At 66.0% G+C, this 54,562-nt stretch carries 56 protein-coding genes, 1 tRNA gene, 1 other RNA gene and 1 pseudogene (1 of these 59 cut by a window edge); 32 read left to right on the plus strand and 27 right to left on the minus strand.

Annotated elements, in window-relative coordinates; all coding sequences use genetic code 11:
- The 4 genes from AB0T83_RS07115 to mgtE form a co-directional block, all read right to left on the minus strand.
- Positions 1–989 carry the 5' portion of an SLC13 family permease gene (locus AB0T83_RS07115; protein ID WP_366192346.1) on the minus strand. The gene continues 772 nt to the left of window position 1, outside the view, so the window shows 989 of its 1,761 coding nt (coding positions 1–989); it begins with the start codon at positions 987–989; the stop codon falls past the left edge of the window.
- Between the two features lie 93 nt (positions 990–1,082).
- The gene (locus AB0T83_RS07120; RefSeq protein WP_366192347.1) at positions 1,083–1,895 is read right to left on the minus strand and encodes a TIGR00282 family metallophosphoesterase; all 813 of its coding nucleotides are present in this window, start codon (positions 1,893–1,895) and stop codon (positions 1,083–1,085) included.
- 77 nt (positions 1,896–1,972) lie between these two features.
- Entirely contained in the window at positions 1,973–2,527 is a 555-nt protein-coding gene (locus AB0T83_RS07125; protein WP_366192348.1) for a 5-formyltetrahydrofolate cyclo-ligase, read from the minus strand.
- The gene (gene mgtE / locus AB0T83_RS07130) at positions 2,524–3,900 is read right to left on the minus strand and encodes a magnesium transporter (protein ID WP_366192349.1); all 1,377 of its coding nucleotides are present in this window, start codon (positions 3,898–3,900) and stop codon (positions 2,524–2,526) included. The genes AB0T83_RS07125 and mgtE overlap by 4 nt, the downstream gene beginning before the upstream one ends.
- A gap of 174 nt (positions 3,901–4,074) precedes the next feature.
- Here mgtE and guaD point away from each other — a divergent pair, with 174 nt between their 5' ends.
- Positions 4,075–5,379: a guanine deaminase gene (gene guaD, locus AB0T83_RS07135; RefSeq protein WP_366192350.1), complete on the plus strand. Its 1,305-nt coding sequence runs from the start codon at positions 4,075–4,077 to the stop codon at positions 5,377–5,379.
- 117 nt (positions 5,380–5,496) lie between these two features.
- On the opposite strand, the gene hisN is transcribed toward guaD, so the two are convergent.
- Positions 5,497–6,300 carry a histidinol-phosphatase gene (hisN, locus tag AB0T83_RS07140; protein WP_366192351.1) on the minus strand — a complete coding sequence of 268 codons (804 nt, stop codon included), beginning with the start codon at positions 6,298–6,300 and terminating at the stop codon, positions 5,497–5,499.
- A gap of 154 nt (positions 6,301–6,454) precedes the next feature.
- Positions 6,455–6,664 (minus strand): annotated as a pseudogene (locus AB0T83_RS07145) (helix-turn-helix domain-containing protein); the annotation flags it as partial.
- 287 nt (positions 6,665–6,951) lie between these two features.
- On the opposite strand from AB0T83_RS07145, the gene AB0T83_RS07150 reads away from it, so the two are divergent.
- Positions 6,952–7,911: an NADPH:quinone oxidoreductase family protein gene (locus AB0T83_RS07150; protein ID WP_366192352.1), complete on the plus strand. Its 960-nt coding sequence runs from the start codon at positions 6,952–6,954 to the stop codon at positions 7,909–7,911.
- A gap of 6 nt (positions 7,912–7,917) precedes the next feature.
- On the opposite strand, the gene AB0T83_RS07155 is transcribed toward AB0T83_RS07150, so the two are convergent.
- Positions 7,918–8,790: a LysR family transcriptional regulator gene (locus AB0T83_RS07155; protein WP_366192353.1), complete on the minus strand. Its 873-nt coding sequence runs from the start codon at positions 8,788–8,790 to the stop codon at positions 7,918–7,920.
- Positions 8,791–8,914: 124 nt separating this feature from the next.
- Here AB0T83_RS07155 and AB0T83_RS07160 point away from each other — a divergent pair, with 124 nt between their 5' ends.
- Positions 8,915–9,139, plus strand: a complete 225-nt coding sequence (locus AB0T83_RS07160; RefSeq protein ID WP_366192354.1) for a DUF1127 domain-containing protein — start codon at positions 8,915–8,917, stop codon at positions 9,137–9,139.
- A gap of 178 nt (positions 9,140–9,317) precedes the next feature.
- Positions 9,318–10,094 carry a Bax inhibitor-1/YccA family protein gene (locus AB0T83_RS07165; protein WP_366192355.1) on the plus strand — a complete coding sequence of 259 codons (777 nt, stop codon included), beginning with the start codon at positions 9,318–9,320 and terminating at the stop codon, positions 10,092–10,094.
- A 57-nt stretch (positions 10,095–10,151) separates the two neighbouring features.
- On the opposite strand, the gene AB0T83_RS07170 is transcribed toward AB0T83_RS07165, so the two are convergent.
- From AB0T83_RS07170 to AB0T83_RS07215, 10 genes are all read right to left on the minus strand, one after another.
- Complete coding sequence (locus AB0T83_RS07170) at positions 10,152–11,270, minus strand: acyltransferase family protein (RefSeq protein WP_366192356.1); 1,119 nt, start codon at positions 11,268–11,270, stop codon at positions 10,152–10,154.
- A gap of 87 nt (positions 11,271–11,357) precedes the next feature.
- Entirely contained in the window at positions 11,358–11,654 is a 297-nt protein-coding gene (locus AB0T83_RS07175; RefSeq protein ID WP_366192357.1) for a hypothetical protein, read from the minus strand.
- A gap of 175 nt (positions 11,655–11,829) precedes the next feature.
- A complete protein-coding gene (rpmG, locus tag AB0T83_RS07180; RefSeq protein WP_193142580.1) occupies positions 11,830–11,997 on the minus strand; it encodes a 50S ribosomal protein L33 in 168 nt (55 codons plus the stop codon).
- A gap of 192 nt (positions 11,998–12,189) precedes the next feature.
- Positions 12,190–12,939, minus strand: a complete 750-nt coding sequence (locus tag AB0T83_RS07185) for a DUF533 domain-containing protein (protein ID WP_366192358.1) — start codon at positions 12,937–12,939, stop codon at positions 12,190–12,192.
- Between the two features lie 114 nt (positions 12,940–13,053).
- An RNA gene (gene rnpB, locus AB0T83_RS07190) (RNase P RNA component class A) lies at positions 13,054–13,445 on the minus strand.
- A 12-nt stretch (positions 13,446–13,457) separates the two neighbouring features.
- Positions 13,458–14,138 carry an N-acetylmuramoyl-L-alanine amidase gene (locus AB0T83_RS07195; protein ID WP_366192359.1) on the minus strand — a complete coding sequence of 227 codons (681 nt, stop codon included), beginning with the start codon at positions 14,136–14,138 and terminating at the stop codon, positions 13,458–13,460.
- Positions 14,135–14,719 carry a hypothetical protein gene (locus tag AB0T83_RS07200; protein ID WP_366192360.1) on the minus strand — a complete coding sequence of 195 codons (585 nt, stop codon included), beginning with the start codon at positions 14,717–14,719 and terminating at the stop codon, positions 14,135–14,137. Before AB0T83_RS07200 ends, AB0T83_RS07195 begins: the two co-directional genes overlap by 4 nt.
- 4 nt (positions 14,720–14,723) lie before the next feature.
- Positions 14,724–16,211: an Asp-tRNA(Asn)/Glu-tRNA(Gln) amidotransferase subunit GatA gene (gene gatA / locus AB0T83_RS07205; RefSeq protein ID WP_366192361.1), complete on the minus strand. Its 1,488-nt coding sequence runs from the start codon at positions 16,209–16,211 to the stop codon at positions 14,724–14,726.
- Positions 16,211–16,498 carry an Asp-tRNA(Asn)/Glu-tRNA(Gln) amidotransferase subunit GatC gene (gatC, locus tag AB0T83_RS07210; RefSeq protein ID WP_193142585.1) on the minus strand — a complete coding sequence of 96 codons (288 nt, stop codon included), beginning with the start codon at positions 16,496–16,498 and terminating at the stop codon, positions 16,211–16,213. Before gatC ends, gatA begins: the two co-directional genes overlap by 1 nt.
- A gap of 31 nt (positions 16,499–16,529) precedes the next feature.
- A complete protein-coding gene (locus tag AB0T83_RS07215) occupies positions 16,530–17,246 on the minus strand; it encodes a ceramidase domain-containing protein (protein ID WP_366192362.1) in 717 nt (238 codons plus the stop codon).
- Positions 17,247–17,260: 14 nt separating this feature from the next.
- Between AB0T83_RS07215 and AB0T83_RS07220 the strand changes: the two genes are divergently transcribed.
- On the plus strand, positions 17,261–17,953 hold the full coding sequence (locus AB0T83_RS07220) for a metal-dependent hydrolase (RefSeq protein ID WP_366192363.1): 693 nt from the start codon (positions 17,261–17,263) through the stop codon (positions 17,951–17,953).
- 9 nt (positions 17,954–17,962) lie between these two features.
- Here AB0T83_RS07220 and AB0T83_RS07225 read toward each other — a convergent pair whose 3' ends face one another.
- Together AB0T83_RS07225 and AB0T83_RS07230 are read right to left on the minus strand one after the other, a co-directional pair.
- On the minus strand, positions 17,963–18,574 hold the full coding sequence (locus AB0T83_RS07225; protein WP_366192364.1) for a DUF5671 domain-containing protein: 612 nt from the start codon (positions 18,572–18,574) through the stop codon (positions 17,963–17,965).
- Positions 18,574–19,041 carry a nucleoside deaminase gene (locus tag AB0T83_RS07230; protein ID WP_366192365.1) on the minus strand — a complete coding sequence of 156 codons (468 nt, stop codon included), beginning with the start codon at positions 19,039–19,041 and terminating at the stop codon, positions 18,574–18,576. Before AB0T83_RS07230 ends, AB0T83_RS07225 begins: the two co-directional genes overlap by 1 nt.
- A 75-nt stretch (positions 19,042–19,116) precedes the next feature.
- Between AB0T83_RS07230 and AB0T83_RS07235 the strand changes: the two genes are divergently transcribed.
- From AB0T83_RS07235 to AB0T83_RS07275, 9 genes are all read left to right on the plus strand, one after another.
- Positions 19,117–19,995 carry a pseudouridine synthase gene (locus tag AB0T83_RS07235; RefSeq protein ID WP_366192366.1) on the plus strand — a complete coding sequence of 293 codons (879 nt, stop codon included), beginning with the start codon at positions 19,117–19,119 and terminating at the stop codon, positions 19,993–19,995.
- A gap of 199 nt (positions 19,996–20,194) precedes the next feature.
- Positions 20,195–21,061: a 5-bromo-4-chloroindolyl phosphate hydrolysis family protein gene (locus tag AB0T83_RS07240; RefSeq protein WP_366192367.1), complete on the plus strand. Its 867-nt coding sequence runs from the start codon at positions 20,195–20,197 to the stop codon at positions 21,059–21,061.
- 20 nt (positions 21,062–21,081) lie between these two features.
- Positions 21,082–22,239 (plus strand): toxic anion resistance protein, encoded by a 1,158-nt coding sequence (locus AB0T83_RS07245; RefSeq protein ID WP_366192368.1) that lies wholly within the window; start codon positions 21,082–21,084, stop codon positions 22,237–22,239.
- Positions 22,240–22,248: 9 nt separating this feature from the next.
- Positions 22,249–23,289: a DUF2927 domain-containing protein gene (locus AB0T83_RS07250; RefSeq protein ID WP_366192369.1), complete on the plus strand. Its 1,041-nt coding sequence runs from the start codon at positions 22,249–22,251 to the stop codon at positions 23,287–23,289.
- Between the two features lies 1 nt (position 23,290).
- Positions 23,291–24,418, plus strand: coding sequence for an SPFH domain-containing protein (locus AB0T83_RS07255; RefSeq protein WP_366192370.1), 1,128 nt, complete (start codon positions 23,291–23,293; stop codon positions 24,416–24,418).
- Positions 24,419–24,428: 10 nt separating this feature from the next.
- Positions 24,429–25,541 (plus strand): TFIIB-type zinc ribbon-containing protein, encoded by a 1,113-nt coding sequence (locus AB0T83_RS07260; RefSeq protein ID WP_366192371.1) that lies wholly within the window; start codon positions 24,429–24,431, stop codon positions 25,539–25,541.
- A gap of 111 nt (positions 25,542–25,652) precedes the next feature.
- Positions 25,653–26,576, plus strand: a complete 924-nt coding sequence (locus tag AB0T83_RS07265; protein ID WP_366192372.1) for a carbohydrate kinase family protein — start codon at positions 25,653–25,655, stop codon at positions 26,574–26,576.
- Positions 26,576–27,025 (plus strand): D-aminoacyl-tRNA deacylase, encoded by a 450-nt coding sequence (gene dtd, locus AB0T83_RS07270; RefSeq protein WP_366192373.1) that lies wholly within the window; start codon positions 26,576–26,578, stop codon positions 27,023–27,025. The genes AB0T83_RS07265 and dtd overlap by 1 nt, the downstream gene beginning before the upstream one ends.
- Before the next feature lie 78 nt (positions 27,026–27,103).
- Positions 27,104–28,012, plus strand: a complete 909-nt coding sequence (locus AB0T83_RS07275) for a LysR family transcriptional regulator (protein WP_366192374.1) — start codon at positions 27,104–27,106, stop codon at positions 28,010–28,012.
- 15 nt (positions 28,013–28,027) lie between these two features.
- On the opposite strand, the gene AB0T83_RS07280 is transcribed toward AB0T83_RS07275, so the two are convergent.
- Positions 28,028–29,080, minus strand: coding sequence for a Glu/Leu/Phe/Val dehydrogenase family protein (locus AB0T83_RS07280; protein ID WP_366192375.1), 1,053 nt, complete (start codon positions 29,078–29,080; stop codon positions 28,028–28,030).
- A gap of 115 nt (positions 29,081–29,195) precedes the next feature.
- Here AB0T83_RS07280 and AB0T83_RS07285 point away from each other — a divergent pair, with 115 nt between their 5' ends.
- Positions 29,196–30,338 (plus strand): NAD(P)H-dependent glycerol-3-phosphate dehydrogenase, encoded by a 1,143-nt coding sequence (locus tag AB0T83_RS07285; RefSeq protein ID WP_366192376.1) that lies wholly within the window; start codon positions 29,196–29,198, stop codon positions 30,336–30,338.
- Positions 30,335–31,081 (plus strand): HAD-IIB family hydrolase, encoded by a 747-nt coding sequence (locus tag AB0T83_RS07290; protein ID WP_366192377.1) that lies wholly within the window; start codon positions 30,335–30,337, stop codon positions 31,079–31,081. Before AB0T83_RS07285 ends, AB0T83_RS07290 begins: the two co-directional genes overlap by 4 nt.
- Here AB0T83_RS07290 and AB0T83_RS07295 read toward each other — a convergent pair.
- Entirely contained in the window at positions 31,078–32,325 is a 1,248-nt protein-coding gene (locus AB0T83_RS07295; RefSeq protein WP_366192378.1) for an ROK family protein, read from the minus strand. The two genes, AB0T83_RS07290 and AB0T83_RS07295, sit on opposite strands and share 4 nt — an antisense overlap.
- Positions 32,326–32,535: 210 nt before the next feature.
- Between AB0T83_RS07295 and xylF the strand changes: the two genes are divergently transcribed.
- The 5 genes from xylF (at position 32,536) to xylA (ending at position 38,453) form a co-directional block, all read left to right on the plus strand.
- Positions 32,536–33,561 (plus strand): D-xylose ABC transporter substrate-binding protein, encoded by a 1,026-nt coding sequence (gene xylF / locus AB0T83_RS07300; RefSeq protein ID WP_366192379.1) that lies wholly within the window; start codon positions 32,536–32,538, stop codon positions 33,559–33,561.
- Positions 33,562–33,674: 113 nt separating this feature from the next.
- Positions 33,675–34,967, plus strand: coding sequence for a sugar ABC transporter permease (locus AB0T83_RS07305; RefSeq protein WP_366192380.1), 1,293 nt, complete (start codon positions 33,675–33,677; stop codon positions 34,965–34,967).
- Positions 34,967–35,716, plus strand: coding sequence for an ATP-binding cassette domain-containing protein (locus AB0T83_RS07310; protein WP_366192381.1), 750 nt, complete (start codon positions 34,967–34,969; stop codon positions 35,714–35,716). Before AB0T83_RS07305 ends, AB0T83_RS07310 begins: the two co-directional genes overlap by 1 nt.
- The gene (gene xylB / locus AB0T83_RS07315) at positions 35,716–37,155 is read left to right on the plus strand and encodes a xylulokinase (RefSeq protein WP_366192382.1); all 1,440 of its coding nucleotides are present in this window, start codon (positions 35,716–35,718) and stop codon (positions 37,153–37,155) included. The genes AB0T83_RS07310 and xylB overlap by 1 nt, the downstream gene beginning before the upstream one ends.
- On the plus strand, positions 37,152–38,453 hold the full coding sequence (xylA, locus tag AB0T83_RS07320) for a xylose isomerase (RefSeq protein ID WP_366192383.1): 1,302 nt from the start codon (positions 37,152–37,154) through the stop codon (positions 38,451–38,453). The genes xylB and xylA overlap by 4 nt, the downstream gene beginning before the upstream one ends.
- Positions 38,454–38,663: 210 nt before the next feature.
- Here the strand turns inward: xylA and efp are convergent, their stop codons facing one another.
- Positions 38,664–39,227 carry an elongation factor P gene (gene efp / locus AB0T83_RS07325; RefSeq protein ID WP_193142607.1) on the minus strand — a complete coding sequence of 188 codons (564 nt, stop codon included), beginning with the start codon at positions 39,225–39,227 and terminating at the stop codon, positions 38,664–38,666.
- Between the two features lie 220 nt (positions 39,228–39,447).
- Here efp and AB0T83_RS07330 point away from each other — a divergent pair, with 220 nt between their 5' ends.
- Together AB0T83_RS07330 and AB0T83_RS07335 are read left to right on the plus strand one after the other, a co-directional pair.
- Positions 39,448–39,759, plus strand: coding sequence for a DUF6280 family protein (locus AB0T83_RS07330; protein ID WP_193142608.1), 312 nt, complete (start codon positions 39,448–39,450; stop codon positions 39,757–39,759).
- 73 nt (positions 39,760–39,832) lie between these two features.
- The gene (locus AB0T83_RS07335) at positions 39,833–41,287 is read left to right on the plus strand and encodes a cobyric acid synthase (protein WP_366192384.1); all 1,455 of its coding nucleotides are present in this window, start codon (positions 39,833–39,835) and stop codon (positions 41,285–41,287) included.
- A 61-nt stretch (positions 41,288–41,348) separates the two neighbouring features.
- Here AB0T83_RS07335 and AB0T83_RS07340 read toward each other — a convergent pair whose 3' ends face one another.
- Together AB0T83_RS07340 and AB0T83_RS07345 are read right to left on the minus strand one after the other, a co-directional pair.
- The gene (locus AB0T83_RS07340; protein ID WP_366192385.1) at positions 41,349–42,758 is read right to left on the minus strand and encodes a TolC family outer membrane protein; all 1,410 of its coding nucleotides are present in this window, start codon (positions 42,756–42,758) and stop codon (positions 41,349–41,351) included.
- Positions 42,759–42,798: 40 nt separating this feature from the next.
- Positions 42,799–43,452: a protein-L-isoaspartate O-methyltransferase family protein gene (locus AB0T83_RS07345; RefSeq protein WP_366192386.1), complete on the minus strand. Its 654-nt coding sequence runs from the start codon at positions 43,450–43,452 to the stop codon at positions 42,799–42,801.
- A gap of 124 nt (positions 43,453–43,576) precedes the next feature.
- Here AB0T83_RS07345 and AB0T83_RS07350 point away from each other — a divergent pair.
- A tRNA-Cys gene (locus AB0T83_RS07350) sits at positions 43,577–43,650 on the plus strand.
- A gap of 165 nt (positions 43,651–43,815) precedes the next feature.
- Here the strand turns inward: AB0T83_RS07350 and AB0T83_RS07355 are convergent.
- Positions 43,816–44,559: a response regulator gene (locus AB0T83_RS07355; RefSeq protein ID WP_366192387.1), complete on the minus strand. Its 744-nt coding sequence runs from the start codon at positions 44,557–44,559 to the stop codon at positions 43,816–43,818.
- A 154-nt stretch (positions 44,560–44,713) separates the two neighbouring features.
- Complete coding sequence (locus tag AB0T83_RS07360) at positions 44,714–45,385, minus strand: SDR family NAD(P)-dependent oxidoreductase (protein ID WP_366192388.1); 672 nt, start codon at positions 45,383–45,385, stop codon at positions 44,714–44,716.
- A 111-nt stretch (positions 45,386–45,496) separates the two neighbouring features.
- Between AB0T83_RS07360 and AB0T83_RS07365 the strand changes: the two genes are divergently transcribed.
- Positions 45,497–46,309 (plus strand): hypothetical protein, encoded by an 813-nt coding sequence (locus AB0T83_RS07365; protein WP_366192389.1) that lies wholly within the window; start codon positions 45,497–45,499, stop codon positions 46,307–46,309.
- Positions 46,310–46,526: 217 nt separating this feature from the next.
- Here the strand turns inward: AB0T83_RS07365 and AB0T83_RS07370 are convergent, their stop codons facing one another.
- Positions 46,527–46,652 (minus strand): hypothetical protein, encoded by a 126-nt coding sequence (locus AB0T83_RS07370; RefSeq protein WP_366192390.1) that lies wholly within the window; start codon positions 46,650–46,652, stop codon positions 46,527–46,529.
- Here AB0T83_RS07370 and AB0T83_RS07375 point away from each other — a divergent pair.
- The 7 genes from AB0T83_RS07375 to AB0T83_RS07405 form a co-directional block, all read left to right on the plus strand.
- Positions 46,651–48,219 (plus strand): 2-isopropylmalate synthase, encoded by a 1,569-nt coding sequence (locus tag AB0T83_RS07375; RefSeq protein WP_366192391.1) that lies wholly within the window; start codon positions 46,651–46,653, stop codon positions 48,217–48,219. The genes AB0T83_RS07370 and AB0T83_RS07375 overlap by 2 nt on opposite strands.
- Before the next feature lie 264 nt (positions 48,220–48,483).
- Positions 48,484–49,521, plus strand: a complete 1,038-nt coding sequence (locus AB0T83_RS07380; RefSeq protein ID WP_193142614.1) for a rod shape-determining protein — start codon at positions 48,484–48,486, stop codon at positions 49,519–49,521.
- Positions 49,522–49,592: 71 nt separating this feature from the next.
- Positions 49,593–50,495 carry a rod shape-determining protein MreC gene (gene mreC / locus AB0T83_RS07385; RefSeq protein ID WP_366192392.1) on the plus strand — a complete coding sequence of 301 codons (903 nt, stop codon included), beginning with the start codon at positions 49,593–49,595 and terminating at the stop codon, positions 50,493–50,495.
- The gene (locus AB0T83_RS07390; protein ID WP_366192393.1) at positions 50,488–51,027 is read left to right on the plus strand and encodes a rod shape-determining protein MreD; all 540 of its coding nucleotides are present in this window, start codon (positions 50,488–50,490) and stop codon (positions 51,025–51,027) included. The genes mreC and AB0T83_RS07390 overlap by 8 nt, the downstream gene beginning before the upstream one ends.
- On the plus strand, positions 51,024–52,967 hold the full coding sequence (mrdA, locus tag AB0T83_RS07395; RefSeq protein ID WP_366192394.1) for a penicillin-binding protein 2: 1,944 nt from the start codon (positions 51,024–51,026) through the stop codon (positions 52,965–52,967). The genes AB0T83_RS07390 and mrdA overlap by 4 nt, the downstream gene beginning before the upstream one ends.
- Positions 52,964–54,103 carry a rod shape-determining protein RodA gene (gene rodA / locus AB0T83_RS07400; protein ID WP_366192395.1) on the plus strand — a complete coding sequence of 380 codons (1,140 nt, stop codon included), beginning with the start codon at positions 52,964–52,966 and terminating at the stop codon, positions 54,101–54,103. Before mrdA ends, rodA begins: the two co-directional genes overlap by 4 nt.
- Before the next feature lie 9 nt (positions 54,104–54,112).
- Positions 54,113–54,562: Rossmann-fold NAD(P)-binding domain-containing protein (locus AB0T83_RS07405; RefSeq protein ID WP_494516546.1), on the plus strand; the 450-nt coding region annotated here is incomplete at its 3' end.

Raw genomic sequence — 54,562 nt, forward strand, 5'->3', positions numbered from 1 at the left:
CGGCGGCGCAGGCGCAGCGCGCCCAGCGACCGCCCGACCATGCGGCATCCCGGCGTGATCAGAACCTCGACCGTGGTGGTTTCCACCGACGACAGCTTGTCGACCATGCGCAGGTCGCGGTTTTTCTGAAGGCCCAGAACCTCGGCGATCTGGGTGCGCAGAACGACGCGGTCGCCCGGCTCCAGCACCACCGCCGACAGATCGCGGCGCAACGAGGCATCGCCTCGCAACACGTCGATCAGGCGCACGCCGTCCCGCTTGAACAGATCCACCTCGATCACGGTCTGACCGATCAGGGCGCTGCCTTCGGGGATCGCCACTTCGGTAAAGAACTTCATGCCCTTGCGGCCCGACAGCAGGCTCGACATGCTGTCCCGCTCCGGCAACAACTTCGGTCCCAGTACACCCAGATAGATCGCCCCCCAGGCGACCACCGCCAGGCCCAGCGGCGTCACTTCGAAGATGGTGAAAGGCTCCAACCCCTGTTCGCGCGCGACACCATCAACCAGCAGGTTGGTCGAGGTGCCGATCAGGGTCAGCGTTCCGCCCATGATGGCGGCATAGGACAGCGGGATCAGCAGTTTCGACGGCGCCAGCCCCAGTGACCGCGCCAGTTGCGTGAACACCGGGATCATGACAACCACCACCGGCGTGTTCGACACGAAGGCCGAGGCCACCACCACAAAGCACAGCAACACGAGGATCGCCATGAAGGGTTTCCTGCGGGACACCACCTCGGTCTGACTGATGAACCATTCCAGCGCGCCGGTGCGCACCAGCGCCCCCATGACGATGAACATCGCCCCGATGGTCCAGGGCGCGGGGTTCGACAACACCTTGAGCGCGGCGTCATAGGGCAGGATCCCCAGCACCAGCATCGCGGACACCCCGCCCAGGGCCACGACCTCGGCGGGGAAGGTCTCGCGCAGAAATCCGATGAACATCAGCCCCACGATCATCAGGGCGATGATCGGCGCTGCATGTTCCATTCCGGGAAAGGCCATCATTGTGCGGTCTGGTCCCTCTTCACGTCACACCGGTGCCATAACAGACAGAACACCCGCGCAGGGACAACGGAAATCTCACGCTGTCGTGGTTTCCAAGCGGCCGCCGTGACGGATCATGCGGATCGAGGTCGCTTTGCCGCTGCGATCATCGGTTTCCACAAGAACGCCCGACAGGGTGGCCTCTCCGTTGGCGGGAACAAACCGGCCCTTGCCCATGCCGGTCACGAAGCGGCGCAGGGGTTCGGCCTTGTCCATGCCGATGACGGAATTGTAGTCGCCGCACATGCCGGCATCGGTCTGATAGCCGGTGCCGCCGGGCAGGATCTGCGCATCGCCTGTGGGCACATGGGTGTGCGTGCCCACCACCAGCGAGGCGCGGCCATCGCTGAAATGGCCCAGCCCCATCTTTTCCGAGGTGGCTTCGGCATGGACATCCAGCAGGATCGCCTGCGCCTGACCGCCCAGCGGATTGCGGCGGAACAGCAGGTCCAGCGCCGAGAACGGATCGTCGAAGGGGCGCTTCATGAACACCTGGCCCAGGACCTGCGCCACCAGGATCTTGCGCCCGTCCGGCAGTTTGAACATCCGGGCGCCGCTGCCCGGCGCTTCCTTGGCGAAATTGATCGGCCGCAGGATGCGCGGCTCCTTCTCGATGAAGCCCAGCATGTCGCGCTGATCGAAGGCGTGATCGCCCAGGGTCAGGCAATCGACGCCAGCCTCCAGCAGTTGCTTGGCATGATCCGGGGACAGCCCCGCGCCCGACGTCGCGTTTTCGCCGTTGACCACGACGAAATCCAGCTTCCAGTCGGCCCGCAATTGCGTCAACCGGTCCCGAACCGCAGTCCGACCGGACCGCCCCACGATGTCACCCAGAAATAGAAGTCTCATAGGCCGTGCCTAGGCGGCGCGCGGGTTCGGGGCAAGCGGAATTGCGATCCGCGGGGCGGCTTGGGGGCACAGGCCGATCAGGGACGGATCACGCCCTGTTCGGTGACGATCAGGTCCAGCGGCTGATCCACGGGGTCGACCGGCAGGTCGGGATCTTCCTGCGCGGCATAGGCCAGGCCGATGGCCAGCACCCGCCCCCGCGCGCGCAACCCTTCCAGCGTGCGGTCGTAGAAGCCACCACCATAGCCCAGCCGCGCGCCGCTGCGCGAAAACGCCACCAACGGCACGATCAGCACCTCCGGCACCAGCGGATCGGGCCGGGCCGGAATGCGGGCACCGAACGGACCGTCGATCATCTCGGCCTCGGGGGTCCAGCGGTGAAAGCTCAGCGGCTGGCCCTTGCCCAGGATCACCGGCACCGCCACCGGGGCGGTACGCGCCCAGTCGGCCATGACCGGCAGTGGATCGATCTCGGTGCGGATCGCCATATAGCCCGACAGGATCGCGCCCTGATGATCGGCCAGGACCGCGCGCAGCGCGGCCAGCGCCGGGGCCGGGTCGGTTTGCCGATGCGCCGCCTTGCGCCGGGCGAACCCGGCCTTGCGGGCGGCGGCCTTGGCCTCGGCGTTCACAGCAGCACATAGCTGGCAAGACCCAGGAAGGCGAAGAAGCCCACCACATCCGTCACCGTGGTCACGAAAGTGCCCGAGGCCAGCGCCGGGTCGAAATCCAGTTTCTCAAGCGCGATGGGGATCAGGATGCCCGACAGCCCTGCCACCAGAAGGTTGATGATCATCGCCACGCCCAGCACCAGCCCGATGGTCAGCGAACTGAACCAGAGCCCGCCGATCAGCCCCATGACCACCGCGAAGAACACCCCGTTGGCCAGCCCGGCCAGCGCCTCGCGCCGGATCACCCGCGTCACGTTCGACCCGGTCAGGTCGCGCGTGGCCAGCGCCCGCACCGCCACCGTCAGCGACTGGGTGCCCGCGTTGCCCCCCATCGAGGCCACGATCGGCATCAGCACCGCCAGCGCCACCACCTGTGTCAGCGCATCCTCGAACTGCGAGATCACCAGCGAGGCGATGATCGCCGTCAGCAGGTTCACCGCCAGCCACGGCAGCCGCGCCCGCACGGTTTCGGCCACCGTGTCGGACAGGCTGGTTTCACCGCTGACCCCGGCCAGCAGCAGCAGGTCTTCCTCGTTTTCCTCGTCCAGCACGATCATCGCGTCGTCGATGGTGATGACGCCGACAATCCGCCCGGCCTCGTCCACCACCGGGGCCGAGATCAGGTGGTACTGGTTGAAGGCATAGGCCACATCCTCGCCGGTCTCGGTGACCGGGATCGGGATGAAGACCTCTTCTGTGATGTCCTTCAGCAGCGTGGCGCGCGATGAACTGAGCAGACGACCAAGGGTGACATTGCCGACCGGGCACATGCGCGGGTCCAGCAGGGTCACATGGTAGAATTGTTCGGGCAGATCGGTCGAGTCGCGCAGATGGTCGATCATCTGGCCCACGGTCCAATCCTCGGGCGCGGTGACCGCGTTGCGCTGCATCAGGCGGCCGGCGCTGTCCTCGGGGAAAGCCAGCGACTGTTCTACCGCGAACCGGTCGGAATCTTCCAGCGCGTCGAGGATGGCTTCCTTCTGGTGGTCCTCCAGGTCCTCGACCAGATCGACCACGTCGTCGGTTTCCAGATCGCGGACACCTTCGGACAGGGCCGCCGGATCCAGCTGGCCGATGACCTCTTCGCGCAGGCCCTCGTCCAGTTCCGACAGAACCTCGCCCGCGTCCTCGCCGGACCACAGTTCAAGGAAGGCATCGCGGTCGCCGTCGCTGACCTGTTCCAGGAAGTCGGCGATGTCGGCGGGGTGCAGGCCTTCAAGGTTGTCGTTCAGCAGGCCGGCGTCACGGTCGGCCACCGCAGCCAGGATTTTCGTGATCCGGCGCGGATCCAGGACGGTGTCGGCGGGCTCGAAATTCTCGGGATGTTCGCTCATCTGCCCCTCCGCTGCGGTGCTGTCTCGACGTGCCGTAGGCTCGACCTAACAAGGGGTTGGTCCGCTCGGCAAGGGGGGCATGTACGGATTTGCCACAAACTGCCATGCTTGGCCGGAATGGCCCCGGTGTGGCGTGCAAACCGGCTGTGGGCTCAGGCAGGAAAGGGTTGGGCAATGGCGGGCAAGGTGACGATACTGTTGGGTCAGGTTGTGCAGTTTCAGGACGATCCTTTCGCCGGGCCACCGGAGGGTGCCGTCCGTCACGATCGCCGGGGCGCGGTGGCGGTGGCCGGTGGCAAGATCCTGGCCTCCGGCCCCGCTGACACCGTGCTGGCCACCCATCCCGATGCCCGGCGGATCGACCATGGCGACGGGCTGATCCTGCCCGGCTTTGTCGATGCCCACGCCCACTATCCCCAGACCGCGATGATCGCCAGCTGGGGCAAGCGGCTGATCGACTGGCTCAACACCTATACCTTCCCCGAAGAGATGAAGTTCGGCGACCCGGCCTATGCCGCCGAGATCGCGGCGCGCTATCTGGATCTGCTGTTGGCCAATGGCACCACCACAGTGGCCAGTTTCTGCACCATCCACCCCGAAAGCGTCGAGGCGCTGTTCCAGGCGGCCGAGGCCCGTGGCATGTGCGTGGCCGCCGGCAAGACCTGCATGGACCGCAACGCACCCGGCGGTCTGCGCGACACCGCCCAAAGCGCCTATGACGACAGCAAGGCGCTGCTGACCCGCTGGCACGGGCGCGGGCGCGCGGCCTATGTCATCACCCCAAGATTCTCTCCCACCTCCTCGCCCGAGCAGCTGGCCGCGCTCGGGGCGCTTTGGGCCGAACACCCCGACTGCCTGATGCAGACCCATCTGTCAGAGCAGCACGAGGAGATCGCCTGGGTCCGCGAGCTGTTCCCCGAGGCGCAGGATTATCTGGACACCTACGAATCCCACGGGCTGCTCGGCCCCGGCGGCCTGTACGGCCATGCCATTCATCTGGAGGCCCGCGAGATCGACCGGCTGCGCGAGGTGGACGCCAGCCTGATCCATTGCCCGACCTCGAACACCTTCATCGGTTCGGGCCTGTTCGCGACCATGGACCATTGCCGCGCCGGACAGCGCGTCGGGCTGGCCACGGACACCGGCGGCGGATCGAGCTTTTCCATGCTGCGCACCATGGCTGCGGCCTATGAGGTCGGCCAGTTGCGCGGCACCGCTCTGCATCCGGCGCAGCTGCTGTGGCTGGCCACCGAAGGCTCGGCCCGCGCGCTGCGGATGGACGATCGCCTTGGCACATTGGCGCCGGGCAGCGATGCGGATCTGGTGGTGCTGGACCTGGCCGCCACCCCCGCCATCGCGCAGCGCCACGCGCAGGCCCATGACATCTGGGAGGCGGTCTTTCCCACCATCATGATGGGTGACGACCGGTCAGTGGCGGCGACCTATGTGCAGGGGCGTCAGGTCGGGGGCCAGACGTGATCCGGCATATGGGCACGTGGCGGGGATGCGGCCACGGCCCGCGTGAGGCCGGCGTCGCACCGTGAGTATTTTCGACAAGAAAAATCCGGGCGTGCATTGGCTGCGGGATGCAGCGCCCTACCCGTCTGGCGCGTTCAGAAGCGCCAGTGCGGCGGCGTGAAGCTCGGGCGTGGCGGCGGCCAGCGCCTGCCCGCCCTGCCAGACCGGCCCGCCCTGCCAATCGGTGACGATCCCGCCGGCGGCCTCGATCACCGCGACCGGGGCGGCGATGTCATAGGCGTTCAGCCCGGCCTCGATGACCAGATCGATCTGGCCCATGGCCAGCAGCCCGTAGGCGTAGCAATCCATGCCATAGCGCACCAGCCGGGCACGGTCGGCCACGCGGGTGAAGGCAGCGTGTTCAAGCGGGGTGCCGATCTCGGGGAAGGTTGAAAACAGAATGGCCCGCGACAGGTCGGTCGTGGCGGCCGCCGTCATCGGTGTTGTCGTGCCGCGATGCGCCAGATATGCGCCGTCAGGCGTGCCGATGAACCGCTCTCCGGTGTGCGGCTGGTCGATCAGGCCCAGAAGCGGGCCGTCCGCCGTGCAGCAGGCGATCAGCGTGCCCCAGGTGGGTGTTCCCGACATGAACCCGCGCGTGCCGTCGATGGGATCAAGGATCCATGTCAGTTCGGAAGTCCCTGTTTTGGCGTCGAATTCCTCTCCAAGAATCGCGTCTTGTGGCCGCAGCGCCGCCAGCAGCTGCCGCATCGCGCGCTCGGCTTCGCGATCCGCGATGGTGACCGGGTCGAAGCCCGTTGCCGCCTTGTTGTCGGTCGCCAGATCCCGCGTCCGGAAATGCGACAGGCTGATCCGGGCCGCCGCATCGGCCAGTTGCCGGGCACACTCTATTAGACCGGAGAGTTCTGATTTCTGGACCACTTTGACCACCCGCACGTGAAGATGGAGGTGTCATAGCGGGCGCATCCGCATCTGTCACCCGGCCTGCAAGGCCGGGGACAGTATTCCGCAAGGCTCGGCCCTAGCGGCGGAACGGTGTCACTTCGATTGCCGGATCCTGCGCCCTTGGATTGTAGCCCTTGAAGAAATGATCAATGGGCACCGACAAGGCCTGCGAGATTTCCCAAAGGCGAGAGGCGCTGACCCTGTTCACCCCGGTTTCGTACTTCTGGATCTGCTGAAATTTGATCCCGACCTGCTCGGCCAGTTGCTGTTGTGTCATCGACATCTCGCGCCGTCGTTGACGGATGACGTTCCCCACATGGGTGTCCACTGGATGTGGCATTCCTGTTCTCCCAAATCGCTCAAAACCAAACTGGTGAAGGCCGAAACGCCAGGTCCGTTCTGGACCGGTTGGGATTCTCCCGCTGTGCTGTTCCGGTGTGTCCCCGCACAATGGGTACAGGACCGGAAAGCGACCGCTTCGGGGCGTGCAACACTCTTGTAACGCATATACCGGAAAAATTTCTCAAAAATACAGTGCAACGTCAGCTTAATCTTTACCAGTGGTTAACACTTCACATATTCGAAACCTCGTGCAGCAAACAGTGTTTTTTGAGCAGGGAGATTCGAATGCGGGCCTGGCAACTGGAAGAAATCGGTGGAACGCCGCAACTTAACGATGTGGAGCCCCCCCGGCCCGGTCCAACAGAGGTGCAGATCGACATTGCCGCCTGTGGGCTGAATTTCGCCGATCTCTTGACGATCAAGGGGCAGTACCAGGAAAAGCCGCCGCTTCCCCTGACCCTGGGGATGGAATTTGCCGGCGTGGTGCGGGCGGTGGGGTCCGAGTTGACGGGCCTGTCGGTCGGCGCGCGCGTCGGAACCTTCTCGGGCGGCGGCGGTCTGGCCGAGGTGGCCTGCGTGCCCGCGGACCGCTGCGTACCGCTGCCCGATGCCATGTCTTTCCCCGACGCGGCGGCATTCCAGATTGCCTATGGCACCTCGCATGTGGCGCTGCGCCACCGGGCGAACCTGCAACCGGGCGAAACCGTTCTGGTGCTTGGCGCGGCCGGGGGTGTCGGCCTGACCGCGGTGGAGATTGCCCACCGTATGGGCGCACGGGTGATTGCCTGCGCCCGCGGGGTCGAGAAGCTGGACATCGCGCGCCGGGCCGGGGCCGATGAGGTGATCGACAGCGAAACCCCCGACCTGAAAGCCGCGCTGAAAGCCATGGGCGGCGTCGACGTGGTCTATGATGCGGTCGGGGATCCGCTGTTCTCGGCGGCGCTGCGCGCCTGTCGCCCCGGCGCCCGGGTGCTGGTGATCGGCTTTGCCGCCGGACAGGTGCCACAGATCCCGGCGAATTACCTGCTGGTCAAGAACATCACCGTCCATGGCCTGTATTGGGGTGGTTACCTGGCCTTCGATCCCAAGGTGCTGACAGAATCGATGACTGAATTGTTCGACTGGTACGCCGAGGGCAAGCTGCGGCCGCACATCAGCCACACCTTGCCGCTGGAGAAAGCCGACGTCGGGCTGGAGCTGCTGCGCAGCCGCAAATCCACTGGCAAGGTGGTCATCACCCCCTGAGCCGGCTCAGGCCACGGCGCGGGCGCGACGGGTCTGATAGGCCGCGCGCACAAGTTCTGCCATGCGGGCCACGGGGGGCTCCTGGCCGGTGCCGTTCACATAGAGGTTGATCTGGCGCGACGGCAATTGCGGCAGGGCGCCACCGTGCGCGATCTCGTCCAGTTGCGGCGAGGCGGTGCCGGACAGAACCGCGCCGACGGCCAGATCGGCGCTGAGCGAGGCCTCGATGGTGCGCGAGGAATCCGATTCCACCGCCATGTCCCATTCGATGCCCGCCTGATCCAGCGCCTGCTGCACCGGGGCGCGGAACATGCAGCCCGGTTCGAACCCCAGCCGCAGCGGGCGTTGCTTCCACGCGATCCCGCCGGGCGCCCCGATCCAGACCAACGGCAGCGCCGCAAGGGTTTCGCCCTGCGCGTCGGGGCTTTCCTCGGTGGTCAGGATCAGGTCGCAATCGCCGCGGGCAAATTCTTCCTTCAGTTTGCGCGTGTAGGACGACAGCAGATGCACCCGCATCCGGGGAAACTCGACGTTGAAGCGTTGCAGCACGCCGGGAATATGCGGGTAGATGATGTCATGCGGCACGCCGAGGGTCAGTTCGCCTTCGAACACGGTATCGGTCAGGCGGCTGACAGCCTCGTCGTTCAGGGCCAGCATCTTGCGGCTGTATCCGAGCAGTTGCTCCCCCGCCGCGGTCAGGGTCACGGTGCGGGCAGAGCGGTCCAGAAGCTGCACGTCCAGCGCCTCCTCCAGCCGTTTCATCTGCATCGAGACTGCCGATTGCGTCAGGTTCAGAAGGTTGGCCGCCCGCGTCACGCCGCCGGTGTCGGCCACCGCGACGAAGCTGCGCAGGGCTGACAGGTCTAGAACACGCCTCATATCACCATCCGTGATGCTTTAGTTCAAAATCATTCGTTTTACAAATTGACCACAGCGGCGCAAAAACATCAACGGAAATCATGAAAGAGCACATCTGCATCACGAATCCTGAAAGGAACGCCCCATGTCCGCGCCCGTCCCCTGCACCCGTACCCTTCCCCGGCAACCGCGCCGCCTGTCCCTGCGCGGTCTGGTCCATGCCATTGCGGCGGCCCACCGCCAGCGGCGGGCCCTGCAGCAACTGGACGACCGGATGCTGGCGGATGTGGGGATCACCCGCGCCCAGGCCGAAAAAGAGGCCGATCGCCTGATCTGGGATGCGCCCGCCCATTGGCTGCAACGGCGCTGAGCGGCCGGGCTACACCCGGGTCTGGCTCACTGACTCCCGCAACCGACCAACAAGAAAGCTCGGGATCTGCCGAAATCGTACTCGGCTTCGCTTGAAAAACCGCCCCCGGTTGCCGATATTGTGTTTCAAGTGCGGCCCGAGAACTGGCCGCCTGCCAGATATGACAGGAGAGAGCTTCATGGCTGAATATCAGACGATCCGCGCACAGGCCGGGGCCCGTACCGCGCAGATCGACGAGGGCCTGCGCGCCCATATGAACAAGGTCTACGGCACCATGTCGATCGGCATGTTGATCACGGCCCTGACATCTTGGGCCATTGCCGGCCTTGCCGTGACCAGCGACCCCACCGGCGCCACAGCGCAAATCGGTGCCGACACCTATCTGACAAGCCTTGGCGCCGCGATCTACACCTCGCCGCTGAAATGGCTGGTGATGTTCGCACCGCTGCTGTTCGTCTTCGGCTTCTCGGCCGGGATCAACCGCATGTCGGCCGCCACGGCGCAGACAGTGTTTTATGCCTTCGCTGCGGTGATGGGCCTGTCGCTCAGCTCGATCTTCCTGGTGTTCACCGGGGAATCGATCGTGACCACCTTCCTGGTGACCTCGATCGCCTTCGCCTCGCTCAGCCTCTACGGCTACACCACCAAGAAGGATCTGAGCGCGCTTGGCACCTTCCTCATCATGGGTGTAGTGGGTCTGATTATCGCGTCGATCATCAACATCTTCGTGGCCTCGTCGGCCATGGCCTTCGCCATCTCGGTGCTGGGTGTGCTGATCTTCGCCGGGCTGACCGCCTATGATACGCAGAAGATCAAGACCACCTACCTGCAGATGGCTCAGGCCGGGGATCAGGAATGGCTGGGCAAGGCCGCCATCATGGGCGCGCTGAGCCTGTACCTGGACTTCATCAACATGTTCATGTTCCTGCTGCAATTCCTCGGCAACCGCGAGTAAATGCAGGTCAGAGCCTGAACAGATCGCAACCCGCCGGAGCCTCTCCGGCGGGTTTTTTCATGGGCGCGGGCGGGTCAGGCGGTGGGCCAGCCGCTGGCTGCGGCGCAGGATCGGGGCTTCGATCGTCAGGTAGCTGGCCAGCGACAGGGCCAGCGTTCCCGCCAGCAGCGCCAGAATGGCCAGCCCGCCGGTCAAATCCGTGCGCAGGGCGATCTGGTCCAGCACCGCCATGTGCCACAGATAGATACCAAAGCTGAGCGCCCCGCCGGCCCGCATCAGCGGCGTCTCGAACGGGCGCCGCAACGGGCGTGGTCCAAATTCCAGCCCCAGCACCAGCAGCCCGGCGCACAGGCTGGCCAGCGGCACCAGCCATGTCCGCAGCGTGGCGGTGACAGCATCGCCGAACAGGGCATCCGAGAGGTCCGGGATGGTCAGCACCAGCGCGATCCCCCCGACGATCATGCCCGCACCGGCGACCCTGCGCGGCGGGCGCACCCCGCGCGCCTGCGCCAAGGCCGAAAGGACGCCCGCCAGTGATCCCGCCCAGAAGCAGCTCAGATAGGGCCAGAGCGCGACGCTGTTGCTGGCCGCCACGTCGCGCGACAGCACCGCCAGCGCCACAAACCCCGCCAGACCGGCCCCGAAGATCGCCACCCGCCCTTGCCGCTGCAGAAGGTCGAAGCCCAGAGTGACCACGGGCAGCAGCAGGTAGTATTTCAGTTCGACCGGCACGCTCCAGGTGACGCTCTTGCCGTCGCGCAGGGTCAGGTGGCCGAGGTACTCCTGCCACCACAGCGGGAAAGGAAAGGCGGCCGTGGCGCGCTGGCCTGAGGCTTGCAGCGCCCATGTGGTGACCAGCGCCAGTGTCAGGTACAGGAGGTAGAGCGGTACGATCCGGGCCAGGCGGCGCAGCCCATAGGCCGTCAGCCCGCCCGGCGTCCAGAACCCGGCGCCTTGCCCGGTCTGGATGCGCGACAGCAGGAAGGCGCTGAGAAAGAAGAACACGAACACACCGATCTTGCCCCAGCCCGCGAAGGACAACCCGCCAAGGCTGAGCCACCCGGCGTTTGACATATGGCTGAGAACCACGATCCCGGCAGCCAGCGTCCGAAGCCCGTCGAGACCGGGAATGTCATTGCGTTTCGCGGCATCGGCCTGCGACAGGATCAAGGGCATGCGACAGCCAGACTTCTGTCAGGAAAAATGACAAACGCGCGGATTGCTCCGCGCGTTTGCCGCATCGTCATGGTCGATCGCAGGGTGCTACAGCGCCCCCTCGGAGCCAAGGAATTCCACCCCGTCGGTGCTGCCATCGCTGTAGGCAATGCACTTCCACGGCGCTTTCTGTTCCCCGACGGCCAGCGTCACATAGGTGCCCGCTTCCGAGAACTCCGACGAGGTCACGGCGATCATCGGGTTCTGGGTCACATCGGCCACGGCAGCAGCACAGGCGCTCTCGGCCACCGTGGGCGTCCCGCCGGTGCTGCCAGAAGGCATGTCGCAGCCCATCAGGCCAAGTACAACGGCAAGCCCGCCGGCAATCTTCAAGCCATTCATCATTGTCGAATCTCCCTGTGCAATGTGGTTCGCCGCCAGCCTAGCGCGCGCTGCGCGGCTTGCCAAAGCCCTTTGAGCATTTCTTCACGCGTCGCGGAATCTTGCCCGTGCGGACTCCGCCGCAAACGAAAAAGGCCACGCGCAATGCGTGGCCCCAAACTTCGAAAGGTCGGCGATCTTACTTGATCTTGCCTTCCTTGTACTCGACGTGCTTGCGCACCACCGGGTCGTATTTCTTGGTCACCATCTTCTCGGTCATGGTGCGGGCATTTTTCTTGGTCACGTAGAAGTGGCCGGTGCCCGCGGTCGAGTTCAGGCGGATCTTGATTGTGGTCGGCTTCGCCATGGGAGGTCTCCTCAACCGGGCGGAACGGACCACCCGAAGAATTCATGAAACCCGCCTTTTACGGATGCCCGCCCCGGTGTCAAGAGAAACCGCCCGGAAATCCGGGGCAAGGCGCGCAAAGCCGCAAGGAATGGCAGGCCGGGCTGTCCGCCGCTGTCTGTGCGTCCACAGGTGCAGCCCGACCCTGCCGGATCAGCCGCGCGGCAAGGGCGGCAGGCCCATGGCGCGATGCACCTGATCGCGGGCCGCATCGGTCAGGCCAAGCGCCGTCGAAAGCTGCCGCAGATAGGTGACCTCGGCGGCTGTGTCGACTTTCACGGCCATCAGCGACATGGAATAGACCTGCGCCTTCATGGCTTCGCCCGTGTCCTGCGCCAGCCCCATCGGATCGACCGGCGCGGCCAGTTCGGCCTTCACGAAGGCAACCTCCTCGGGATCGGCATCCTTGAGCTGATCGAGGATCTTGGCCTGCTCTTCCTTGTCGATCTCGCCATCGGCCTTGGCGGCCTGGATCATGGCGCGGATCATCAGTTTGGCGTTGGATTCGGCGGCCACGGACACCGGGGTCTTGGCGAACATGCCGCCCAGCATGTCATCCATCTGCTGTCCGCTGGCCGCGGCGGCACCGCCCATGGCCGACATCAGCCCGCCAAGGCCCATGGCCGCCGCGCCGTCGTTGCTGCTGCCGCCCATGCCGCCGAAGCTGCTCATCATATCCTTGACGGCCTTGCCGCCGCCGGGCACGCCCATCTTTTCGGCCATCTGGGCAATCTGGTCGGTCATGCCGCCCATGCCCATGCCGCCAAGGCCGCTGCCGCCACCGGTCATGCCCGACATCATGTCCTGCATCCCGGCCATGCCGCCCATGTTCTTGAACTTGTCCATCCCCTTCGCCGCAGCAAATCCCATGGCGACGGTGGCTAGCGTTCGCATGAAGCTCATTTCTGGTCCTCCCGTTTCAGGCGGGCAATGCTTCCCGCTGGGTCAAGAGGACCCCCAAAGCGACCATATTGCAAAACCTTTCCGGCTCCGCGTCGTCGCAGGGGCGGGAATGAAGGGCGCGGATGGCCTGTAAGCCGGATTCTGTCCGGGGGTTGCCCCCCTGGATGACCATTCCTCTGGGCGCACCGTTGCCGATACGCTCTAGCTGCCAACCCGGATCTCGCGGCTGAAGCGGCCTGCGGACAAAGCCGCATGAGATCCCTATTTGGCATTGCTCCCGGTGGGGCTTGCCGTGCCACGACTGTTGCCAGCCGCGCGGTGGGCTCTTACCCCACCGTTTCACCCTGACCATGGACGGTATCGGCAAGGCCGACCTGCCCCATGGCGGTCTGTTTTCTGTGGCGCTTTCCCTCGGGTTTCCCCGGCCGGGCGTTACCCGGCACCGTTGCTTCATGGAGTCCGGACTTTCCTCGAACATTGCTGCCCGCGATCATCCAGCCATCCGCGCGTGCCGCCTGTTAGGCCGGGACGGCAGCGGGGTCAACGGGGAAGCGGCGGGCCAGATCGGCAATCACCGCCATGTCTTCCGCCGACAATGGCCCGCGTGCCGCCGGACGAAACCGGTCGCGAACGGCGGTCAGCAGGACGTCGTGGGACGCATCGGGATAGCCGAAGGCGCGGGCAAGACGCGCGAAGGCGTCCGGGTCCGTTGCGGGTGCGGTCGCGGCCTCGGGCCAGACCGCCAGACCCTGCCGCGCCAGTCGGCGCCAGTCGAAGCGCGCGCCCGGATCGGACTTGCGGTCCGGCGCCATGTCGGAATGGCCGATGACTGCCTGCGGCGCGATCTGCCAAGCGGCCATGACCTTGCCCAGCAGCGCCTCCAGCCGCGCTATCAGCGGCTCGGAAAACGGAGTTTTCCCGTCATTGTCCAACTCGATCCCGATGGAGCGGGAGTTTACATCCCCCTGCCCGGCCCAGAAACCTGCCCCGGCGTGCCAAGCCCGGTCGGCCTCACGAACCAGCTGCCAGCAGGTGCCATCGCGTCCGATCAGGTAATGGGCCGACACCTCATGCTCGGTGGAACACAGCCGCTCCAGCGCGGCCTCGGCGCTGTCCATGGCGGTGTAATGCAGAACGATCAGCCCCGGCTGCGCCCCATTGCGCCGGGGGCCGAAGTTCGGCGAGGGATGCCAGATCACCGGATCGCCTTGCGAAACCGCTCCGGATTCCAGGTGCAGGCATAGCCGTCGCCATCGGGATCGATACCGGCGCTGTCACGCTCCGGCCCGCCCGCGTTCAGGAAGGCCGCTTGCGCCAGATCGTCCGAGGCATAGCGGGCGCAGGCCCGCGCCGCGCGCTCCGCCGAGGGGTTGGAGCGGGCATAGACCGACTGCCCCACCGGGTGCGAGGTGTCCAGGGCAAAGCCCACCACCGACGGCGCGCCGGTCGACGGGCGCGAGGGCACCGGGCGCGCCTCGACCTGTTCTACCGCCACCGCCGGGGGCGTCACATGGGTGATCTGCGCAGGCGCGGCCCCGGTATAGGTGGTGTCATTGCCGACGGCACCGGGCGTGCTGCTGACCGCCGTCGTGCTTCCCGCCACCGGTTCCAGCCCCACCGTGCCGCGCCCCGAGGTGCCTTGCAGCGCCGCGTTGCGGGCGGCACGGGCCTCGGGCGAGACCGGCTCCAGATAGACCACATTTCCCGAATCGGGAACCGAGGGGCTGCAGGCGGCCAGCACCAGCAGCGACAGGGTGACGGCAATCGGGGCGGCGCGCATCAGCTTACCACCACCGCGCGGGCTTGGCCGCGAATCCGGCGGCCTTTTCCAGCACGCTGGCCTGGTTCAGCAGCGCGCCCTCTTCCCAGGGCTTGCCGATCAGTTGCAGCCCCAACGGCAGACCCTGACCGTCGATGCCCGTGGGCACCGCGATGCCCGGCAGACCGGCCAGGTTGACGGTCACGGTGAACACATCGTTGAGGTACATCTTGACCGGATCGGCATCGGTCATCTCGCCCAGCCCGAAGGCCGACGAGGGCGTCGCCGGGGTCAGGATGGCGTCGATGCCCTCGGCAAAGACGGTCTCGAAGTCGCGCTTGATCAGGGTGCGCACCTTGCGGGCGCGGTTGTAATAGGCGTCGTAGAAGCCCGCCGACAGCACATAGGTGCCGACCATGACGCGGCGCTGCACTTCGGCGCCGAAGCCTTCGGCACGGGTCTTTTCGTACATCTCGGTGATGCCGTCGCCCGCCGCCAGCTTGGCGCGATGGCCAAAGCGCACGCCGTCATAGCGCGCCAGGTTCGACGAGGCTTCTGCCGGGGCGATCACATAGTAGGCGGGCAGCGCGTACTTGGTGTGCGGCAACGAGATATCGACAATCTCGGCCCCCGCATCGCGCAGCATGTCCCGTCCGTCGGCCCAGAGCTTCTCGATCTCCGCCGGCATCCCATCCATGTGGTATTCGCTGGGAATACCGATCTTCTGGCCGCGAATGTCGCCGGTGATCGCCGCTTCGAAATCCGGCACCGCCAGATCGGCCGAGGTGCTGTCCAGCGGATCGTGCCCGGCCATGGCGTTCAGCATGATCGCCGCGTCCTGCACGGTCTTTGTCATCGGTCCGGCCTGATCCAGCGAGGAGGCAAAGGCCACGATGCCCCAGCGCGAGCAACGTCCGTAGGTCGGCTTCAGCCCGGTGATGCCGGTGAAGGCCGCGGGCTGGCGGATCGAGCCGCCGGTGTCGGTGCCCGTTGCCGCAAGGCACAGGTCGGCGGCCACTGCAGCGGCCGAGCCGCCCGAGGAACCGCCGGGCGTCAGCGCCGTGTCTTCATTGCCGCGCCGCCAGGGGTTGACCGCATTGCCATAGGTCGAGGTCTCGTTCGACGAGCCCATGGCGAATTCATCCATGTTCAGCTTGCCCAGCATGACCGCGCCCGCGTCCCACAGCTTGGTGGTGACGGTGCTTTCATACTCGGGCTTGAACCCGTTCAGGATGGCCGAGGCCGCCTGCGACGGTACGCCCTTGGTGCAGAACAGATCCTTGATGCCCAGCGGGATGCCGCACATGTCGGGCGCATCGCCGGCCTTGATCCGCGCGTCCGCGGCCACGGCCTGCTGACGCGCGATCTCGGGGGTGTTGTGGACAAAGGCGTTCAGCGCACCGGCGGTGTCAATTTCCGACAGGCAGGCTTCGGTCAGCTCGGCAGACGTGGTCTCGCCGGCGCGCAGGGCGTCGCGGGCGGCGGCGATGGTCAGTTTCGACAGGTCCGACATTATTCCACCACCTTCGGCACTGCGAAAAAGCCTTCGCGGGCGTCCGGCGCATTGGCCAGAACCTTGTCTTGCTGGTCACCGTCGGTGACCACATCCTCGCGCCGTTTCAGGCGCATGGGCGTGACCGAAACCATCGGCTCCACGCCGTCTACATCCACCTCGCCCAATTGTTCGATGAAGCCGAGGATGGTGTTGAATTCCTGGGCCAGGGCGGGCAGCGCGTCCTCCTCCACCCGGATGCGGGCGAGCTTGGCCACGCGCGCGGCGGTGTCGCGGTCGATCGACATGCGTGTCTCCGTAATTGTGCTGCGCCCCGCTTTAGCGGTCCGAAGCCGGGGCTGCAAGCGAGCGCAGGTGATGGCGGCGATAGACTTCGATCACCCAGCCCAGAAGCACCGCATTCACGACGTGCCACAGGAAATGCGTGCCCATGGGCACCGCACCGCACAGGGGCATGTCCAGCGACCGGAAGGTCAATGATGCCGTCAGCAGCCCCCCGGCAATGACCAGCCCGCGTGCCACCTGCGGCAGCCGGGCGCGCAGCACCAGCGCATAGCTCAGAAACGCACCAACCAGCGGCCAGTACATCGCCGAAATGCGAAAGAAGGGCAGCGCCGACAGCAATGGCGTCAGCACGGCGGTCAACGGCAGATACAGCAGGGCCAGCCCCAGTGCAGGCAGCCGCCGCAGCCCCAGATAGGCCCGGTTGGCGGCAAACAGGTAGACCAACGCGAACAGCACGATGGGCAGTGTATCGGCCAGCGCCGACCAGACCTGTGCTGTTGTGTGAAACAGGAAACTGCCCAGCCCGATGATCGCCAGCAGCCCGGTCAGCACCTGCGCCAGCGGCAACGCCTGTCCGCGCAACCGCCGCGCCATCACCAGCGCCGCCACGAGAAAGGCAAGGTTCGACAGGGCATTCCACGGCTCGGCCCAGAACGCGGGCCCAAGCCGCTCGCAATAGCCATCCAGCGCCTGCGTCAGATCCATTCCCTTGTCCCCGCCCTGTGCTATCGTGACCTTGCCTTGGGACATGTAGGGAGGCTCTCATGAAAATCACCTGGCTTGGCCACGCGGGCTTTCGCATCGAGATCGGCAATCAGATCCTGCTGGTCGATCCCTGGCTTGAGAGCAACCCGGCCTTCCCCGAAGATCGCCTGGCCGAGGCCATCAAAGGGGCCACCGCCATCCTGATGAGCCATGGCCATTTCGATCACACCGGCGACGTTCTGGAGATCGCGCGGGAACTTCAGATCCCGGTGGTGGGCAGTTTCGACATCGTCTCGCACTGGGAAGCCTCCGAAGACATCCATGGCGTCGGTTTCAACAAGGGCGGCACCGTGCAACTGGGCAATGTCAAGGTCACCATGGTGCACGCGGTGCATTCCTCGTCGCTGGGCACCGATCACGGGCCGATGTATGCAGGCAGCGAGGCCGGGTTCATGATCGCACAGGGCGGTCGCACGATCTATTTCTCGGGCGATACCGATGTGATGATGGATATGGAGTTGTTCCAGGATCTGCACCACCCGGAAATCGGCATCCTGTGCTGTGGCGGGCATTTCACCATGGACATGGCGCGGGCGGCCTATGCCGCCAAACGGTTTTTCACCTTCAAGACGGTGATCCCCTGCCACTACAAGACCTTCCCGCTGCTGGAGCAATCGGCCCAGCCGCTGGTCGATGCCCTGCCGAACGTGGATGTAAAGACCCCCGAGGTGATGGAGACGCTGATCCTGTAGGCCACGGGTCTAGCGGTCGTCCAGATCAGCGGGCCGCAGGAACATCAGCAGCACGGCCCCGGCAACAACGGCGGTCGCAGCGGTCTTGGCGAAGAACACAAGCTCTCGGTCGCCCTGCAGCGCGCCGTGGATGGTGACAACGAAACAGCCCAGCAAGCTGACCGCCGCGACCAGCACCGCCAACGCCGTCAGCCATTGCCGCACTGGCGACAGCCGCCGCCGGGGATCGCGGCGGCAATTGCGGCGATCCAGATGCGCCAGCCGCAGGTAGATCGGGGTAAAGACCAGAAACTCGGCCAGCCACCAGTCAGTGTTGTAGAAACGGGTTTCCGGATCGCCCCAAAGCTGTTCGATCCCCGCGTGCATGAGGTGGACCAGCGCCAGGGCGGCATTCACCAGCGCGATGAACATCAGCGCATAGAACAGCGCATCGCGGGCCGAGATTGCCGGACGGGGGCGTGGCACGGGCACCGGAAAATCGCTGTCGGCGTAAAGATCCAGCGCGCGGGCAACCTCGCGGTCATCCCAGCCGGCGTGGGCCAGTGCTGCGGCAATGGCGCCGCGATCCTGACCAGTGGCCAGCGCCTCGCGCACGAAGGTCTGCAACTGGGCACGGGACATCAGGCCGGTCTCCCTACACGCAAATCCGCGAAGAATGTTTTCAGAAGACGCTCGGCCTCTTGCGCGCCGATGCCGTCATAGATCTCGGGGCTGTGGTGGCTTTGGGCGCGGGTGAAGATCCGCGCGCCGTGTGCTACCCCGCCGGATTTCGGGTCCGCCGCGCCATAGTACAACCGCGCCACCCGCGCCGCCGCGATGGCCGCCGCACACATGGCGCAGGGCTCCAGCGTCACATACAGGCTGCACCCGGTCAGCCGTTCCGACCCCAGCCGCGCGCAGCCCTGCCGGATCACCAGCATCTCGGCATGGGCGGTCGGATCGGCCATCTCGCGCGTGCGGTTGCCCGCCTGCGCCAGAACCACCCCGTCCGGCCCCGCCAAAACTGCCCCCACAGGCACCTCGCCGCGTTCGGCGGCGGCGCGGGCCTCGTCCAGCGCCAGGCTCATGTGGGAATGGAAGTTGCTCATCATCCTTTCTTGCCTTTGGCCCCGCGCCCATGCAACAGGCTTTCGTTTCCCGCCCCTGAGGACTAAGGCTGTGACATGACCGACAAGACCCCTCCCGGCGACCGGATCGCCAAAGTCCTGGCCCGCGCCGGGATCGCCTCGCGCCGCGATGCCGAAAAGCTGATCGCCGCCGGCCGCGTCACCCTGAACGGCAAGCGCATCACCAGCCCTGCCGTCAATGTCATGCCCTCCGATCGCATCACCTTCGATGGCAAACCGGTGGAAGAGGCCGAACCGACGCGGCTGTGGCTCTATCACAAGCCTTCGGGTCTGGTGACGACCGAGCGCGACGAGAAGGATCGCCCGACGGTGTTCCAGAACCTGCCCGAGGATATGCCACGGGTCATGAGCGTGGGGCGGCTGGACCTGAACTCGGAAGGGCTGCTGCTGCTGACCAATGATGGCGAGATCAAGCGCAAGCTGGAACTGCCTGCCACCGGCTGGGTTCGCAAATACCGGGTCCGCGTCAAGGGCGCGCCAACGGACGACACGCTGGAGCCGCTGCGCAAGGGCATCACCGTGGACGGCGAACGGTTTCAGCCGATGTCGGTGCAACTGGACCGGCAGCAGGCGTCGAACGCCTGGTTGACCGTGGGGCTGCGCGAAGGCCGCAACCGCGAGATCCGCCGTGCCATGGGGGCCGTCGGGCTGGATGTAAACCGGCTGATCCGCGTGTCCTATGGCCCGTTCCAGCTGGGCGAGTTGAAGGCCGGGAAGGTGGAAGAGGTCAAGCCGCGTGTCGTGCGCGACCAGTTGGGCCTTGGCCCGGCACGCCCCAAACCGCAACGCAGCCGCCGTGACGACCCTGCCTCCACACCGCCCGCCGGAAAGCGCGGGTCGGCGGGTCCGGGAAAACCCGCTCGCGGTAGCAAGGCCACCGCGCCTGTCCGGCGCGGCAAGCCCGGTCCGCGCTGAAGGGTCAAATTTCCCGCCACGCGGGGCTTGCAGAACCGGCGCATCGTGCCATCCTCCCTTAACAGGGGCGCATTCGTCCCCTATCTCTTGAAGTCAGAGATCATTCGAGGATGGCCATGTCCGGGACGGGAATGCAAAAACTGTCATACACCCTGCTTGTGCTGCTGGTGCTTTACGTTGCCTTCACGGGAGCGGTGTAATGGCCCAGCGGTTCGGCGGCAAGTTCAGCCCCGGCGCCACGGCGGGCGATCTGCCCGAGGTTCATCCCTATGACGGAAAGATCCGCAGCCGCGTCGGCTTTCGCGTCAATTTCCTGTTCCTGCTGCCGTTTCCCTTCCTGATCTCGGCCTTCCGGGCCGAACCACTGGGGCTGGCCCTGAACCTGGCCTGTTTCGCGACGCTGATGCTGGCCGCCTGGCTGACCCGCGACGGGCTGCGGGCCGAGGACGCCTACAACGAGCGGCGCATCTCGAAACGTCCGGCGATCCCGCGCAAGCTGTTCGGCTCGGCCCTGACTGGGCTGGGCCTTGGGCTGGCCGGGCTGGCCGATGGCAGCCTGTTGAATGCCGGTATCTTCACGGTTCTGGGTGCGGTGCTGCACAGCCTGTCCTTCGGCATCGACCCGCTGAAGGACAAGGGCATGGAAGAGATCGACCGGTTCCAGTCGGACCGGGTGGAGCGCGCGGTGCGCGAGGCCGAGAAATACCTCGACGAGATGCGCGCCGCCATCGCCCGCGCCGGGGACCGCAAGCTGGAAGTGCGGGTTGATCGTTTCGCCGACACCGTGCGCAAGATGTTCCGCACCGTCGAGGAAGATCCCCGCGACCTGACCGCCGCCCGCAAGTTTCTGGGCGTCTACCTTCTGGGCGCCCGCGACGCGACGGTGAAATTCGCCGACATTCATGCCCGCACCCGCGATCCCCAGGCGCGCGCCGATTATGCCGCCCTGCTGGACGATCTGGACGCAAATTTTGCCGCCAAGACCGAAACCCTGCTGCTGGACAACCGCACCGACCTTGATGTCGAAATCGAGGTGCTGCGCGAACGCCTTGCGCGGGAACAGTAATTTCAGACAAGGAGCCCCTCATGTCCGAAGAGACCCGCACCAAGGCCGCCGCCGAGACCGCGCTGCTGGCCGATCTGGCCGCCCCCCTGCCCGCCCCGAAAGACGAGCTTGTCGTGCTGGAGCAGGCCGACGCCCCGGTGGCCGATGAAATCCGCCGCCGGATGAACGAGATCGACATGAGCCAGACCGGCTCGATCATCGCGTTCGGGTCCAAGGCACAGGCCGAGTTGCAGGAGATCAGCCAGGCCATGCTGGCGGACGTGCGCAACAAAGATGTGGGACCGGCGGGCGACAGCCTGCGCGAGATCGTCACCACCCTGCGCGGCTTTTCGGTTGACGAGTTGGACCCGAACCGCAAGCGGTCGTGGTGGGAAAAGCTGACCGGCAAGATGGAGCCGATGGCGAAATTCATGGCCCAGTACGAGGATGTTCAGGGCCAGATCGACAAGATCACCGACAATCTTCTGGGCCACGAGCACCAGCTTCTGAAGGACATCAAGTCGCTGGATCTGCTGTATGAAAAGACGCTGGGGTTCTACGACGAACTGGCGCTTTACATTGCGGCGGGCGAGGCCAAGCTGAACGAACTGGACGCGGTTACGATCCCCGCCAAGGATGCCGAGGTCAGTGCCGCGCCGGAAGACAATCAGGTCATTGCCGCACAGGAATTGCGCGACATGCGGGCTGCGCGCGACGATCTGGAACGCCGGGTCCATGACCTGAAGCTGACCCGTCAGGTCACCATGCAGAGCCTGCCCTCGATCCGGCTGGTGCAGGAAAACGACAAGTCGCTGATCACCAAGATCAACTCGACGCTGGTCAACACCGTGCCGCTTTGGGAAACCCAGCTGGCACAGGCGGTGACCATCAATCGCTCGGCACAGGCCGCCGGGGCGGTGAAGGAAGCCACCGATCTGACCAACGAATTGCTGCAATCCAACGCCGAGAATCTGCGCACCGCCAACAAGGCCGTCCGGCAGGAAATCGAGCGCGGCGTCTTCGACATCGAGGCGGTGAAGGCGGCCAACGACAATCTCATCGCCACCATTCAGGAAAGCCTGCAGATCGCCGACGAGGGCAAGGCCAAGCGCGCCGCCGCCGAGGCCGAGCTGCAGCAGATGGAGGCCGAGCTTCGCGACACCCTGGCGTCGGCCAAGGCCGCCGCGCCCAAAGCCTGAGGCCGGATCATGGGTTGTCCCGCAGTCTCGTCCCGCATGGCGGCCGCCCTGGCCGCGCTGATGCTGGTGACGGCCTGCGAGATGCCCTTGAGCCCTGACACCGCCCCACGGGCGGTGCCGCGCGGCGATCTTGCGCCGGAGGTCGAGGTGTCCGAGGAAAGCCGGGCCCTGGCCGCCCGCTATGCAAGGATCGAGGAAGATCTGGTCACGCGCGGGCTGCTGCGCACAGATGGCGGCGGGCTGGACTCCCCCTTTGATGCAGATCTGCTGGCCCGGAACTTCATGCAGATCGCGTTGTTCGACGAATACGCCTCGCTCTCGGGTCGGCTGGTCGCGCGCGAGACCGAAAGCCCGCTGCGGCGCTGGCAGGACCCGGTGCGCATCGGTCTGGTCTATGGCACCTCGGTCAGCGCAGCACAGCGCGCGGTCGATGACGACACGGTGAAGGCCCTGACCGGGCGGCTGCGCAGCGCCAGCGGCCATGACATCCGCACCACCAGCGGCCCCGGCAACCTGACCGTCTATGTGGTCAACGAGGACGAGCGGCGCGCGCTGGAACCGATGCTGCGGAAGAACATGCCAGGCATTTCGGACGGGGTGCTACGCGCCATCACTCAGATGCCCACCAGCACTTTCTGCCTGATCATCGCCTTTTCCGCCGACAGCGCCCCGAATGTCTATCGCCGCGCCATCGGCGTGGTGCGGGCCGAGCATCCGCCGCTGCTGCGCCAGTCGTGCCTACACGAGGAAATCACCCAAGGCCTGGGGCTGGCCAACGACAGCCCCGATGTGCGCCCGTCGATCTTCAACGACGACGAGGAATTCGCCCTGCTGACCACGCAGGACACGCTGATGCTTACGATCCTCTACGATCCGCGCCTGCGCCCGGGCATGACCGCGCCCGAAGCCGCGCCGATCGTGCGCACCATTGCCGCCGAACTGCTGCCCGAGCCGGATCCGACGCCGGACGCCGAGGCGGACGATATCCCGACTCTGGCCACCGCGCCCGAGGCCGACACCGAGATCCCCCCGCTACAAGGAGAGACCTGACATGTCCCTTTTCAATTTCCTGTCCGGGGAATTCATCGATGTCATCCACTGGACCGATGACACCCGCGACACCATGGTCTGGCGGTTCGAACGTCAGGGCCACGCCATCAAGTACGGCGCCAAGCTGACCGTGCGCGAGGGCCAGGCGGCGGTGTTCATCCACGAAGGCCAGATGGCCGATGTATTCACCCCAGGTCTCTACATGCTGGAAACCAACAACATGCCGGTGCTGACCACGCTGCAGCACTGGGATCATGGCTTCCGCTCGCCGTTCAAGTCCGAGATCTATTTCGTCAACACCACGCGGTTCAACAACCTCAAGTGGGGCACCAAGAACCCGATCATGCTGCGTGATCCCGAGTTCGGGCCAACCCGGCTGCGGGCCTTCGGCACCTATACGATCCGGGTGACGGACCCGGCCAGGTTCATGGTCGAGATTGTCGGCACCGACGGTGAGTTCACCATGGACGAGATCAGCTTCCAGATCCGCAACATCATCGTGCAGGAGTTCAGCCGCGCCATTGCCGCCTCGGGCATCCCGGTGCTGGATATGGCCGCCAACACCGCCGATCTGGGCAAGCTGGTTGCCGCCGAGATTGCGCCGACGCTGGCAGGGTATGGACTGACCATGCCCGAGTTGTACATCGAGAACATCTCGCTGCCGCCAGCGGTAGAAAAGGCGCTGGACAAGCGCACCTCGATGGGGTTGGCAGGCGATCTGGGCGAATACACCCGCTATTCCGCCGCCGAGGCGATGACCACCGCCGCCGCCACGCCGAATTCGGGCATGGGGGCGAGCATCGGTGCCGGCATGGGAATGGCCATGGGCCAGCAGATGACCCATGCTGCCGGTCCCTGGGGCACCCGCCCCGCCGCGCAGGCCCAGCCCGACGCCACTGCCGTACCGCCCCCGCTACCGGTCGAGCACGTTTGGCACATCGCCGAAAAGGGCCAGACAACGGGGCCGTTTTCCAAGGCCGACATGGGCCGGATGGCCACGGAAGGCCGCCTGACCCGCCGTACCCATGTCTGGACCGCCGGGCAGGACGGCTGGCTGCGCGCCGAGGAGGTCACCGAACTGGCGCAACTGTTTACCGTGCTGCCGCCGCCCCCGCCTTTGGACGACTGACCCGCCCCCGATGACCGTCGAAACCCACAGCTTTCCCTGCGCCCAATGCGGTGCCGACCTGCGCTTCGATCCGGCGTCGGGCAAGCTGGTCTGCGACCATTGCGGCTATGAGGACGAAGCCCGCGATCTGTCCACCGGGCCGTGGGGCGGCAGCGCCATCCGCGAGTTGGACTTTGCCGCCGCGCTGAAGGAACAGCTTCCGCTGGCGGAAATGGAGGAAACCCGAACCGCCTCCTGCAGCAGTTGCGGGGCCGAGGTCGAATTCGACGGCGCCACCCATGGCAAGGAATGTCCCTTCTGCGCCAGCCCCATCGTCGCCGACACTGGCACCAACCGCCACATCAAGCCCAAGGCCCTGCTGCCCTTCCTGCTGAGCGAGCCCGACGCGCGCAAGGCCATGACCAACTGGCTGGGTCGGTTGTGGTTCGCCCCCTCGGGCCTGCAGAAATACGCCCGCCACGGGCGCAAGATGGACGGGGTCTATATCCCTTACTGGACCTTCGATGCACGCACGGCCTCGGACTATCGCGGCGAGCGCGGCACGGTCTATTACACCTCGCGCACCGTCACCCGGAACGGCCAGCGCCAGACCGAGCGGGTGGCCCGCATCCGCTGGCGCCGTGCCTCGGGCCGGGTGGCGCGTATGTTCGACGATGTGCTGGTGCTGGCGGCGCGTTCGCTGCCCAAGACTTTCACCGACGCTCTGCCCCCGTGGGATCTGTCGCAACTGGTGCCCTACAACCCGGAGTATCTGGCCGGAATGCGGGCCGAGGCCTATACCGTCGAGCTGGACGAGGGATTTCACGAGGCCCGCGCCCATATGGACCGGGTGATCGAGCGGGACGTGCGGTTCGACATCGGCGGCGACCGGCAGCGGGTGCACAACATCCAGACCCGGGTTTCGGATGTAACCTTCAAGCATGTGCTGCTGCCGATCTGGGTGGCGGCCTACAAGTACCAGGGCCGCAGCTATCGATTCGTCATCAACGGCCAGACCGGGCGCGTGCAGGGCGAGCGGCCCTATTCGAAGGGCAAGATCGCACTGGCCGTCATCGCCGCGCTGGTGCTGGCGGCGGGGGCCGCGTTTTTGTTCGCCGCGCAGAATGGCGGCGGCGGATATTGACCCGGCCTTGGCAAAAAGACTTGCCGTCCACATGGCCTTTCCCTTACGTGAGCGCTAACATTCCCATCGACCCCGGCGCAACGGCCCCGAACAATAAAAGCGAGACCCAAGATGATCCTGTGTTGTGGCGAAGCCCTGATCGACATGCTGCCGCGCAAAGGCGCCGACGGTGGCGCCTGTTTCCAGCCCTATTCCGGCGGCGCGGTGTTCAACACCTCGATCGCGCTCGGGCGATTAGGCGTTCCGGTGCGCATGTTCACCGGCCTGTCGGACGATCTGTTCGGCCAGCAACTGACCGCCAGCCTAGCCGCGTCGCATGTGGGCACCGACCTTATTGCGGTGTCGGACCGGCCCACGACGCTGGCCTTCGTCACCCTGACCGATGGCCACGCAAAATACGCCTTCTACGATGAAAACACCGCCGGGCGGATGCTGGCCCCGGCCGACCTTCCGCAGGTGCCCGACGATGTGCAGGCGGTGTTTTTCGGGGGCATCAGCCTTGCGGTCACCCCCTGCGCCGACACCTATGCCCTGCTTCTGGCGCAGGTCGCAGGCGACCGCCTTATCATGATCGACCCGAACATCCGCCCCGGATTCATCCGCGACGAGACCGCCTATCGCGCCCGTCTGGATCGCATGTTCGCCGCCAGCGACGTGGTGAAAGTGTCGGACGAGGATCTGGAATGGCTGATGGGTCCGGGCGCGACGGTCGAGCTTGCCCGCAAGTTGATCGCCAAGGGGCCCAGGCTGGTGCTGGTCACCGAAGGCGCCAAAGGCGCGCATGGGATCACCGCCGACCGCGCGGTCTTCGTGCCCTCGCAGAAAGTTACGGTCGTTGACACCGTGGGTGCCGGCGACACGTTCAACGCAGGCTTTCTTACCGCATTGGCCGATGCCGACGCCCTGTCGAAAGAGGCCCTGTCCGGGCTGGATGACGCCGCGCTCACCGCCGCCCTTGGCCTTGCCGCCCGCTGCGCAGCGGTCACCGTCTCGCGCGCCGGGGCCAATCCGCCAACCCGCGCCGAACTGGCCTGATGCGCGCCCTGATCCAGCGCGTGGCCCATGCCGAGGTGGTCGCCCAGGGCGCCAGCACCGGCAAGATCGGGCCCGGATTGCTGATTCTGGTCTGCGCCATGCAGGGCGACGATGCCGCCACAGGGAAAAAGCTGGCCGCCAAGATCGCCAAGCTGCGCATCTTTCAGGATGACGCCGGCAAGATGAACCGCTCGGTCACGGACATCGGCGGCAGTGCGCTGGTGGTCAGCCAGTTCACGCTGGCCGCCGACACCTCGCGCGGCAATCGTCCGGGGTTTTCCCGCGCAGCACCGCCCGCCGAAGGCCAGGCGCTGTTTGATGCCTTCGCCGCCGACCTGGCGGATCTGGGTATCGCTGTGGAAACCGGCATCTTCGGCGCGGACATGAAGGTATCACTGCTCAACGACGGGCCAGTCACCATCTGGATCGACACGCAGGATCCGGCCTGAACCGCGCGGCCCGCGCCAATTGCATCTTGGCAGCAACCGGCGGGCATGTTTCATAGTCCAAAAGCTGGACGGCAGGGCATGGATCTTAACGCACTTCGCGAATTTACCGCCATCGCTTCGGAGGGGTCCTTCGCGGCGGCAGCTCGCAAGCTGGGCACGCCGAAATCGACGGTTTCCAAACGCATTCAGGATCTTGAGGCCGCGCTAGGCGTGCGCCTGATCGAACGCACCACCCGCAAGCTGAGCCTGACCCCCGAAGGCGCGCTGGTGCTGTCGCGGGCCAAGCGCATTCTGGCGGACGCGGGCGAGATCACCCGCGCGCTCAGCCCCGCCGACGACGGGGTGGCGGGGCATCTGCGCATCGCCGCGCCGGTGCTTTTCGGGCAAAGCTTCATGGGGCAGATCGTGGCGGTCAGCCGCCGGGTCTATCCCGACCTGACCATCGAGGTGGTGCTGACCGACAGCCAGCCCGATCTGGTCGAGGAAGGCTTCGACGCCGCACTGCGCGTGGGCCATCCCCATGACACCCCTTTCGTGTCCAGAACCATCGCGCAGTCGCATCGGGTGGTGGTGGCCGCGCCGCAGATCGTCGCCCGCAAGCTTGAGGATCCGGCCGATCTGGCCGGCTTGCCGGTGCTGTTTCACGGCGTTGGTCTGGTGCACAGCTGGCATTTCGTGAATGGGCGGCAGGAGCGCACTGTGCGGCTGGCCGGCGGCGTGGCAATGACCTCCTACCCGGCGCTGAAACACGCGGCCCTTGGCGGGGCGGGCGTGGCGCAATTGCCGCTGTATCTGGTCGAAGAAGAACTGGCCCAGGGACAGTTGGTCGAGGTTCTGGCCGGCTGGCAGATCCCGCCCGACGAGATCGCCTTCGTCTATCCCGGCCCGCAGGCCCTGACCGCCCGGTTGCGCGCCTTTCTGGAGATGCTGGAAAACGCCTTTCCCGATGGCACCTTGCACGGCGGGGTGCTGCGCAGCGGGATGTAAGCCCCCCGCCCCCACTCAGCCGCGCGCGGCGGCGATCCGTTCCATGGCCATGCGGTCGGCCAGAAGGTCGGTGCGCTGACCCTCGGCCTCGGCTCGGGCCAGAAGCTCGGCCACGCGCGGGCCGATGGCGTCCACCGCCGTCATCACCTGATCGCGGGTCTTGTCGCCCAGATATTCGGCCCCCACGGCAATGATGCCGCCAGCGTTGAGCACATAGTCGGGCACGTAGGTGATGCCGCGCGCGGCCAGTGCATGACCTGCGGCCTCGTCCGCCAACTGGTTGTTGGCTGCCCCGGCAATGATCTTTGCCTTCAGCCCGGCCACGTTCTGTGCGGTCAGCACGCCGCCAAGGGCGCAGGGGGCAAAGACATCCGCCTCGGCACTCAGAATGGCGTCACCTTCCACCACCTCGGCACCCAGGTCCGCCGCCAGCGCATCGCGGCGCGCGGTGTTGGCCTCGGCGATCACCAGATCGGCGCCACGTTCGGCAAGCATCCGGCACAGCGACCCGCCGACGTTGCCGGTGCCCTGCACCGCCACCCGCAGGCCGTCCAGATCGGCCCGCCCCAGACGCCGGGCCACCGCCGCCTCGATCCCACGCAACACGCCCCGCGCGGTGTAGGGGGACGGATCGCCGCCCACCGCCCCGCCCGCAGGCGGCAAGCCCGAGACATGGCGCGTTTCCTCGGCCACGGCCTCCATATCGGCGACCGACACGCCGACATCCTCGGCGGTGACGTATTTGCCGCCCAAGCTGGCCACCGCCCGGCCGAAGGCGCGGAACGCCTCCCGGCGCGCTGCGGCATCCTCCGGCACGGGGCCGAAGATCACCGCCTTGCCGCCGCCAAGCGCCAGATCAGCCATGGCGTTCTTCAGCGACATGCCCCGCGACAAGCGCAGCACATCTGTCAGACCCGCCGCCGCATCGGGATAGGTCCAAAGACGACAGCCGCCCATGCCGGGGCCAAGGGCGGTGGAATGCACGGCGATCACCGCTCGCAGGCCGGTATGCGGATCCTGGATCCAGGTCACCATTTCATGGGCGTCGAAATCGGGGTGGGTGAACATGCGCCAGGGCTCCTTCCGTGCGAACCGGTCCCATCTGTTCCTATCCAAGCAATCAGGGCATGACAAACCCGGTGATTTCATGCTCTCTCGGACCAGCACTTCTGGACGGAACCCCATGGCCCTGGACTTTACCCCCGACGACATCCTGCACGGCGCCGGCGGCGCGCCCTCTCGCATCGCCGTGATCGGCGCCGGGGCCTGGGGCACCGCCCTGGCCAGCGTGGCGCGACAGGCGGGGCGCGGGGTCACCCTGTGGGGCCGCGACGCAGAGGTCACCCGCGAGATCCGCGAAGACAGCCGCGCCAGCCGCTATCTGCCCGACGTACCGCTGCCCGATGGCATCGCGGCCACCACCGACATGGGCCGGGCGCTGCACGGCGCGGAGGCGGCGCTGATCGTCACGCCCTCGGCCACGCTGCACGCGATGTGCGACCAGATCCGCCCGCATTTGCCCAAGGGCATCCCGCTGGCCCTGTGTTGCAAGGGCATCGAACGCGGCAGCGGCCTGCCGCTGAGCCAGGTGGCCGAGGACGCCCTGCCCGGCCATCCCATCGGCGCGCTGTCGGGGCCGACCTTCGCGCGAGAGGCGGCACTGGGCCACCCGACCGCCGCCACCATCGCCTTCCCGTTCAACTTCCGCGACCGGCTGCATCCGGGCCAAAGCCCGGCGGCGCGGCTGGCGCTGGCGCTGAGCGCGCCCAGCTTCCGGCCCTATATCTCGGACGATGTGATCGGGGTCGAGGTCGGTGGTGCGGTCAAGAATGTCATCGCCATCGCCTGCGGCATGCTGACCGGGGCCGGCTTTGCCGAGAACACCCGCGCCCTGCTGATCACCCGCGGCATGGCCGAGATGACCCGTCTGGCGCTGTCGCTGGGAGGGCGGACCGAAACCATTTCGGGGCTGTCCGGCGCGGGCGACCTGATGCTGACCTGTTCCTCCACCACCTCGCGCAACATGTCGCTGGGCACCCAGCTTGGGCGGGGGCTGGCCCGTGCGGCCTGTTTCGAAGGCCGCCCGGTGGTGGTCGAGGGCGAGGTCAACGCGCCCTCGGTCATGGATCTGGCCACCCGCGTCGGCGTTGAAATGCCGATCTGCGCGGCGGTCAACGCGGTGCTGCACCAGGGCGCACCGATGGAGGAGACCTTCGCCCGCCTGTGGTCGCGCCCCTTGCAGGGCGAAAGCGGTACCCTGGGGGTCAGCCTGTCGAACCCGGTCTCGCACTCCGCCCGCCGCCCGCAGGCCAAACCCGCCCCATGAGCCTGTCGAACTGCGGTTTCGTGCTGGCCACGGATCTGGATGGCACGTTTCTGGGCGGGCCGCGTCGGGCCAGACGCAGACTTTATTCTTGGATTGAAGAAACCCGGGTGCAGACCGGGCTGATCTACGTCACCGGACGGCCCGTGGCATTCGTCAGCGATCTGGTGCGCACCGGTCATCCTTGCCCCGATATTGCCATTTGCGACGTGGGAACAAGCGTTTACCGGATTTCCAGCGACGGCACGGCGGTGGCGGATGCAGACCTTGAGGCCCCCATCGCCGCGCGCTGGGACGGGGCAACGGACCGGGTGCGGCGCGCCTTGGCCGGGCATCCGGGGCTGACCGAACAGGTGCTGCCGTTCCGCCACCGGCTGAGTTTTGACATGGATCCCGCTCGGCTGACCTCGCGCAGCGCCGCCACAGTGCGCACGATGGGCCTCGACCTGCTGATTTCCCAGAACCGAGATTTCGACGTACTGCCAAAGGGGGTCAGCAAGGGTCCGACGCTGCTGCGGGTGCTGGACCGCCTGCAGGTCACGCCTGCGCGCGTACTGACTGCTGGCGACACGCTCAACGATCTGTCGATGCTGGTCAGCGGGCTGCCCGGTGTGGCCGTCGGCAATGCCGAACCGGCGCTTTTGTCCGCGCTGGACGGGCTTCCGCACGTCTTTCGCGCCACCCGCAAGGGCGCGGCGGGGATCCTGGAAGCCATGGCCCGCCGCAGCCTTGGCCCAGACGCCTAGAGCCCCGCGCCGATCCGGTCTGTTTCCGCAGACAGCGCCAGCGCCGCCCCTCCCCGTGCCCAGACCAGGTCGCCCCAGGTGTTGACGGCGATGCGGGTCCGCTCGCGCCCGATCCAGTCGGAAAACCGATGCGCGCCGCCAAGGACTTCTTCGGCGTACAAGTAGTCATAGCGCAGCCGCGCGCCCGACAGGATCAGCAATTCCGGGTCGAAGACGCGGATCACATTGGCCAGCCCGCTAGACAGATAGCGCCCGGCACGCGCGAAGATCGTCCGCGCGGCCTCGTTCCCCGCCTTGGCCTGATCGAACAGGATCTCCAGCGTCTGGTCCGAAGAGCGCGCGACGGAACTGTCCCATTCCAGCGCGGTCGACGCCTCGCGCACCAACGCATAGTCGGCGATATAGGCCTCTAGACAGCCGCGCTGCCCGCAGCGGCACAGGGCGCCGTCAACCTGGATCGTGGTGTGTCCGATTTCCAGCCCGATGCCCCGCGCGCCCCGGTAGATACGGTTGTCCAGGATCAGCCCCATGCCGACGCCGTGTTCGATGGTGAACACCGCGAAATTGGACAATTCGCGTCCCATGCCGAACCAAAGCTCCGCCATGGCCAGAAGGTTCACATCGTTGTCCAGATAGACCGCGAATGGCAGATTGCGGGACAGGAAATCGCCCAGGGGCACGCGCTTGTCGCGCAGAAAGGGGCACCAGTGCACCAGCCCGGACTGGTGGTCGATGAAGCCGGGCAGCCCGATGCCCACGCCGCAAATATCGGACCGCTCAAGGCCGCTGCGCGACAGGAGATCGGCCACCAAGGCGTTCAGATCGGCCAGCAACTCATCAGGCTCCTTGCGGCCGGTCGGGCATTCCAGCGTGGCATCGGCCACCACCCGCCCGGTGAAGTCGGTCAGTACTGCGTTGTGCACGCCGTCGCGCAAGGTCACGCCGATGACGTGCCGCGCGTCGTGCACCAGCGACAGTTCAACCGGAGGTCGTCCGCGCGAGAAATCGCGATGCGGCTTTGGATTCTCCCGCACCAGCCCGGCTTCCATCAACCCGCTGACGATCGCGGTGACCGACCCCGGCGAGACGCCCAGATCCTTGGCCACATCGCTGCGCGAGATGCGGCCGGCAGCGCGGATCCGCTCCAGCACCTGCTGGCTGAGCGGCTTCTTTCCGCGCGCGGCATCCACCAGCAAGGGTCCACTGCCCTGCGTCTGCACGGTCTTGGGGGCGACCTGCTCCATCACATGATTACTTTACGCAACGAACAATTCCTTCTGCAATGCAGCAAAATCGTTTAAGCTTCTTGGGCATTGTTTCCCAAAGACCCCCGATTTCGATCATTTTCCACCCTAATGACGTTTTTTTATTTTTGACAACTAAAATAAATATGCCATTCTGCCCGCATCCGGAGGTTCCGGAGGCCCAGATTCGGGCAATACAGGGAGGAATACATGCATAAAGCATTTCTTGCGGCCACCGCCGTAGCAGTTGGGCTGTCGTCTACAGCCATGGCACAGGATCTGACCGTCGGGGTCAGCTGGTCCAACTTCCAGGAAGAGCGCTGGAAGACCGACGAGGCCGCCATGAAGTCCATTCTGGACGAAGCTGGCGCCACCTACGTGAGCGCCGACGCCCAGTCGTCGCCGTCCAAGCAGTTGTCGGATGTCGAGGCGCTGATCGCACAGGGCGTGGACGCGCTGATCATTCTGGCCCAGGACAGCCAGGCCATCGGGCCGGCCGTGCAGGCAGCCACGGACGAAGGTATTCCGGTGGTTGGCTATGACCGACTGATCGACGATCCCCGCGCCTTCTATCTGACTTTCGACAACGTCGAGGTTGGCCGGATGCAGGCCCGTGCGGTTCTCGCGGCGGCACCCAAGGGCAACTACGTCATGATCAAGGGCTCGCCCACCGACCCGAACGCGGATTTCCTGCGTGGCGGTCAGCAGGAAGTTCTGCAGGCAGCCATTGACGCTGGCGACATCACCATCGTTGGCGAGGCCTATACCGACGGCTGGCTTCCGGCCAACGCCCAGCGGAACATGGAACAGATCCTGACCGCCAATGACAACGCGGTCGACGCGGTCGTGGCGTCGAACGACGGTACCGCCGGCGGCGTGGTCGCGGCCCTGACCGCCCAGGGCATGGATGGAATCCCGGTCTCGGGTCAGGATGGCGATCATGCCGCGCTGAACCGTGTGGCGCTTGGCACCCAGACGGTTTCCGTGTGGAAGGACGCACGTGATCTTGGCCGGGCCGGTGCAGCCATCGCGCTGGAACTGGCAAGCGGCACCGCCCCTGCCGACATCCCCGGCGCACAGACCTGGACCTCGCCCAGTGGCAAGGACCTGACCGCCGTCTTCCTGGCGCCGGTCCCGGTGACCGCCGAGAACCTGACCGCCGTCGTCGACGCGGGCTGGATCGAACAGGAGAAACTGTGCCAGGGCGTCACCGCCGGGCCGGCTCCGTGCAACTGATCTGACGGTCAGACAAACACTTTCCGTGTCCGCGTCCTTGCGCGGGCACGCCCCCCATCGACCGGGCCCGACCGCGGCCTCGTCCAGACCTTCCGTAACCGGAGTCCAACCCCATGTCCGAGACCACGACCGCCCCTGCAGCGGCCAAACGGAATATTGCCAAGACGCTGGAGCTTGATACGCGCCTGCTTGGCATGATCGGCGCCTTCGTCGTTGTCTGTCTGGTTTTCAACGTCCTGACCGACGGACGCTTCCTGACCCCGCGCAACATCTTCAACCTGACGATCCAGACGGTTTCCGTGGCCATCATGGCCACCGGCATGGTGTTCGTGATCGTCACCCGCCATATCGACCTGAGCGTCGGCTCGGTGCTGGCCACCTGTTCCGCGGTGATGGCCGTGACCCAGACGGCGCTTCTGCCGAACGCCCTGGGCCTGGAACTGGGCCATCCGCTGATCCCGTGGATCGCCATCTCCGTCGGCATCATCACCGGCGCGCTGATCGGAGCCTTTCACGGCTGGATGATCGGCTATCTGGCCATCCCCGCCTTCATCGTGACGCTGGGCGGCTTGCTGGTCTGGCGCAACGTCGCCTGGTACATAACCAGCGGCCAGACCATCGGCCCGCTCGACCCGACCTTCATGGCCTTCGGCGGCATCAACGGCACGCTGGGCACGAGCACCTCGTGGATCATCGGACTTGTCGCTACCGCAGCCGCCATCGCCGGCCTGTGGAACGCGCGCCGCGCCAAGGTCGCGCACGAGCAGCCGGTGAAACCGGTCTGGGCCGAAACGGTGCTGTCAGCGCTGATCGCCTCGGGCATCCTGGGCTTCATCGCGATCCTGAACGCCTATGAAGTGCCCGAGCGCCGCCTTGCCCGCATGTTCGAAGACCGGGGCGAGGTCATGCCCGAGGGCTATACCGAAGCCTACGGCCTGCCGATCTCGGTGCTGCTGCTGATCGGCATTGCCGTCATCATGACAATCATCGCCAAGCGGACCCGGATGGGCCGTTATATCTTCGCCACCGGCGGCAACCCGGATGCGGCGGAACTGTCGGGCATCAACACCCGCCTGCTGACGGTGAAGATCTTCACCATGGTCGGCGTGCTGTGTGCGATCTCGGCGGTGGTCGCCTCGGCCCGTCTGGCCAACCACTCCAACGACATCGGCACGCTGGACGAACTGCGCGTCATCGCGGCTGCGGTCATCGGCGGCACCGCCCTGTCGGGCGGCATCGGCACCATTCACGGCGCGATCCTGGGCGCGCTGATCATGCAATCGCTGCAATCGGGCATGGCCATGGTCGGCGTGGACGCGCCGTTCCAGAACATCGTCGTGGGCTCCGTGCTGGTGCTCGCCGTCCTCGTGGACATCATCTATCGCAAGCGGACCGGAGGCAAATGATGTCGACCCCTATCGTAGAAATGACCGATATGTGCATCTCGTTCGGCGGGGTGCGGGCGGTGGATCACGTGTCCCTCGACCTTTATCCCGGCGAAGTCGTGGGCCTGCTGGGCCACAACGGCGCCGGCAAGTCGACGCTGATCAAGATGCTTTCGGGCGCCTACAAGGCCGACAGCGGCGAGATCCGCATCGCCGGCGAAAAGGCGAAGATCGAAAGCCCCCGCGATGCGCGCCGCTACAACATCGAGACGATCTATCAGACGCTGGCGCTGGCCGACAATCTGGACGCCACGGCCAACCTGTTCCTGGGGCGCGAGATCGTCACAAAAACGGGACTGCTGAACGACGCCAAGATGGAATCCGAGACGCGCAAGATCATGGCGCGCCTCAATCCCAACTTCCAGAAACTGAAGGAACCGGTCTCGGCCCTGTCGGGTGGCCAGCGGCAATCGGTGGCAATCGCGCGGGCGGTCTATTTCAACGCCCGCATCCTGATCATGGATGAACCCACCGCCGCGCTTGGCGTCCATGAAACCGCCATGGTCGCGGAACTGATCCAGGAGCTGAAGAACCAGGGTCTGGGCATTTTCCTGATCTCGCACGACACTCACGAGATGATGGAATTGTGCGACCGCGTCTCGGTCATGAAGAACGGCAAGCTGGTGGGCACCGAGCGGGTCGAGGATGTCACCGAGGACGACATCCTGAGCATGATCATCCTTGGCAAGAATCCCAAGCAGGCCGCGTGATGTATCTGGGATTGGATCTGGGCACGTCCGGCATCAAGGCGCTGGTGGTGGACGCCGAGCAACGGGTCGTGGACGAGGCCACGGCCCCTCTGGAGGTGCTGCGCCCGCATCCCGGTTGGTCCGAGCAGCGCCCCGCCGACTGGATCAGCGCCGCCTCGACGGTGATGGACATGCTGGCGGCGCGCGGCAGCCTGAAGGGGCTGCGCGGCATCGGCCTGTCGGGGCAGATGCACGGGGCGACCCTGCTGGACAAGTCCGACAACGTGCTGCGCAACTGCATCCTGTGGAACGACACCCGCGCCCATGCCGAAGCCGCCCAGCTGGATGCCAACCCGATCTTCCGGGCGCAATCGGGCAACATCGTGTTTCCCGGCTTCACAGCACCCAAGGTGCTGTGGGTCGAGGCCAACGAACCCGAGGTCCGGGCCAGGCTGGCAAAGGTTCTGCTGCCAAAGGACTACCTGCGGCTGTGGCTGACCGGCAACCACGTGTCGGACATGTCCGATGCCGCCGGTACCGCCTGGCTGGATCCGGGCAAGCGCGACTGGTCGGATGCCCTGCTGGCCGCTTGCGGGCTGACCCGCGAACATATGCCGGACCTTGCCGAAGGGACCGCCCCCACGGGCGTGCTGCGGCCCGAGATCGCCGCGCGCTGGGGCTTGCCCCGCGACGTGATCGTTGCGGGCGGCGGCGGCGACAACGCGGCCTCGGCGGTGGGCGTGGGCGTGGTCAAGGCCGGGCAGGCCTTTGTGTCGCTGGGCACATCGGGGGTGCTGTTCGCGGCCTCGGACAGTTATTCCCCGGATGCGGCCAGTTCCGTGCACACCTTCTGCCACGCGCTGCCGGATCTGTGGCACCAGATGGGGGTAATCCTGTCGGCCACCGACAGCCTGAACTGGTACGCCCGCCTTGTGGGCGCTTCCGCGGCGGAACTGACCGGGGAGTTGGGCACACTGCAAGCCCCCGGACGGGCGCTGTTCCTGCCCTATCTGGGCGGAGAACGCACCCCGCACAATGATGCCCGCGTGCGCGGCGCGCTGGTCGGCCTGTCCCATGACACCGATCGCAGCGCCGGCACCCGCGCGGTTCTGGAGGGCGTCAGTTTCGCCTTGAAGGATAGCCATGACGCGCTCTCGGCGACGGGAACGCGCATCGACAGCCTGGTGGCCGTGGGCGGGGGCAGCCGCTCGCGCCACTGGCTGGAGATGATCGCCACCGTCCTGGGACAGCCGGTATCGGTGCCCGAAGCCGGCGACTATGGCGGTGCCTTCGGAGCCGCCCGCCTGGGTCTGATGGCCGCCACCGGGGCCGGTGCCGAGGCCGCCACCGCGCCCTGGATGGCCGACACCGTCGATCCGGTTCCCGCACTTTCCGAAGCCTTTGCCCAGGCTCATGCCCGTTACAAATCTACCTATACCGCTCTGAAGGATCTCTCATGACCGACTATTTCGCTGGCATTTCGCCCCTGTCCTATGAAGGGCCGGACAGTGACAACCCACTGGCCTATCGCCACTACAACCCCGAGGAAATGCTGGGCGACAAGACCCTGGCCGAGCATCTGCGCTTTGCCGTGGCGTGGTGGCACAGCTTTGCCTGGCCCGGCGGCGACCCCTTCGGCGGCCAGACCTTCCAACGGCCCTGGTTCGGCGACACCATGGATCTGGCGCGCCTGAAGGCCGACGCGGCCTTCGAGTTGTTCGCCATCCTCGGCCAGCCGTATTTCTGCTTTCACGATGCAGATATCCGCCCCGATGGCACCGATTTCGCCGAGAACACCCGCAACCTTGAAGAGATCGTCGACTACATCGGCCAGAAGATGGCCGATGGCGGGCCGAAACTGCTGTGGGGCACCGCCAACCTGTTCTCGCACCGCCGCTATATGTCCGGGGCGGCCACCAACCCGGACCCGGATGTCTTTGCCTTCTCGGCAGCCACGGTGAAAACCTGCATGGACGCCACCCAGAAGCTGGGCGGCGAGAACTACGTGCTGTGGGGCGGGCGTGAGGGCTATGAAACCCTGCTGAACACCGATCTGGTGCGCGAGCGCGAACAGGCCGGCCGCTTCCTGTCGATGGTCGTCGACTACAAACACAAGATCGGCTTCAAGGGCGCGATCCTGGTCGAGCCCAAGCCGCAGGAACCCAGCAAGCACCAGTACGACTATGACACGGCCACGGTCTATAGCCTGCTGAAGGAATACGGGCTGGAAAACGAAGTGCAGATGAACCTGGAACAGGGGCACGCGATCCTGGCCGGTCATTCCTTTGAACATGAACTGGCCATGGCCGCCTCGCTGGGCATCTTCGGCTCGATCGACATGAACCGGAACGACTACCAGTCGGGCTGGGACACAGATCAGTTCCCCAACAACGTGCCGGAAGTGGCGCTGGCCTATTACGAGATCCTCAAGGCCGGCGGCTTCACCACGGGCGGCACCAACTTCGACGCCAAACTGCGCCGCCAGTCGCTGGATCCCGCCGACCTTGTGGCCGCCCACGCGGGCGCCATGGACGTCTGCGCGCGCGGCCTGAAGGCCGCCCATGCCATGCTGGAAGACGGCAAGCTGGAAGAGGCGCGTTCCGCCCGTTACGCCGGCTGGACCGAGCCCGCCAATGCCGCGATGCTGAACAGCGATCTGAACAGCATCACCGCGCGGGTTCTGGCCGATGGCGTCAACCCTCAGCCCGTGTCCGGGCGGCAGGAAGTTCTGGAAAACCTCGTCAACCGCTACGTCTGAGGGTTGGTTTCCGGGCCTTCGGGCCCGGCAGCGACAGGCGCGCCGCCCCCGCAGCGCGCCTGTTTGCATGTGTGGTGACCCCGAATCATCGCCGGCGGACGCGCCAGGATTATGGGCAAATGCCCGTCCCGGTTGTCGCGCGCGCGGTAAAAGGGCCGCCCCGGCAAGGGCGGCCCTGAAAGTGACGTCACGTCGTCTTACGTGGGTGGTTCAGGCGCGTTCGGCGTATTCCATGGTTTCGGTGTTTACCACGATGTCCTCATCCTGCCCCACGAAGGGCGGCACCATGACCTTCACGCCGTTGTCCAGAATCGCCGGCTTGAAGCTGTTGGCGGCGGTCTGACCCTTCACCACCGGCTCGGTCTCGACGATCTTGCAGGTGACTTTCTGCGGCAAGGACGCGTTCAGCGCTTCGCTTTCATGGAACTCTACAACGATGGTCATGCCGTCCTGCAGGAAGGGACGGCGATCGCCCAGAAGATCGGCCGGAAGCTCGATCTGCTCGTAGGTTTCGGTGTCCATGAAAACCAGCATCCCATCGGATTCATAGAGGAATTGTTGATCCTTCTGCTCCAGCCGGACGCGCTCCACCTTGTCCGCCGAGCGGAAGCGCTCGTTCAGCTTCGACCCGTTGCGCAGGTTGCGCATCTCGACCTGGGCAAAGGCGCCGCCCTTGCCGGGTTTCACATGGTCGACCTTGACCGCGGCCCACAGGCCGCCATTGTGCTCCAGCACGTTTCCGGGCCGGATTTCGTTTCCGTTGATTTTCGGCATGCCTGCCCTCGTCAGTGAGGTTGTAATAAAATGTCCCCCCCCTATATCTGTGGCTCTGATCCCCATCAAGACGCGGAGAAGCACAGAAACGCGGCGACAGCCATGCACTGGGCGCATAGGTGGTATCGCCAGATAGCATTACAGAATCATGACAAAAGGGTCATATTGCGCCTCACCCCAGAAACGACCGGAAACGCAAGAGCAAGAATAAGGATCCCGCATGGGCGAATTCGTAGACAGCACGGCGTTCAGCCACGAGCAAGGCAACCGTGCACGCAAATTGTTCGCAGCCGTTGTGCTTGCCGCACTGGACGACGCGATTGCAGATGACAAGAAATACGGCAATGGCCCCGAGCAGATTGCCCGCTGGGCGCGGTCCCGCGATGGCCGCGAAGTGCTCAGCTGTGCCGGGATCGACCCCAACGAGCGTGTGGTCTCCGGCCTGATGGAGTTCGTCGGCAAAGGCGTTCGGACATCGGTCGCCCTGTCGCGCGAGGAAAGCGAACGCCGCCAGCAGGCCGAAGCCGCCTGATCGCGGCCCGACCGCCGGTTTGCAGCGCGCCCCAAGGGGCGCGTTTTTCTGTTCGGGTACAGGATCGGATGACATGACCCGCGCCATCATGATCCAGGGCACCGGTTCGAACGTAGGCAAAAGCATGCTTGTGGCCGGTCTGGCCCGCGCCTGTTTGCGGCGCGGCCTGACCGTGCGCCCGTTCAAGCCACAGAACATGTCCAACAATGCCGCCGTCACCGAGGACGGGGGCGAGATCGGGCGGGCACAGGCCCTGCAGGCGCGCGCGGCGGGCGTGGCCCCACGCGTCGACATGAACCCGGTGCTGCTGAAGCCCGAACATGACCGGGGCGCGCAGGTGGTGGTGCAGGGCAAGGCCATCGGCACCGTGCGCGCCCGCGACTACGCACAGTTCAAGCCCCGGCTGTTGCAAGCCACGCTGGACAGTTTCCGCCGCCTCGCCGCTGAGGCCGACCTTGTGCTGATCGAAGGTGCGGGTAGCCCGGCCGAGATCAACCTGCGCGCGGGTGACATCGCCAACATGGGCTTTGCCGAGGCTGCCGGGGTGCCGGTGGTGCTGGTGGGCGACATCGACCGCGGCGGCGTCATTGCCCAGCTTGTCGGCAGCCATGTCATCCTGCCCGAGGCCGACCGCGCCCGCATCAAGGCCTGCGCCGTCAACAAATTTCGCGGCGATCCCCGGTTGTTCGACGACGGGCTGGCCGAGATCGTGGCGCGCACCGGCTGGCCCTCGCTGGGGGTGATCCCGTGGTTCGACGGCGCATGGCGATTGCCCGCCGAGGATATCCTCGACATTCGCAGCCATGCCGGCGACGGCATCGTGGTCGCCGTGCCCCGCCTGCCCCGCATCGCCAATTTCGACGATCTCGACCCGCTGAATGCCGACCCGCGCATCGAGGTGCGGCTGATCCAGCCCGGCCAGACCCTGCCCGGCGACGCCGACCTGGTGCTGATCCCCGGCAGCAAATCCACGATCTCGGACCTGGAGGCCTTCCGCGCGCAGGGCTGGGACATTGATCTGGCCGCGCATCTGCGACGCGGCGGCAAGGTGCTGGGCATCTGCGGTGGCTACCAGATGCTGGGCCGCCACATCCATGACCCCGAGGGGATCGAGGGCAGCGCCCGCGCCATGGAAGGCCTGGGCCTGCTGGATGTTTCAACGGTCATGGCCCCGGAAAAGCGGCTGGCCCGCGTCAGGGCCACGCATAGCGCCTCAGGCACCGCCCTGGACGGCTACGAGATCCACTTGGGCCGCACGGAGGGCCCCGACTGCGCCCGCGCCTGGCTGGATCTGGAGGGCCGTGCCGAAGGTGCGCGTTCCGCCAACGGGCAAGTCTGGGGGTGTTACCTGCACGGGCTGTTCAGCGCCGATGCCTTCCGGCAGGCGTTCTTTGACGGGCTGGGGCTGCGGGTGGGCGCTTATGACTATGAGGCCGGGGTAGAGGACGCGCTGGACGATCTGGCCACCCATCTGGAAACCCATTTCGACATCGACCAGATGCTGGCGCTGGCCAGCCCCCTGCCCTGAACATGAAAAAGGCGCGCCGGAGGTCCGGACGCGCCCTTTCGTGTTCCATGTGTGTGGCGGGTCAGTACTTGCCGATGCTCTTCAGAACCCGCTCCAACTGGATGCCCTGCGCGCTGCCCACCGCCGGGGCGTTGCGCACCGCGTTGTAGTAGATCGACGGATCATAGGCGGTCACCGGAAGCCCAAGCCCGTCCACGGTCAGTCGCCCCATCGAGGCCAGCAAACCATAGACCGCCAGCTGCTCCAGCGCGTTGGCGTCGATCTTGGCGCCGCGCGCGTCCAGCAGCTCCTGTTCCGCGTCCAGCACGTCCAGCGTGGTCCGCGCGCCCAGCGTCGCTTCCTCGCGGGTGCCGTCGAAGGCAATTTGTGCCGCTTCGATCTGACGATCGGTGGCCACCAGACGGGCCCGCGCCACATCGCGCACGGCCCAGGCGCGGCCCACCTGCTCGTCGATCTCAGCGGTGGTGCGCAGCAGGGTCGACCGCTGGTTGTCGCGATCCGCCTGCGCCCGGCGGAAGGCCGAGTTGATGGCACCGCCGCGATAGATCGGTCCGCGCAACGACAGGCCGATGCTGGCCGAAGGTTCCAGCCCGTTGTCCGGATACACCCGGCTGAAGTCCGAATAGCCAACGCTGGCATTGGCGCTGATCGACGGCAGCACAGCGGCCTCGGCGCGCACCGCGTTGATCTCGGCCACCGTGACAAGCCGTTGCGCCCGCAGGATCGCCGGATGTGCTCGCAGGGCTATTTCGCGCGCCGCGTCGATGGAAGATGCCGTGGACGGCAGCGCCGGCGGCGGCGCAAGCTGGCCGGGATAGCGCCCGACCTGCAGGTTGTAATCCTCGCGCGCGGTTTGCAGATCACCTTCCGCCGAGACCAGATCTGCCTCTGACTGGGCCAGGCGCGACTGGGCCTGTGCCACATCCGTGCGGGTGACCTCGCCGACCTCGAAACGGTCGCGGGCGGCGCGTACTTCTTCCTGAAGAACGCGCACGTTGTTGCGGCGCAGATCCACGGTTTCGGCGGCGCGGATCACTTCCAGATAGGCTTCCACCGCGTCGAACAGCACCGCCTGTTCCTGAACCAGCAAGGCCTCGCGGGCGGCCAGAACCGCTTCCTTCGCGGCCTCGATCGCCAGCTTGTTGCGGCCGCCTTCGTAGATCACCAGTTCCGAGGTCAGCCCGAGGGTTGTTTCAACCCCGTCCCTGTCCGCGCCCGGGATGGCGTTGTCATTCAGAAAGGTCCAGTCGCGCTGGATGCTGTAGTCCAGCGTCGGGCGCAGCACGGCCACTGCCGAGGCAACGTCTTCATCCGCCGCCCGCAGCAGCGCCCGCGCCTGATCCAGCAGATCGCTGTTGTTGTAGGCCGACACCAAAGCGTCGGTCAGGGTTTCGGCCTGCGCCGGAAACGCCATGAAGCCCGACAGCAGCACCGCTACCAGTCGCGCCTTACCCGAGAATTTCTGTCTCACCAGTATGCTCCTGCTCGGCCGGGCGCAGCCCGACGTCAAATCACAGCGCGAATTCCGCCGCCTTTGCAAAGCCCGGCAGGACCGGAGCGCCGGCATTGAAATCGTAGCGCCAGTTCACCGTGCCATCGATCTTGTAGCCGATCCTGACGGTGCCGAGTGCCTCATCCATGAAAACCGCCGCGATCCGGCCGCCTTCCTTCAACTGGTCCAGCAGCGCGTCGGGCACGGTTTCCACGCCCCCTTCTACCACAATGGCGTCATAGGGGCCATGTTTCGCCGCACCTTCGGCCAGCGGCGCGTGAAGGACGGCAACATTGTCGACCCCATGGTCGGCCAGGCGACTTTCGGCCTCGCGCGCCAGATCCTCGTCTTCCTCGATAGCCACCACGGCCTCGGCCAGTTGCGCGATCAGCGCCGCAGAGTAGCCGTAGGCGCAGCCCAAATCCAGAACCAGATCGGTGCGGTGGATGTTCAGCGCATCCAGCATTTTCGCCAAAGTGCGGGGCTCCAGCAACACGCGCCCGTCGCCCAGGTCCATGTTGTTGCCCATATAGGCGGCTTCAACCTGCGCCTCGGGCACGAAGACCTCGCGCGGGACGCGCAGCATGGCGTCGATGATCGGGTATTTCGTCACGTCCGAAGGGCGCACCTGGGTGTCGACCATCATCGTCCGGCGGGAAGTGAAATCGGGCATGGATCAGACTCTGCCGTTCAGGTTCATGTCCACTTCGGCTTCGCACAGATGCCCGGTGCGGGCAACCTCGCAAACCGCCTTGCGCGACCATACGACGTGGGTTATAGCCACCGAACACCGGTTCGGCGAGTTGGCGGAGTGGTGACGCAGCGGATTGCAAATCCGTGTACACCGGTTCGATTCCGGTACTCGCCTCCAGTATTCCCAAGGATTTGAAGCCCTAAATGGGCAGACGCGATGACCGCCCTCCGGGTGGGCCCGGTTCGGGACGTGTCTGGAAGGATGAAGGCACCGCCCTGAGGGGCATCGGCGGTCTCCACCCTCACCTGGTCGTTGCCGGGCAGCATGATTTCGACAGCCGCTCTAGGTCAGGTCTTCCCGTATCTCCTCCACCAGCCGCATCAACGCGCGAGTCGAGGCCGTGGCCTGGGCAGGAGGGAAGGCGCGCAGGGCCGATTGCAGGAACGCTAGGTCCAGGGCCTGCGGCGCGGTGAAGAAGATGGTTGGCACCGTCATCCCGGCCTTGCGCAATTCGGCCAGAAATTCGGTTCCGGCGCGGGGATTGTAACGGCCGTTTTCCGTGCGGCCGATGTCCGAGATGATAAGATCATACCCCGCGCCGACCATGGCGAGGGCCTGTCCCGTGCTGACCGCTTCCTCTACCGACCACCCCTGCCCCCGGAAAACCGACGCCAGGATGGCGTTGTTCCGGGGCTGATCGTCAACCCAGAGAATGCGCCCCACGTGCATATCGGCCTTTTCCCCGGGGGCCACCCCATCGCCCGCCGTGACCCCCGCCGCGCCGCCCACCGGCGTTGGGGGTTCCAGTGCGGCGACGCGCGACTTCAGGCCTTCGAGATCCAGCATGATCCGTTCGAGGGAACTGCCGGACTGATCGGCCATGCCCTCGACCCGGTCCTCGACCTCTCTGGCGAATTCGCGGATCGTCAACTCGCGGTCGGTGCCGAACTTCAAGGAGACGTTGCGCTTGGCCAGAACCGCTTTCAGGGTCGGGGCCAGGAACAAGACCACGCCCACGGCCAGCAGGGTCCAGAGCAACTCGGGCAGGATCTTCAGGATCTCGATGAGGATGTCGTCTGAGGGCATGGCGGCACGCTCGCGTCACAAGGCTGGCATTTGTCTTCTGGGGGTGGACCACGCAACCGCCGCGCGCCGACGCGGGCCTACCGGGAAACCTGCGGCCAGCTTCCGGTGCGCACCGCAAAAAATCAAGGCTGCTACAGGGGCAACGCGCGTGCGCTCACCAAGGGATGGTCTTGCCGGCCCAGTCGAAAAAGCCGCCCGAGTCGTCGGGGGCAAGGCCATCGACGACCGTCAACAGGTTCCGCGCCGCGTCTTCGGGCGCGACGGTCGGATGCCGGCTCGCGTAGGCGCGGGTCAGCGGGGTGGCCACGGTACCGGGATGCAGCGCTAAGCAGATCGCCTGCGGATGGCTGCGCCTCAGTTCGATCGCGGCACCCCTCAGGATCTGGTTGAGCGCGGCTTTCGAGGCGCGGTAACTGTGCCAGCCGCCCAGACGATTGTCGCCGATGGACCCGACCCGCGCCGACAGCGCCGCGAAGACCGCCCTGCGATCCTTGGGCAACAGCGGCAGTGCATGTTTCATAACCAACGCCGGACCCAGCGTATTAAGGTCGAACTGCGCCCGCAGCGCCGCAGGCGTGACCTCGCGCAGGGCCTTTTCCGGGGGGTGGCCTGCCACCTCTAGCCCCCCGGTCGCCAGGAAGATCAGGTCAAATGGCCCCTCTTGCCGCGACAGGCAGTCTTTGACCGCCGTTTCCGAGGTGATGTCGAGCCCGTCGTCGCGCCGTGACAGGGTCGCGACGAGGCCCGCGCCCAGCCGTGTGCGCAACGCATCTGTCAAAGCGCCGCCAATGCCGCCGCTGGACCCGATCACCAATGCCCGTTGCATGCGCTCTCCCCTTTGGATCAGGCCATCAGCTAGCCGAAAGTCCCGCCGGTTCAATCCCGGCCGGGCCACGGCGCGCTTGTTTCCAGGCCCAATGCGCCGCTACCATCGCGGATGCCGATCGCATCTCCCCTGCTGAGGACCGCCCTTCTGGTCGCCCTCCCGCTAGCCGCGCCTGCGGCCGATCTGACCGTCCTGCGCAGTTTTCCCTTTCCGGGCCCGTCCGGTCTGGCGTTCGACCCGCTGTTCTGCGCGCTCTGGGTGGCCAATGAAACCGACGAGATCGCGCTGGTCACCCTGTGGGGCGCGCCGTTGCGCCGGTTTCGTTCCGATCTCAGCCGGGTCGATGCCATTGCCGTCACGGACGACCATCTGCTGCTGAGCGATGGCAGCGGGAGGTTTCAGGAAATGCACCGGGATGGCACCGCCCGAGACACGCCCTTCCGCCTGACCCGGGAGTTCTCGGACATCGACGGTCTGTTTGTGGATGCCGCCAGCGGCGAGATCTGGATCACCGATGATGCCCGCGCCCAGGTGGCGCGGCTGAATGCCGGTGGCGGGCTGCTGGCCCGGATCGACGGCGCAACGCTGACACCGCCGATGCTGGAGCCGCAGGGGTTGACCCGTGACCCGAACACCGGTCATCTGCTGGTGGTCGATGATGCCGATGCGCTGGACAGCCTGTTCGAATTCGACGCCACGGGCCGCCTGCTGGACGTGTTCCCGCTGGCCACGGCTGCCTACTACGATGCCGAAGGTGTCACCCTGGCCGCCGCGGCGGGGCTGGTGTTCGTGGCCTTCGACGCCGGCAACACCATCGTGACCTATGACTACCACCCGACCGTGCCCGCCGACAGCCCCTCGGACAGCCCCGCCGCCGATCCTTGTAGCGTCTCGGGGCCGCCGCGCACGCCATTGGGGGGCTGAGCTGGAAAACCGCGGTTGCATCGCCGATCCGGCCCGGTCTAAACTGCGCCCCATGAACGCAACGGCTGCACCCCTCGCTGGTATTCGCGACCTGCCCCTCGGGCAGTTGGCCGCCGCACGTCTTCTGCTTCTTAGTCGCCTCTGAGCGTGCCGTTCCCCGGCGCGACCGCTCAGAGGATGCTGCCCGCGCCACGACAGACTTCAAGCAGAACGGACCTCAGATGACACAGACCTCCAATGCCCGCAGGCTGGCGCCTTCCGCCGCCGCCGCATGCCGCCCCTGTTGCGGCCCCCGTCCCATGCGCGGCCCCCGCGCCATCGCCACGAAACGGACCTGACCCATGACCTCTTCGACCCAAGACCGTGTCAAGATTTTCGACACCACCCTGCGCGACGGCGAGCAAAGCCCCGGCGCCACCATGACCCATGCCGAGAAGCTGGAGATCGCGGGCCTGCTGGATGAAATGGGCGTGGATATCATCGAGGCCGGGTTTCCCATCGCCTCGGAAGGCGATTTCCAGGCGGTCAGCGAGATCGCGAAAAACGCGGTCAACTCGTCGATCTGCGGGCTGGCGCGCGCCAATATCACCGATATCGACCGCTGCTGGGAGGCGGTGAAGCATTCCGCCCAGCCGCGCATCCACACCTTCATCGGCACCTCGCCGCTGCACCGGGCGATCCCGAACCTGTCCATGGATGAAATGGCCGAGCGGATCGAGCAGACCGTGACCCACGCCCGCAACCTGTGCCCGGACGTGCAATGGTCGCCGATGGATGCCACCCGGACCGAGCATGACTACCTGTGCCGGGTGATCGAGATCGCCATCAAATGCGGCGCCACGACGATCAACATCCCCGATACCGTCGGCTATACCGCGCCGCGCGAAAGCGCCGACCTGATCGCCATGCTGATCGAAAAGGTGCCCGGCGCCGACACGGTGACCTTCGCCACCCATTGCCACAACGATCTGGGCATGGCGACCGCCAACGCGCTGGCCGCGGTCGAGGCCGGCGCCCGGCAGATCGAATGCACCATCAACGGGCTGGGCGAACGCGCCGGCAACACCGCGCTGGAAGAGGTCGTCATGGCCATGAAGGTGCGCAACGACATTCTGCCCTATGCCACCCGCATCGATGCCACCAAGATCATGAACATCTCGCGCCGGGTGTCCTCGGTCTCGGGTTTCGCGGTGCAGCCCAACAAGGCGATCGTCGGCAAGAACGCCTTCGCCCATGAAAGCGGCATCCATCAGGACGGTATGCTGAAGAACGCCGAAACCTTCGAGATCATGCGGCCTTCAGATATCGGGCTGTCGGAAACCTCGCTGGTGATGGGCAAGCATTCGGGCCGTGCCGCGCTGCGCGCCAAGCTGGCGGATCTGGGCTATGACCTGGGCGACAACCAGCTGAAGGATGTCTTCGTGCGGTTCAAGGCGCTGGCCGACCGCAAGAAGGAGATCTACGACGACGATCTGGTCGCGCTGATGCAGGACAGCAGCGCCGAGGCTGCCAACGAGCATCTGAAGGTAAAATTCCTGCGGGTGATCTGCGGCACCGAGGCGCCGCAATCGGCCGATCTGACCCTGACCGTGGATGGCAAGGACGAACAGGTGACCGCCACCGGCGACGGGCCGGTGGATGCGACCTTCAACGCGGTGAAGGCGATCTTCCCGCATGATGCGCGGCTGCAACTGTACCAGGTGCACGCGGTGACCGAAGGCACCGACGCACAGGCCACCGTCAGCGTGCGGATGGAGGAAGACGGCAAGATCGTCACCGGCCAGTCCGCCGATACCGACACCGTGGTGGCCAGCGCCAAGGCCTATGTGGCCGCTCTGAATCGGCTGATCGTGCGCCGGACCAAGTCCCATTCCGATAAGAAGGAAATCAACTACAAGGACGTCAGCTGACCTGACAGCCGCTGTCCTGTCTCACGGGCGCGCCCCACCGGCGCGCCCGTTTCCTGTCCCCCCGCACCACCGGCATCCGCCCGAATGGCGCAAACGGCCGCCGTTAACGAAAAACTTCCCCAAGGTTTACCAGGCAGAACCCTGCCGAGCCCCGTGCAGGCGCCCATCTCCCCTTTCGCCCCCCTGCCCTGAAGCCTATAAGCGGGGCCAGCCTGCGGCAGTGACTCGCGGGACAATTTGGGGCATTAGCAGGACAACCTCGACATGGCGCTTTTCAGGGGCTTGTTTACTTCGGACGTGGCAATTGACTTGGGTACGGCGAACACGCTGGTTTACGTCAAGGGCAAGGGTGTGATCCTGAACGAACCCTCGGTGGTCGCCTATCACGTCAAGGACGGCGTCAAGAAGGTGCTGGCCGTGGGCGAGGATGCCAAGCTGATGCTGGGCCGGACCCCCGGTTCGATCCAGGCGATCCGGCCCATGCGCGAAGGCGTGATCGCCGATTTCGACGTCGCCGAAGAGATGATCAAGCATTTCATCCGCAAGGTTCACCGCCGCACCAGCTTCATCAAGCCCAAGATCATCGTCTGCGTGCCGCATGGTGCCACTCCGGTGGAAAAGCGGGCCATTCGCCAGTCGGTGCTGTCGGCGGGCGCCCGCCGCGCCGGGCTGATCGCGGAACCCATTTCAGCGGCCATCGGTGCCGGCATGCCGATCACCGATCCCACCGGCAACATGGTCGTGGACATCGGCGGCGGCACCACCGAGGTGGCAGTCCTGTCGCTGGGCGATATCGTGTATGCCCGCTCGGTCCGCGTCGGCGGCGACCGCATGGACGAAGGCATCATCAGCTACCTGCGCCGCCAGCATAACCTGCTGATCGGCGAAGCCACCGCCGAGCGCATCAAGACCACCATCGGCACCGCCCGGATGCCCGACGATGGCCGGGGCCAGTCGTTGCAGATCCGGGGCCGCGACCTGCTGAACGGCGTGCCCAAGGAAACCGAGATCACCCAGGCCCAGGTGGCCGAGGCGCTGGCCGAACCGGTGCAGCAGATCTGCGAGGCGGTGATGACCGCGCTGGAAGCCACGCCCCCGGATCTGGCCGCCGACATCGTCGATCGCGGCGTGATGCTGACCGGCGGCGGCGCGCTGCTGGGCGATCTGGACCTGGCCCTGCGCGAGCAGACCGGTCTGGCGATCACGGTGGCGGATCAACCGCTGAATTGTGTGGCCATGGGCACCGGCAAGGCACTGGAATTTGAAAACCAGCTTCGCCATGTCATAGACTACGACAGCTGACCTATCCGCGCGCGGGCGGTGGCCTGCCAGCCTGAGCCGCCCCGGTACCCGCCGCAGTCTCGGAGACGCATTTGGCTTACGACGGCGACAAGGGACAGGACCATTTCCGGCCGATCCGGCGCATCTTCGCCGGCGGGCTGATCCTGGTCTGCCTTGCCGTCTTCCTGCTGTGGCGCATCGACAGCCCAAGGGTGGAACGCCTGCGGACGGATGTGGTCGATGCGACCCTGCCCCGCGTGCAATGGGCGATGGCGCCGATCACCGCGCTGGTCAAGATGAGCGACAATTTCTCGACCTATTCGGCGCTCTACCAGCAGAACCAGGAACTCCGCCGCGAATTGCAGCAGATGCGTGCGTGGAAAGAGGCAGCACTACAGCTGGAACAGAAGAACGCGCGGCTGCTGGATCTGAACAACGTCAAGCTGGATGCGCGGCTGACATATGTCACCGGCACCGTTCTGGCCGACAGCGGCTCGCCCTTCCGGCGGTCGGTGCTGCTGAACGTGGGCGAACATGACGGCATTCAGGAAGGCTGGGCGGCGATGGACGGGATCGGGCTGGTGGGCCGGATCTCGGGCGTCGGGCGGACCACGGCGCGGGTGATCCTGCTGACCGATCCGGCCTCGTCGATCCCGGTGACGATCCAGCCCTCGGGCCAGCGCGTGCTGCTGAGCGGCGACAACTCCACCCAGCCGCGCATCGAGTTTCTGGAAAGCGTCGAACTGGTGCGGCCCGGCGACCGGGTGGTGTCCTCGGGCGACGCCGGGGTGTTCCCGGCGGGCATCCTTGTGGGCCAGGTGATCCGCGGCCCCGACAACCGCTTCCGGGTGCGGCTGGCGGCGGATTACGAGCGGCTCGAATTCCTGCGGGTGCTGCGCTATTCCGGTCCCGAACCGATCCGCGAAACCGGCCAGATCGTGCGCCCGCTGGCGGCGATGCAGGGCCCCGCGCAGCCGGAGGCCGCAGATGAGTGAGGGGCAGTTCTTCAAACGGCTGATGTTCGGCGGGCTGTTCGTGCTGCTGTGCGCGATGGTGATTATGGTCAAGCTGCTGCCGCTGGACCTGCAACCCGGCCCCCTGCCGACGCCCGATCTGGTGATCTGCCTCGTGGTGGCCTGGGTGATCCGGCGGCCCGACGGGTTGCCGGTCTGGCTGATCGCGGCGGTTGTCTTCGTCTCGGACCTGCTGCTGATGCAACCGCCGGGGCTGTGGACCGCCATCGCCATCGGCGCGACCGAATACCTGCGCCGCCGCCACAAACGCCTGCAACCGCTGTCGGTGCTGGCCGAAACCGGGGTGTTCGCCGCGCTCTATACCGCCATGGTCGGGCTGAACTGGCTGGCGCTGACCGTGACCTTCGCCGATCAGCCCAGCCTGGGCGCACAGCTTCTGCGGATGCCGGTCACCGTGGCCGCCTATCCCTTCGTGGTGCTGCTGTGCGCCGTCGGTCTGGGCCTGCGCAAACGCCCCGTCCCCGAGGGCTTCGGCCGGGGGAGCGCGCGATGAGACGTCCCCCCCGCGACACCGACCTGTCGACCCGCCGCATCGGCCGCCGCGCGCTGGTGCTGGGCGGCGCGCAGCTGGCCTTTGTTGGCCTTCTGGGCTGGCGGATGCGGCAGATGCAGGTGGAGCAGTCCGAGGAATACCGGATGTTGGCCGAGGAAAACCGCATCAACATGCGGCTGCTGCCTCCGGCGCGCGGGCTGATCTTCGACCGCAACGGCGCCCCGATCGCCATCAACGACCAGAACTACCGCGTGGTCATCGTGCGCGAGGATGCCGGCGACGTGGAACAGGTCTTGCAGGAGTTGGGCCGCCTGATCCCGCTGACCGACGAAGACATCGAACGCACCCTGCGCGAGACCCGGCGCCGGTCCAGCTTCGTGCCGGTCACCGTGGCCGACCGGCTGTCGTGGGACGATCTGGCCCGTGTGGCGGTCAACGCCCCCGCCCTGCCCGGCGTGCGGCCCGAAGTGGGGCTGTCCCGGGCCTATCCGCTGGGATCGGATTTCGCCCATGTGGTGGGCTATGTCGGCCCGGTCAGCGACTATGACCTGTCCAAGCTGCAGGACCCGGACCCTTTGTTGCAGATCCCGAAGTTCCAGATCGGCAAGTCGGGGATCGAGGCCAAGGAGGAAATGGTGCTGCGCGGCCGCGCCGGCAACAGCCAGATCGAAGTCAACGCCGTGGGCCGGGTCATGCGTGAGCTGTCGCGTACCGAAGGCACCGCCGGGCGCAACCTGCAACTGACCATCGACGAGACCCTGCAGAACTATGTTCAGGCGCGGCTGGATGGCGAAAGTGCGGCGGTGGTGGTCACCGATGTGCGCAACGGCGACCTTCTGGCGGTGGCCTCCTCGCCGACCTTCGATCCCAACAAGTTCGTGCGCGGCATCTCGGGCGCCGATTATCGCCTGCTGACCGAAAACAAGTTCCGCCCGCTGGCCAACAAATCGGTGCAGGGGGTCTATCCGCCGGGATCGACCTTCAAGATGGTGACAGCGCTGGCGGCCCTTGAGGCCGGGGTCGTCTCGCCCGAGGACACGGTCTGGTGTCCGGGGTACCTGAGTGCCGGCTCGCGCCGCTTCCACTGCTGGAAACGCGGCGGCCACGGCCACATGAACCTGCACCAGAGCCTGCAGCAGTCCTGCGATGTCTATTACTACGAGGTCGCCCAGCGGGTCGGCATCGACAAGATTTCGGAAATGGCGCGCAAGCTGGGCATGGGCACCCGCTTTGACATTCCCATGTCGGCGGTGGCCGAAGGGCTGACGCCGACGCGCGACTGGAAAGCGACGCGGCGCGGCGCCGACTGGGTGATCGGCGACACGCTGAACGCCTCGATCGGGCAGGGGTTCGTGCTGGCCTCGCCGCTGCAACTGTCGGTGATGACGGCGCGGCTGGCCAGCGGCAACACCATTGCGCCACGGTTGATCCGGGCCGTGGACGGGGTCGAGGAACCGGTGCGCCTTGAAGGGCCGCTGGACATCAATCCCCAACACCTGCGCGCGGTGCGTCGGGCCATGTTCGCGGTGTCTAACTCGCGCCGGGGCACCGCCTATCGGTCGCGCATCGACGATGAGACCTTGCAGATGGCGGGCAAGACCGGCACCAGCCAGGTCCGCAACATCACCGCCGCCGAACGGCGCCGCGGCGTCTTCCGCAACGAGGATCTGCCGTGGGAGCGGCGCGACCACGCGCTGTTTGTGGGCTTCGCCCCCTACGACAATCCGCAAGTCTCTGTCTCGGTGGTGGTAGAGCACGGCGGCGGCGGTTCGACCGCGGCGGCCCCCATTGCCCGCGACGTGATCCTGCGCACCCTGCATGGCGACCTGCCGCCGCTGGAGGCCTATCCCGCCGGTCAGCGCGAGCGCATCGAGGAAGAGCAGCGCGCCCTGCCCCTGCGCGACCGCAAACCGGTCGAAACTGTCAGCAGCCGCGCATGACCTATCTTGAGTACAAGGTCAAATCCGTGCCCCGCGGGCTGCGCAAGGTCCTGTACCTGAACTGGCCGCTGATCCTGTTGCTGGCGGCAATCTCGGGCATCGGATTCGTGATGCTCTATTCGGTGGCCGGCGGCTCGCCGACGCCCTGGATGGAACCGCAGATGAAGCGCTTTGGCTTGGGCATGGCGATGATGCTGGTCATCGCCATGGTGCCGATCTGGTTCTGGCGCAACATGGCCGTCATGGGCTATCTGCTGGCGCTGGCGCTGCTGGTCTGGGTCGAAGTCGCGGGCACCGTCGGCATGGGCGCACAACGCTGGATCGACCTTGGCTTCATGCGGTTGCAGCCGTCGGAACTGATGAAGATCACGCTGGTGATGATGCTGGCGGCCTATTACGACTGGCTGGATCTGAAGAAGACCTCGCACCCGGTCTGGGTGTTCGTGCCGCTGGTCCTGATCCTGATCCCGGTCGCCCTGGTGCTGAAACAGCCCGATCTGGGCACCTCGATCCTGCTGGTGGCCGGGGGCGGCTTCGTCATGTTTCTGGCCGGGGTGCACTGGGCCTATTTCGCCGCCGTCATCGGCGCGGGCGGTAGCCTTGTCTGGGCGGTGATGGCCTCGAAAGGCACCGACTGGCAGTTGCTGAAGGACTATCAGTACCGCCGCATCGACACCTTCCTTGATCCCTCGACCGATCCGCTGGGTGCGGGCTATCACATCACCCAGTCGAAGATCGCGCTGGGGTCCGGCGGCGTCACCGGGCGCGGCTTCATGCAGGGCACCCAGAGCCGGCTGAACTTCCTGCCCGAAAAGCACACCGATTTCATCTTCACCACGCTGGCCGAGGAATTCGGCTTTGTCGGCGCGACCTCGCTGCTGGCGCTTTACATGCTGGTGATCCTGTTCTGCATCGTCACCGCCATCACCAACCGCGACCGTTTCGGATCGCTGCTGACGCTGGGCATCGCCGGCACCTTCTTCCTGTTCTTCGCCGTGAACATGTCGATGGTGATGGGGCTGGCGCCGGTGGTGGGTGTGCCGCTGCCGCTGGTGTCCTACGGCGGCTCGGCGATGCTGGTGCTGCTGGTGGCCTTCGGGCTGGTGCAATCGGCCCATGTTCACAAACCCAGGTAGGGGGCTTCCATGACGCTCAACATTTACTTCTCGGCCGCCGACAAGGACTGGGAGGCCTACCGGCCCCTGTTGCAGAACGATCTGACTGCCGAGGGGTTCGACATCGCCCTGTCCAACACCTGCCCCGCGCCCGAGGCGGTGGATTACATCATCTATTCCCCCGACGGCCCGCTGGAGGACTTCAGCCCCTTCACCAAGGCCCGCGCCGTGCTGAACCTCTGGGCCGGGGTGGAGCGTATCGTGGCCAACCCGACGCTGACGCAGCCGCTGGCCCGGATGGTGGATCCGGCAGGGCTGACGGCGGGGATGGTGGAATGGGTCACCGGCCATGTGCTGCGCCATCACCTCGGGATCGACGCGCATATCGTCAACCCGGATCACGACTGGGTGCATGTGCCGCCGCCGCTGGCCAAGGATCGCAAGGTCACCGTTCTGGGATTGGGCGCGTTGGGCGCGGCC

Origin of the sequence: Meridianimarinicoccus marinus (assembly GCF_040689105.1) — a bacterium.
Classification (GTDB): Bacteria; Pseudomonadota; Alphaproteobacteria; order Rhodobacterales; family Rhodobacteraceae; genus Meridianimarinicoccus; species Meridianimarinicoccus marinus.

What these genes read in the sequence shown, in the direction of transcription:
- AB0T83_RS07215 (WP_366192362.1), bottom strand. Translation starts at nt 17,246, where the DNA reads ATGTCCCAAGGCAAGGTCACGATAGCACAGGGCGGGGACAAGGGAATG.
- AB0T83_RS07150 (WP_366192352.1), top strand. Translation starts at nt 6,952, where the DNA reads ATGCGGGCCTGGCAACTGGAAGAAATCGGTGGAACGCCGCAACTTAAC.
- guaD (WP_366192350.1), top strand. Translation starts at nt 4,075, where the DNA reads ATGGCGGGCAAGGTGACGATACTGTTGGGTCAGGTTGTGCAGTTTCAG.
- AB0T83_RS07285 (WP_366192376.1), top strand. Translation starts at nt 29,196, where the DNA reads ATGGCCCTGGACTTTACCCCCGACGACATCCTGCACGGCGCCGGCGGC.
- AB0T83_RS07280 (WP_366192375.1), bottom strand. Translation starts at nt 29,080, where the DNA reads ATGTTCACCCACCCCGATTTCGACGCCCATGAAATGGTGACCTGGATC.
- AB0T83_RS07370 (WP_366192390.1), bottom strand. Translation starts at nt 46,652, where the DNA reads ATGGGTCAGGTCCGTTTCGTGGCGATGGCGCGGGGGCCGCGCATGGGA.
- mgtE (WP_366192349.1), bottom strand. Translation starts at nt 3,900, where the DNA reads ATGAGCGAACATCCCGAGAATTTCGAGCCCGCCGACACCGTCCTGGAT.
- AB0T83_RS07345 (WP_366192386.1), bottom strand. Translation starts at nt 43,452, where the DNA reads ATGCCCGATTTCACTTCCCGCCGGACGATGATGGTCGACACCCAGGTG.
- mrdA (WP_366192394.1), top strand. Translation starts at nt 51,024, where the DNA reads ATGAGACGTCCCCCCCGCGACACCGACCTGTCGACCCGCCGCATCGGC.
- AB0T83_RS07230 (WP_366192365.1), bottom strand. Translation starts at nt 19,041, where the DNA reads ATGAGCAACTTCCATTCCCACATGAGCCTGGCGCTGGACGAGGCCCGC.
- xylB (WP_366192382.1), top strand. Translation starts at nt 35,716, where the DNA reads ATGTATCTGGGATTGGATCTGGGCACGTCCGGCATCAAGGCGCTGGTG.
- xylA (WP_366192383.1), top strand. Translation starts at nt 37,152, where the DNA reads ATGACCGACTATTTCGCTGGCATTTCGCCCCTGTCCTATGAAGGGCCG.
- AB0T83_RS07260 (WP_366192371.1), top strand. Translation starts at nt 24,429, where the DNA reads ATGACCGTCGAAACCCACAGCTTTCCCTGCGCCCAATGCGGTGCCGAC.
- rodA (WP_366192395.1), top strand. Translation starts at nt 52,964, where the DNA reads ATGACCTATCTTGAGTACAAGGTCAAATCCGTGCCCCGCGGGCTGCGC.
- gatA (WP_366192361.1), bottom strand. Translation starts at nt 16,211, where the DNA reads ATGTCGGACCTGTCGAAACTGACCATCGCCGCCGCCCGCGACGCCCTG.
- AB0T83_RS07380 (WP_193142614.1), top strand. Translation starts at nt 48,484, where the DNA reads ATGGCGCTTTTCAGGGGCTTGTTTACTTCGGACGTGGCAATTGACTTG.
- AB0T83_RS07240 (WP_366192367.1), top strand. Translation starts at nt 20,195, where the DNA reads ATGGCCCAGCGGTTCGGCGGCAAGTTCAGCCCCGGCGCCACGGCGGGC.
- AB0T83_RS07200 (WP_366192360.1), bottom strand. Translation starts at nt 14,719, where the DNA reads ATGCGCGCCGCCCCGATTGCCGTCACCCTGTCGCTGCTGGTGCTGGCC.
- AB0T83_RS07290 (WP_366192377.1), top strand. Translation starts at nt 30,335, where the DNA reads ATGAGCCTGTCGAACTGCGGTTTCGTGCTGGCCACGGATCTGGATGGC.
- AB0T83_RS07225 (WP_366192364.1), bottom strand. Translation starts at nt 18,574, where the DNA reads ATGTCCCGTGCCCAGTTGCAGACCTTCGTGCGCGAGGCGCTGGCCACT.
- AB0T83_RS07235 (WP_366192366.1), top strand. Translation starts at nt 19,117, where the DNA reads ATGACCGACAAGACCCCTCCCGGCGACCGGATCGCCAAAGTCCTGGCC.
- AB0T83_RS07390 (WP_366192393.1), top strand. Translation starts at nt 50,488, where the DNA reads ATGAGTGAGGGGCAGTTCTTCAAACGGCTGATGTTCGGCGGGCTGTTC.
- AB0T83_RS07220 (WP_366192363.1), top strand. Translation starts at nt 17,261, where the DNA reads ATGAAAATCACCTGGCTTGGCCACGCGGGCTTTCGCATCGAGATCGGC.
- xylF (WP_366192379.1), top strand. Translation starts at nt 32,536, where the DNA reads ATGCATAAAGCATTTCTTGCGGCCACCGCCGTAGCAGTTGGGCTGTCG.
- AB0T83_RS07185 (WP_366192358.1), bottom strand. Translation starts at nt 12,939, where the DNA reads ATGAGCTTCATGCGAACGCTAGCCACCGTCGCCATGGGATTTGCTGCG.
- AB0T83_RS07365 (WP_366192389.1), top strand. Translation starts at nt 45,497, where the DNA reads ATGCCGATCGCATCTCCCCTGCTGAGGACCGCCCTTCTGGTCGCCCTC.
- AB0T83_RS07310 (WP_366192381.1), top strand. Translation starts at nt 34,967, where the DNA reads ATGTCGACCCCTATCGTAGAAATGACCGATATGTGCATCTCGTTCGGC.
- AB0T83_RS07355 (WP_366192387.1), bottom strand. Translation starts at nt 44,559, where the DNA reads ATGCCCTCAGACGACATCCTCATCGAGATCCTGAAGATCCTGCCCGAG.
- AB0T83_RS07170 (WP_366192356.1), bottom strand. Translation starts at nt 11,270, where the DNA reads ATGCCCTTGATCCTGTCGCAGGCCGATGCCGCGAAACGCAATGACATT.
- AB0T83_RS07275 (WP_366192374.1), top strand. Translation starts at nt 27,104, where the DNA reads ATGGATCTTAACGCACTTCGCGAATTTACCGCCATCGCTTCGGAGGGG.
- AB0T83_RS07335 (WP_366192384.1), top strand. Translation starts at nt 39,833, where the DNA reads ATGACCCGCGCCATCATGATCCAGGGCACCGGTTCGAACGTAGGCAAA.
- AB0T83_RS07245 (WP_366192368.1), top strand. Translation starts at nt 21,082, where the DNA reads ATGTCCGAAGAGACCCGCACCAAGGCCGCCGCCGAGACCGCGCTGCTG.
- AB0T83_RS07360 (WP_366192388.1), bottom strand. Translation starts at nt 45,385, where the DNA reads ATGCAACGGGCATTGGTGATCGGGTCCAGCGGCGGCATTGGCGGCGCT.
- AB0T83_RS07255 (WP_366192370.1), top strand. Translation starts at nt 23,291, where the DNA reads ATGTCCCTTTTCAATTTCCTGTCCGGGGAATTCATCGATGTCATCCAC.
- AB0T83_RS07160 (WP_366192354.1), top strand. Translation starts at nt 8,915, where the DNA reads ATGTCCGCGCCCGTCCCCTGCACCCGTACCCTTCCCCGGCAACCGCGC.
- AB0T83_RS07165 (WP_366192355.1), top strand. Translation starts at nt 9,318, where the DNA reads ATGGCTGAATATCAGACGATCCGCGCACAGGCCGGGGCCCGTACCGCG.
- AB0T83_RS07295 (WP_366192378.1), bottom strand. Translation starts at nt 32,325, where the DNA reads ATGGAGCAGGTCGCCCCCAAGACCGTGCAGACGCAGGGCAGTGGACCC.
- AB0T83_RS07175 (WP_366192357.1), bottom strand. Translation starts at nt 11,654, where the DNA reads ATGATGAATGGCTTGAAGATTGCCGGCGGGCTTGCCGTTGTACTTGGC.
- efp (WP_193142607.1), bottom strand. Translation starts at nt 39,227, where the DNA reads ATGCCGAAAATCAACGGAAACGAAATCCGGCCCGGAAACGTGCTGGAG.
- AB0T83_RS07120 (WP_366192347.1), bottom strand. Translation starts at nt 1,895, where the DNA reads ATGAGACTTCTATTTCTGGGTGACATCGTGGGGCGGTCCGGTCGGACT.
- AB0T83_RS07265 (WP_366192372.1), top strand. Translation starts at nt 25,653, where the DNA reads ATGATCCTGTGTTGTGGCGAAGCCCTGATCGACATGCTGCCGCGCAAA.
- AB0T83_RS07330 (WP_193142608.1), top strand. Translation starts at nt 39,448, where the DNA reads ATGGGCGAATTCGTAGACAGCACGGCGTTCAGCCACGAGCAAGGCAAC.
- AB0T83_RS07305 (WP_366192380.1), top strand. Translation starts at nt 33,675, where the DNA reads ATGTCCGAGACCACGACCGCCCCTGCAGCGGCCAAACGGAATATTGCC.
- AB0T83_RS07250 (WP_366192369.1), top strand. Translation starts at nt 22,249, where the DNA reads ATGGGTTGTCCCGCAGTCTCGTCCCGCATGGCGGCCGCCCTGGCCGCG.
- dtd (WP_366192373.1), top strand. Translation starts at nt 26,576, where the DNA reads ATGCGCGCCCTGATCCAGCGCGTGGCCCATGCCGAGGTGGTCGCCCAG.
- AB0T83_RS07375 (WP_366192391.1), top strand. Translation starts at nt 46,651, where the DNA reads ATGACCTCTTCGACCCAAGACCGTGTCAAGATTTTCGACACCACCCTG.
- rpmG (WP_193142580.1), bottom strand. Translation starts at nt 11,997, where the DNA reads ATGGCGAAGCCGACCACAATCAAGATCCGCCTGAACTCGACCGCGGGC.
- AB0T83_RS07155 (WP_366192353.1), bottom strand. Translation starts at nt 8,790, where the DNA reads ATGAGGCGTGTTCTAGACCTGTCAGCCCTGCGCAGCTTCGTCGCGGTG.
- gatC (WP_193142585.1), bottom strand. Translation starts at nt 16,498, where the DNA reads ATGTCGATCGACCGCGACACCGCCGCGCGCGTGGCCAAGCTCGCCCGC.